At 52.8% G+C, this 53092-nt stretch carries 49 protein-coding genes and 1 pseudogene (1 of these 50 cut by a window edge); 20 read left to right on the top strand and 30 right to left on the bottom strand.

Annotated elements, in window-relative coordinates; all coding sequences use genetic code 11:
- Nucleotides 1-269: 269 nt before the first annotated feature.
- From V0288_RS05835 to V0288_RS05805, 7 genes are all read right to left on the bottom strand, one after another.
- On the bottom strand, nt 270-1901 hold the full coding sequence (locus V0288_RS05835) for a DUF6930 domain-containing protein (RefSeq protein ID WP_332864101.1): 1632 nt from the start codon (nt 1899-1901) through the stop codon (nt 270-272).
- A 359-nt stretch (nt 1902-2260) separates the two neighbouring features.
- A complete protein-coding gene (locus V0288_RS05830) occupies nt 2261-4393 on the bottom strand; it encodes a caspase family protein (RefSeq protein ID WP_332864100.1) in 2133 nt (710 codons plus the stop codon).
- A 181-nt stretch (nt 4394-4574) separates the two neighbouring features.
- Entirely contained in the window at nt 4575-5744 is a 1170-nt protein-coding gene (gene sat, locus V0288_RS05825) for a sulfate adenylyltransferase (protein WP_332864099.1), read from the bottom strand.
- A 232-nt stretch (nt 5745-5976) separates the two neighbouring features.
- Complete coding sequence (lspA, locus tag V0288_RS05820) at nt 5977-6471, bottom strand: signal peptidase II (RefSeq protein WP_332864097.1); 495 nt, start codon at nt 6469-6471, stop codon at nt 5977-5979.
- A 269-nt stretch (nt 6472-6740) separates the two neighbouring features.
- Nucleotides 6741-7391, bottom strand: a complete 651-nt coding sequence (locus tag V0288_RS05815) for a biotin transporter BioY (protein WP_422661910.1) — start codon at nt 7389-7391, stop codon at nt 6741-6743.
- Entirely contained in the window at nt 7363-8421 is a 1059-nt protein-coding gene (bioB, locus tag V0288_RS05810) for a biotin synthase BioB (RefSeq protein ID WP_422661913.1), read from the bottom strand. Before bioB ends, V0288_RS05815 begins: the two co-directional genes overlap by 29 nt.
- A 123-nt stretch (nt 8422-8544) precedes the next feature.
- Nucleotides 8545-9555: a pentapeptide repeat-containing protein gene (locus V0288_RS05805; RefSeq protein WP_332864093.1), complete on the bottom strand. Its 1011-nt coding sequence runs from the start codon at nt 9553-9555 to the stop codon at nt 8545-8547.
- 11 nt (nt 9556-9566) lie between these two features.
- Between V0288_RS05805 and V0288_RS05800 the strand changes: the two genes are divergently transcribed.
- Nucleotides 9567-9722 carry a hypothetical protein gene (locus V0288_RS05800; RefSeq protein WP_332864092.1) on the top strand — a complete coding sequence of 52 codons (156 nt, stop codon included), beginning with the start codon at nt 9567-9569 and terminating at the stop codon, nt 9720-9722.
- A 52-nt stretch (nt 9723-9774) separates the two neighbouring features.
- On the opposite strand, the gene glnA is transcribed toward V0288_RS05800, so the two are convergent.
- Nucleotides 9775-11196 (bottom strand): type I glutamate--ammonia ligase, encoded by a 1422-nt coding sequence (glnA, locus tag V0288_RS05795; RefSeq protein WP_332864091.1) that lies wholly within the window; start codon nt 11194-11196, stop codon nt 9775-9777.
- A gap of 14 nt (nt 11197-11210) precedes the next feature.
- Here glnA and V0288_RS05790 point away from each other — a divergent pair, with 14 nt between their 5' ends.
- Both V0288_RS05790 and apcB read left to right on the top strand, forming a co-directional pair.
- Nucleotides 11211-11372, top strand: a complete 162-nt coding sequence (locus tag V0288_RS05790; protein WP_332864090.1) for a hypothetical protein — start codon at nt 11211-11213, stop codon at nt 11370-11372.
- Nucleotides 11373-11509: 137 nt separating this feature from the next.
- Nucleotides 11510-12019: an allophycocyanin subunit beta gene (gene apcB, locus V0288_RS05785; protein ID WP_332864089.1), complete on the top strand. Its 510-nt coding sequence runs from the start codon at nt 11510-11512 to the stop codon at nt 12017-12019.
- A gap of 158 nt (nt 12020-12177) precedes the next feature.
- Here apcB and ruvX read toward each other — a convergent pair whose 3' ends face one another.
- Both ruvX and V0288_RS05775 read right to left on the bottom strand, forming a co-directional pair.
- Nucleotides 12178-12606 (bottom strand): Holliday junction resolvase RuvX, encoded by a 429-nt coding sequence (ruvX, locus tag V0288_RS05780; RefSeq protein ID WP_332864088.1) that lies wholly within the window; start codon nt 12604-12606, stop codon nt 12178-12180.
- Nucleotides 12606-13847: a GNAT family N-acetyltransferase gene (locus V0288_RS05775; protein WP_332864087.1), complete on the bottom strand. Its 1242-nt coding sequence runs from the start codon at nt 13845-13847 to the stop codon at nt 12606-12608. Before V0288_RS05775 ends, ruvX begins: the two co-directional genes overlap by 1 nt.
- Before the next feature lie 370 nt (nt 13848-14217).
- Between V0288_RS05775 and cruF the strand changes: the two genes are divergently transcribed.
- Together cruF and cruG are read left to right on the top strand one after the other, a co-directional pair.
- Nucleotides 14218-15141: a gamma-carotene 1'-hydroxylase CruF gene (cruF, locus tag V0288_RS05770; RefSeq protein ID WP_332864086.1), complete on the top strand. Its 924-nt coding sequence runs from the start codon at nt 14218-14220 to the stop codon at nt 15139-15141.
- Nucleotide 15142: 1 nt separating this feature from the next.
- On the top strand, nt 15143-16339 hold the full coding sequence (cruG, locus tag V0288_RS05765; RefSeq protein WP_332864085.1) for a 2'-O-glycosyltransferase CruG: 1197 nt from the start codon (nt 15143-15145) through the stop codon (nt 16337-16339).
- A 144-nt stretch (nt 16340-16483) separates the two neighbouring features.
- Here the strand turns inward: cruG and V0288_RS05760 are convergent, their stop codons facing one another.
- Nucleotides 16484-16918, bottom strand: coding sequence for a peroxiredoxin (locus tag V0288_RS05760; protein ID WP_332864084.1), 435 nt, complete (start codon nt 16916-16918; stop codon nt 16484-16486).
- Between the two features lie 360 nt (nt 16919-17278).
- Here V0288_RS05760 and fdhD point away from each other — a divergent pair, with 360 nt between their 5' ends.
- The 3 genes from fdhD (at nt 17279) to V0288_RS05745 (ending at nt 19261) form a co-directional block, all read left to right on the top strand.
- Nucleotides 17279-18112: a formate dehydrogenase accessory sulfurtransferase FdhD gene (gene fdhD / locus V0288_RS05755; RefSeq protein ID WP_332864083.1), complete on the top strand. Its 834-nt coding sequence runs from the start codon at nt 17279-17281 to the stop codon at nt 18110-18112.
- A gap of 300 nt (nt 18113-18412) precedes the next feature.
- Nucleotides 18413-18769: a KGG domain-containing protein gene (locus V0288_RS05750; RefSeq protein ID WP_332864082.1), complete on the top strand. Its 357-nt coding sequence runs from the start codon at nt 18413-18415 to the stop codon at nt 18767-18769.
- Nucleotides 18770-18904: 135 nt separating this feature from the next.
- Nucleotides 18905-19261, top strand: a complete 357-nt coding sequence (locus V0288_RS05745) for a hypothetical protein (RefSeq protein ID WP_332864081.1) — start codon at nt 18905-18907, stop codon at nt 19259-19261.
- Between the two features lie 415 nt (nt 19262-19676).
- Here the strand turns inward: V0288_RS05745 and V0288_RS25265 are convergent.
- Nucleotides 19677-19877: pseudogene (locus V0288_RS25265) on the bottom strand (photosystem I reaction center subunit IV); the annotation flags it as partial.
- A gap of 201 nt (nt 19878-20078) precedes the next feature.
- Between V0288_RS25265 and cysS the strand changes: the two are divergent.
- Both cysS and V0288_RS05730 read left to right on the top strand, forming a co-directional pair.
- Nucleotides 20079-21521, top strand: a complete 1443-nt coding sequence (cysS, locus tag V0288_RS05735; protein WP_332864080.1) for a cysteine--tRNA ligase — start codon at nt 20079-20081, stop codon at nt 21519-21521.
- Between the two features lie 297 nt (nt 21522-21818).
- A complete protein-coding gene (locus V0288_RS05730; RefSeq protein ID WP_332864079.1) occupies nt 21819-22118 on the top strand; it encodes a hypothetical protein in 300 nt (99 codons plus the stop codon).
- A 107-nt stretch (nt 22119-22225) separates the two neighbouring features.
- On the opposite strand, the gene V0288_RS05725 is transcribed toward V0288_RS05730, so the two are convergent.
- The 4 genes from V0288_RS05725 to V0288_RS05710 form a co-directional block, all read right to left on the bottom strand.
- Nucleotides 22226-23053 carry a CPBP family intramembrane glutamic endopeptidase gene (locus V0288_RS05725; RefSeq protein WP_332864078.1) on the bottom strand — a complete coding sequence of 276 codons (828 nt, stop codon included), beginning with the start codon at nt 23051-23053 and terminating at the stop codon, nt 22226-22228.
- A gap of 45 nt (nt 23054-23098) precedes the next feature.
- Nucleotides 23099-23386, bottom strand: coding sequence for an ATP-dependent Clp protease adapter ClpS (gene clpS, locus V0288_RS05720; protein WP_332864077.1), 288 nt, complete (start codon nt 23384-23386; stop codon nt 23099-23101).
- 91 nt (nt 23387-23477) lie between these two features.
- Nucleotides 23478-24272, bottom strand: a complete 795-nt coding sequence (locus V0288_RS05715; protein ID WP_332864076.1) for an MOSC domain-containing protein — start codon at nt 24270-24272, stop codon at nt 23478-23480.
- Entirely contained in the window at nt 24262-25536 is a 1275-nt protein-coding gene (locus tag V0288_RS05710; RefSeq protein WP_332864075.1) for a glycosyltransferase, read from the bottom strand. The genes V0288_RS05715 and V0288_RS05710 overlap by 11 nt, the downstream gene beginning before the upstream one ends.
- A gap of 431 nt (nt 25537-25967) precedes the next feature.
- On the opposite strand from V0288_RS05710, the gene V0288_RS05705 reads away from it, so the two are divergent.
- Nucleotides 25968-27140, top strand: coding sequence for a glycosyltransferase (locus tag V0288_RS05705; protein ID WP_332864074.1), 1173 nt, complete (start codon nt 25968-25970; stop codon nt 27138-27140).
- A 30-nt stretch (nt 27141-27170) separates the two neighbouring features.
- On the opposite strand, the gene V0288_RS05700 is transcribed toward V0288_RS05705, so the two are convergent.
- Nucleotides 27171-28247, bottom strand: coding sequence for a mechanosensitive ion channel family protein (locus V0288_RS05700; RefSeq protein ID WP_332864073.1), 1077 nt, complete (start codon nt 28245-28247; stop codon nt 27171-27173).
- Nucleotides 28248-28552: 305 nt separating this feature from the next.
- Between V0288_RS05700 and V0288_RS05695 the strand changes: the two genes are divergently transcribed.
- Both V0288_RS05695 and aroB read left to right on the top strand, forming a co-directional pair.
- Nucleotides 28553-29560, top strand: a complete 1008-nt coding sequence (locus V0288_RS05695; protein ID WP_332864072.1) for a 2-hydroxyacid dehydrogenase — start codon at nt 28553-28555, stop codon at nt 29558-29560.
- A gap of 223 nt (nt 29561-29783) precedes the next feature.
- On the top strand, nt 29784-30878 hold the full coding sequence (aroB, locus tag V0288_RS05690; RefSeq protein ID WP_332864071.1) for a 3-dehydroquinate synthase: 1095 nt from the start codon (nt 29784-29786) through the stop codon (nt 30876-30878).
- Here aroB and V0288_RS05685 read toward each other — a convergent pair.
- The 4 genes from V0288_RS05685 to psaK form a co-directional block, all read right to left on the bottom strand.
- Entirely contained in the window at nt 30858-31991 is a 1134-nt protein-coding gene (locus V0288_RS05685) for a geranylgeranyl reductase family protein (protein WP_332864070.1), read from the bottom strand. The genes aroB and V0288_RS05685 overlap by 21 nt on opposite strands.
- Before the next feature lie 139 nt (nt 31992-32130).
- Nucleotides 32131-32529 (bottom strand): DUF4278 domain-containing protein, encoded by a 399-nt coding sequence (locus V0288_RS05680; RefSeq protein WP_422661908.1) that lies wholly within the window; start codon nt 32527-32529, stop codon nt 32131-32133.
- A gap of 313 nt (nt 32530-32842) precedes the next feature.
- Entirely contained in the window at nt 32843-33235 is a 393-nt protein-coding gene (locus V0288_RS05675; protein WP_422661912.1) for an FHA domain-containing protein, read from the bottom strand.
- A 294-nt stretch (nt 33236-33529) separates the two neighbouring features.
- The gene (psaK, locus tag V0288_RS05670) at nt 33530-33793 is read right to left on the bottom strand and encodes a photosystem I reaction center subunit PsaK (RefSeq protein WP_332864105.1); all 264 of its coding nucleotides are present in this window, start codon (nt 33791-33793) and stop codon (nt 33530-33532) included.
- A 127-nt stretch (nt 33794-33920) separates the two neighbouring features.
- Here psaK and V0288_RS05665 point away from each other — a divergent pair, with 127 nt between their 5' ends.
- Nucleotides 33921-34568 (top strand): phosphoribosylanthranilate isomerase, encoded by a 648-nt coding sequence (locus V0288_RS05665; protein ID WP_332864067.1) that lies wholly within the window; start codon nt 33921-33923, stop codon nt 34566-34568.
- A gap of 279 nt (nt 34569-34847) precedes the next feature.
- Nucleotides 34848-36842, top strand: coding sequence for an ABC1 kinase family protein (locus tag V0288_RS05660; RefSeq protein ID WP_332864066.1), 1995 nt, complete (start codon nt 34848-34850; stop codon nt 36840-36842).
- 234 nt (nt 36843-37076) lie between these two features.
- Here V0288_RS05660 and V0288_RS05655 read toward each other — a convergent pair whose 3' ends face one another.
- The 4 genes from V0288_RS05655 to V0288_RS05640 all read right to left on the bottom strand — a co-directional run bounded on the left by V0288_RS05655 (nt 37077) and on the right by V0288_RS05640 (nt 41642).
- A complete protein-coding gene (locus tag V0288_RS05655) occupies nt 37077-37670 on the bottom strand; it encodes a hypothetical protein (RefSeq protein WP_332864065.1) in 594 nt (197 codons plus the stop codon).
- The gene (locus V0288_RS05650; protein ID WP_332864064.1) at nt 37670-39058 is read right to left on the bottom strand and encodes an AAA family ATPase; all 1389 of its coding nucleotides are present in this window, start codon (nt 39056-39058) and stop codon (nt 37670-37672) included. The genes V0288_RS05655 and V0288_RS05650 overlap by 1 nt, the downstream gene beginning before the upstream one ends.
- 198 nt (nt 39059-39256) lie before the next feature.
- Nucleotides 39257-40534: a pentapeptide repeat-containing protein gene (locus V0288_RS05645; protein ID WP_332864063.1), complete on the bottom strand. Its 1278-nt coding sequence runs from the start codon at nt 40532-40534 to the stop codon at nt 39257-39259.
- A 244-nt stretch (nt 40535-40778) separates the two neighbouring features.
- Nucleotides 40779-41642, bottom strand: coding sequence for a tetratricopeptide repeat protein (locus V0288_RS05640; RefSeq protein ID WP_422661911.1), 864 nt, complete (start codon nt 41640-41642; stop codon nt 40779-40781).
- Between the two features lie 282 nt (nt 41643-41924).
- Between V0288_RS05640 and V0288_RS05635 the strand changes: the two genes are divergently transcribed.
- Nucleotides 41925-42803, top strand: coding sequence for a hypothetical protein (locus V0288_RS05635; RefSeq protein ID WP_332864060.1), 879 nt, complete (start codon nt 41925-41927; stop codon nt 42801-42803).
- Between the two features lie 163 nt (nt 42804-42966).
- Here the strand turns inward: V0288_RS05635 and V0288_RS05630 are convergent, their stop codons facing one another.
- A complete protein-coding gene (locus V0288_RS05630; RefSeq protein ID WP_332864059.1) occupies nt 42967-44646 on the bottom strand; it encodes a DUF3352 domain-containing protein in 1680 nt (559 codons plus the stop codon).
- A 191-nt stretch (nt 44647-44837) separates the two neighbouring features.
- Between V0288_RS05630 and V0288_RS05625 the strand changes: the two genes are divergently transcribed.
- Nucleotides 44838-45581, top strand: coding sequence for a Uma2 family endonuclease (locus V0288_RS05625; protein ID WP_332864058.1), 744 nt, complete (start codon nt 44838-44840; stop codon nt 45579-45581).
- 344 nt (nt 45582-45925) lie between these two features.
- Here V0288_RS05625 and V0288_RS05620 read toward each other — a convergent pair whose 3' ends face one another.
- Nucleotides 45926-46354 carry a CAAD domain-containing protein gene (locus V0288_RS05620; RefSeq protein WP_422661907.1) on the bottom strand — a complete coding sequence of 143 codons (429 nt, stop codon included), beginning with the start codon at nt 46352-46354 and terminating at the stop codon, nt 45926-45928.
- A gap of 312 nt (nt 46355-46666) precedes the next feature.
- Nucleotides 46667-48997 (bottom strand): DNA helicase PcrA, encoded by a 2331-nt coding sequence (gene pcrA, locus V0288_RS05615; protein ID WP_332864056.1) that lies wholly within the window; start codon nt 48995-48997, stop codon nt 46667-46669.
- A gap of 699 nt (nt 48998-49696) precedes the next feature.
- Between pcrA and metK the strand changes: the two genes are divergently transcribed.
- Entirely contained in the window at nt 49697-50950 is a 1254-nt protein-coding gene (gene metK / locus V0288_RS05610) for a methionine adenosyltransferase (protein ID WP_332864055.1), read from the top strand.
- Nucleotides 50951-51158: 208 nt separating this feature from the next.
- On the opposite strand, the gene V0288_RS05605 is transcribed toward metK, so the two are convergent.
- Together V0288_RS05605 and V0288_RS05600 are read right to left on the bottom strand one after the other, a co-directional pair.
- A complete protein-coding gene (locus V0288_RS05605) occupies nt 51159-51689 on the bottom strand; it encodes a DoxX family protein (RefSeq protein WP_332864054.1) in 531 nt (176 codons plus the stop codon).
- Between the two features lie 216 nt (nt 51690-51905).
- Nucleotides 51906-52028: a hypothetical protein gene (locus tag V0288_RS05600; protein WP_332864053.1), complete on the bottom strand. Its 123-nt coding sequence runs from the start codon at nt 52026-52028 to the stop codon at nt 51906-51908.
- Nucleotides 52029-52108: 80 nt separating this feature from the next.
- Between V0288_RS05600 and V0288_RS05595 the strand changes: the two genes are divergently transcribed.
- Together V0288_RS05595 and V0288_RS05590 are read left to right on the top strand one after the other, a co-directional pair.
- Nucleotides 52109-52696 (top strand): anthranilate synthase component II, encoded by a 588-nt coding sequence (locus tag V0288_RS05595; protein WP_332864052.1) that lies wholly within the window; start codon nt 52109-52111, stop codon nt 52694-52696.
- 203 nt (nt 52697-52899) lie between these two features.
- Nucleotides 52900-53092, top strand: the beginning of a protein-coding gene (locus V0288_RS05590; RefSeq protein ID WP_332864051.1) for an MBL fold metallo-hydrolase. It continues 584 nt past the right edge of the window; 193 of the gene's 777 nt are visible here — the first part of the coding sequence; its start codon is at nt 52900-52902; its stop codon lies off the right edge, out of view.

The following is a 53092-nucleotide window of genomic DNA, read 5'->3' as shown; positions in this document are numbered from 1 at the left end:
AGGAGTAAGGAGTCAGGAGTCAGGAGTCAGGAGTCAGGAGTCAGGAGTCAGGAGAAATAATCAAAAATTTTATGGCTAAAAGCCGGGAGAAAAAACTATTTATCTGGCTATAATTCCAGCTTTTGAAGTTTGTAGACTCTCGAAAACGAATCGCGCGGGAGGTCTTTTCTCGAAGGAAGAATTCATCGGAAATCGAGACCGGGGGGATAAACCGGCGTTTACCCCGGTTTCGAGAATTCACGCCCCCTCTTTACTCTCCCGCTAAAAGATCAGCCGAAATGGGACATAAGCGTTAACACGCCCAGATCTAGATCTTTACTATCGATCGTTTTCGTCTCGAACAGACCCAGCATATCGCTCAATTGGGGATTGCCGCGCGAGGAACCGGTCACTCCCATCGCGATAATCAGACCGCAGTGGCCCTTGGTACTTTTACAACGTCTGTCCCAGTTGCGTCGCGCGTTTCGGTGGTCGGGATCGTCGTCCTCGAACTCCCCGAAGAGATAGAGATCGCCGTTACCCATTTTCAGGATACCGAGATCGTAGCGGGTATCATCGAAGGGATCTTCGCCCGGATTGAAGCCGATTCCCGCCAATCCGCCCGCCTGTTGAATTTTCTCGATAATCTCCTTCGCTTTCGGGCGGGAGGTTTGAATCATCACCACCGGGAAACCCTCGCCCCCGGTCGCGAACGATCGAGCCTGATGGTAGAGATTCGGTCGTTCCCGGATCTGTTCGAGAAGATGCCAGGGAACCATCCCCAAACTCAGGTGAGCGTTGTCGGGAACGAGATCTTCCTTGAGTGGCGAGCCGTCTTCCCCGTCGTCATCGGGGAAGGAACCCACGCCCGATTCCTCCATCGTTTTCACGAATTCCTCGCGCAATTCCGGCAGGGTGGAGGCGTTCGCGGAAACCGTTTCCCCTTTCGGTCGGGCCGGATCGCTCGGTACGCGGAACCGTTTGTGAAGTTCCGGGATCGGATCTTCCGAGAAAGCGTTTTGATTGCCTTTAAAGAAACGGAGAAGAACGTTGAGGGCGATATACACCACTCTCGCTTCCTCTTCATCGAGATAGGGGCGGATTCCCTCGTAGGGATGCACGCTACCGAAAACCGGGTGAACCAGCGACGGGTGAAAATCGGCGAGATCGTACTCTTCGTCCTCGTCCTCTTCCTCGTCCTCGTCTAACTCGTAGCTCAAAAACCAACAATCCTGGGAGAGAAAAGCCTTTTCCATGCGTTCCATCGACTTTTCCTCGATGGCGGCCTGTCGGAAGCGTTTCAGGGAATCGAGAGAGCGATAGAGGATCACCCCGTACTCGCGGCCGAGCATTCCCATCACACAAGCGTAGAGCGACGGCAGATCCGGGCGATCGATGGCGATTTCCACGATATCGTAATCGGCCATCAGTTCCCAGGGGCCGGCTTTCCAGAGTTCGCGGGCTGTCTGTACGAGGGCGTTTTCCCAGGCTTCGGGGAGGGCGGGAGGACGGTTATTGTGAAATTCCTCGAATCCCCGGAAAAGTTCGTCGATCAGGGGCAGTTCGGGAACGTAATCGATCGCGATCTCGAGATCCTGTAAAACCCCGCGCAGGAAAAACTGGGTCTCGCGATCGCGGACGATGATTTTCTTGGGGCGGGCCGGACGGGCGGGATTCTGGGGCGTTTCGATCGCCCGTAATAGCGTTCTGACCATCGCTTCCGGCCCGGCTTCCGGGGAGACCACATCCATCGCTCGAACGCAAGCCTCCGAGCCATCCACCCAGATCACGCATTCCCCGCCCTCTTCCTCCCGGTCGTTGGTTCTCGACGAGGATAGCGGCCGGCGATCGCCTTCCCAAACACTGGCAATCTGCGGTATTTTTTGAAGGCGGCGTTGGGTCGTCCGAGGGAGAAGATTCATCGAAAACTCTTGAGTTGAAAACCCCGTCTTTCTAGGACGGCTTGACATTCCCGAGGCGGGAAACCGGTTTTTGTTCCCGATAAGGCGAGAACCGGCCAACTCGTTTCAAGTTGTGTCTCCAGACGACCTTCACCTCTCGCGTCGCCCGGATCGGTCTAGACAATCCCCGTCTTTTTTCGATCGGGGTTGGTGAATCCTAACAACTCGCGGATCTGTTCTAAGATTTTAACGCCTTTCCTAGAGTTCATTCCATACAATCCTTCGATCGAGTGATCCGAAGAACCGGGGACGGACGCTCTCCGCTTTTTGCCGGCGATTTCCGTCCGGCGGCGCGTGTTTTCCCGATCGCTTTCGAGCGATTAACCGGCACTCGGGGATAGCGGGAGCGCCCGATAGATAAACCGAAAAGCGGCCCAGGTCCCGACATCGAAAACGGCATTATCGATCGCCCCGGCCGCGGTGTCCGTCGTCACCTCGGTCGCGCTCCGCGTGTCTTCCCACAGGGCGCGGGTCACTTCCAGGGGTTCGCGCAGGGGGAAAAAGGATTCGGAGGTTCCCGCGACCGTCGGCGCGCTATTGAGCGTCACCAGGGTTTTTTCTAAAGGTTTGCGCGAGAGAATGACGTAATGCTCGACGATACCGCTCGGCGCGGTAACTTTCATCGACCCGCCGGAAGAATCGGGAACGATCGTCCGCTCGCCCGGCCCGACGACGAACGGGGTGAATTTTCGCGTCGGAGAGCCTGGATTCTCGTCGTTTTTCCGACAATCGCAAACGATAAGCGGGTGTAACTCGTTATCGATGCCTAAAATCAACCCGTACAGCGGTTCCTCTCCTTGGTTCTCGATCCGGTAGCGAATTTCCGTCCCGATCGACAGTCGCGCCGGGTTCTCGCTCTCCCGGAGGCTCGCCGGCGGACAATCGGCCGTCGCGCCCGCGAAACAGTTTTTCAGCAGTGCCGCCCGGGTATCCTGACGGGCGAGGGGAAGTTTGCCCGCGGTTTCCAACCGGACGACGGCCGCCACCCCGGACGATTCCCCGTTCACTAACAACCGCCATAACTTCCGGGCGAGGAGCGTTTCGAGCAGGGGTTCGAGTCGTTTCACCCCGGACTTGACCGCCTCGTTTCCCGCGCCCAAACTGCCGAGAATTAACGAGCCGTTGGGAGAGAGCAGGCGATAGCTCCCGGATTGCTCGGTTCCGTCCCGACTCAAGAGACAATCGACCTGTCTTTCCCCCGCGTTGATCACCGCGGCCACGGTCGGCAGGGAGGCGAAGGCCCCGATCGCGTCCACCCGCTCGATCCGGCTTAACTCGCTATCTAACGCGACGATTAACCCGATTTTCCCGGAGAATACCCGGCGTTTTTCCCGGAAGATCTGCCCGACGGCGGGGGAATTTCCGGGGGAGAGTAATTTCGCCCGGGCGGTCAATCCCTGCCGCGAGAGAAGGGCGACGGCAATTTCTTCCCCGTCCGCGCCCCGACCGACCAGACGCGAATCGATCCCGTAGTTTTCCAACACCTCTAGAGGTAAACCGGTCAGCGTCAGTTCGATCGCGCGATCGTCGATGAGACGGGTTAAAATCGCCTCGCCCCCTATTGACTTTTCGGGCGGAATGTGATAAAGAAGCTCGCTTTTTCCCCCGTTAGTGAAGAGCGGTTCCCGGCCGGCTCCCATCAGACTCTCGATCGACTCGCCGACACGTTTGAGGACGATCGCGGTCGCGGGGGCGGGAATCGCCGTCCAGAGAGCGCGGGTGAGAGAGTAGGTAAACAGTCCCGCGCTCCAACCGTTGCCGCCGATTTCCACGGCGATCCCGTCTTTTCCGGTCGCGGTAACGAGAACGCCGGAAAAAAGGGAATTTTTCGGTTGATAACGTTGTTTTATGTCTTCTTGCAGGGTGAATTCGGCTAGATCGAGGGGACGGTTCCCGCCGGGGTAGGAGCGCGAGCGGAGATTGCCGACCTCGGTTGTTTCGGACGGGGCGAAACCGGTATCGAGAACGAGGGTCGATCGCTCGGTCGGGAGACAACGGGCGAGTAGTAATAGGCTATCTAATAAAATCGGGTTATCCGGCCCGTCGAAGGGGATCAGACAGTCCCGCGGGGGAGCCGAACCGACCCGAGCGCCGCGCCCGCTGAAGTGAAAGACCACCACATCCTCGGGTTTCGCCCGATCGATCAGGTGTTCTCGAAAGGCGGTCTCGATCGCTTGCCGGGTCGCGTTTTCCCCGGTTAACGTCAGGATATCTTCGGGGAGGAAACCGAAACGATACTGGAGGAGGAGTTTTTGCAGTTCCACGTCGGTCGCGCAACCTTCGAGATCGAGGAGCTCCGAACCGTATCGATCGATCCCCACCAATAACGCTAACTTGCGCGGGGCGGGCGTGGCGAGAACCCGAAGATGGCGATCGAGGGTCAGAGAACTGACCCCCAGGGCGAACAGGCTCATTCCCGTTCCCCGTAAGAATTCCCGCCGCGTGACTTTCATGATCCGATTTCCGGCCAAACTAATTATCGGGTAAGCGAGAGAGCCGGCGATCGAAAATTTAAGCGAGAAAACAGAATAACCTGACCGGAACCGGCGAATGATTCTTTATTTTCTCTCCTGTCTCCCGATTACCGGCTCCTATCTCCTCTCTCTACAAGAAATGCCGATTCCCGCGAGAGATTTACGCGTTCTGCATCGCGCGGATGAGTTCCGCCGCTACCTCGGGACGGGAGAACTCGGGGGGCGGCAATTCCCCTTTCCGCAGGAGTTCCCGCACTTTCGTCCCGGACAGGTGAATTCTCTCCTCCGGCAGACTGGGGCTAGTTTTCGTCGTCGCCATGCCCCCGGTACGGGTGCAGTAGAACGCGTGTTCAAACTTCATCGGCACGATTCCCAGCGCGACGGGATCGAACTCGTCGAAAATATACTGCGCGTCGTAGGTTCCGTAATAGTCGCCGACTCCCGCGTGATCGCGGCCGACGATAAAATGGGTACAACCGTAGTTTTTCCGGACGATGGCGTGGAAAATCGCCTCGCGCGGGCCCGCGTAACGCATGGCGGAGGGATTGATCGCCATGATCACCCGATCGGTCGGGAAATATTTATCGAGCATGATCTCGTAACAGCGCATCCGCACGTCCGCGGGTACGTCGTCACTCTTGGTCGCGCCGACGAGGGGATGCAGGAACAGCCCATCGACGATCTCTAGCGCGCATTTTTGAATGTATTCGTGGGCGCGGTGGATCGGGTTGCGGGTTTGGAAACCGACGATCGTGTGCCAGCCTTTTTCGGCGAACAGTTTTCTCGATTCGGCGGGATCGATCTGGTATTTGGGAAACTGGGGATGGGGATCGCGTTGGAGTAACCATACGGGTCCGGCGAGGTTGATCGCGCCCTGTTCGTAGACGACTTTCACACCGGGATGTTTTTGATCGTCGGTACGGTAGACATTAACGGCCTCGTGAGCCTTGTTGTAGCGATATTTTTGGGTGAGTTCGAGAACGCCGATGAAATTCCCCTCGCTATCGTCGAGGCGTACCCAGCTACCTTCTTTGAGGGGTTCCGCCACTTCTTCCGAGACGGAAAGGGTGACGGGGATCGACCAGGGTAAACCGTTGGTCAGGTGCATATCCTCGACCACTTTCTCGTAGTCGTCCTGTTCCATGAAGCCTTTCAGGGGACTGAAACCGCCGATCGCTATCATGACGAGATCGGAGGTGGCCCGTTCGTCCAGGGTGACTCGGGGCAGTTTGTCCGCCTGTTCTAGAAATTCTTGTCGCTCCGCGGGGGTAGCGATACGATTAATAAGTTGTCCGCCGTGCGGCGCGATTCCCTCGGTAGGTACGGTCATAAAAATTTCTTTACATTGTCAGGATAATCCTATCAGAAGTTGGGATCGCGGTCCGTCGATCGCCGGTATCTCGATCGACCGATATCTGGTACGCCCGAACCAGATATCGGTGTCGTCTTGATAGAAACGGTATTCTTCAAAGGTTAATCCCTCGGTAGTGGGGAGGATGCCCGTTCGTGCGATAGTTCGGATGTCCTACTTTATCCTTCAGTAGAGTCCGGGATGGGAGAGATCAGGGGCGATCTTTCTCGTTTTCCGGTCTCGATCGAGACGATTTTCGCGGGAAGGTGGAGAGTAATAGGAGAAGTATACCGATATTAATGCAGACATCGGCGACATTAAAAACCGGAAAATTAATCAGCCGGAAATCGAGAAAATCCACTACGAACCCGAAGAGAAAGCGATCGAACCCGTTCCCCAACGCGCCCGCGAGAATAAACCCGTAGGCCATTTGTTCGAGCTTACTTAACCGCGGGCCGAACCACGCTAAAGCCATTAACCCGGCACTAACCAACAGGGATAACCAGCGTAACCAAGCGACCCCGCCGCGAAACGCGCTAAAGGCCGCCCCCGTATTAATCACGTAGGTAATATGAAAGATTCCCGGCAGGATCGGCAAGGTATCGCCCACGGTCTCGAAACTTTTTACCGTCCAATATTTCGTCGCCTGATCCAAGACTAAACCGGTGATCGCGACGATCCAAAACCAACGATTTTTTTGAAACATTAGATTTTAAGGAGTTAGGATACAGGAAGCAGGAGGCGGGAGAATTATAGTAAGGTTTCTCGTTTTACAAATATCTTCGTTTAGGAATATACTGGATTTTTAAATTTTATCTAATGGCTACATTTTTAAAAATAATTATATATATGATTTATTATAAAAAAATTATGATTTCAATTAATAAATTTTTGATTTTAGAATTGTATCTAAAACGGTTTAAATAATGAAGGTTTTCCTTCATTTTGCCCACTTTTGTCGCCGGCTCCCCGATTTTAATAAAATAATACCTTGCGAACGAAAAAAGCGAGTAGGACGGCGGCACAGGCGACCACCAACTGACCGGGAAAGGGGAGAACCGAGTAATTCACCAGAGCCGAGGGCAAACTATCGGGAAATACCACTTGACTCCCGCGGGAGTTCAATAGAAATAATCCGATCGTGTAAAGGATGCCAACCAGATGGATCGCCAATAACCCGAAAAGCGCGCCGATGCCGAGGGTTTCCAGTTTGAGCCGCGATCGGAACGACCACCAACCGCAAATCGCCGCACCGGGGATAAAACCGAGAATATAGCCGAAACTCGGTTTTTCGAGATAGTCTAGCCCTCCTCCCTCGGCGAAAACGGGCAACCAGGTTAAACCGAGGAAAACGTAAGCGATCTGCGAGATCAGCGCCGCGTTCCGACCGCCCGCGCAACCGATGAACAGTACCGCCCCGATTTGATAGGTCACGCCTAATCTGTAGGCCGCTAGTGCCGACCCCGACCAACCGGCGATCGATGCCTCGACAAAGGTACTGAAAATCGTCAGCAATAAGCCGATAAACGCCCATAATAACTCGTTGGGAACCGACATCGAATTCCGCTTCGCCGGGGCTTGTTCCGATCGGCGCGATTTAGGTTTCCTGTGGGGATTGGTATTCACCGGGTATCGGGGCTTCTCCCCCGGATAGGCCGAGAGAGGCTAACATTGCGCGATCCTGCTCCGCGGGCTGTCCCAGGGTAGTCAGGTAATGCCCGATCAGCATAGCATTAATTCCCGCCTTTAAGCCCATATTTTGCATTTCTCCCATGATCGCTTCCCGTCCCCCGGCGTAACGGAGGATCTGTCGCGGCAGGATAAACCGGAAAATGGCGATCGCTTGAAGGGCGGTAAAGGGATCGAGTTTCGGGACGTGGCCGAGGGGGGTTCCCTCGCGGGGATTCAACAGGTTGATCGGTACGGATTCGACTTCCAATTCCCGCAGGGAGAGAGCGAGATCGATCCGATCGCCCCAACTTTCCCCCATACCGATAATCCCGCCCGTACAGGCTTGAATTCCCGCCGCTTTGAGGTTTTTCACCGTTTCTACCCGATCTTGCCAGGTGTGGGTGGTGACGATATTCGGGTAAAAGTCCTCGGAGGCTTCTAGGTTGTGATTGTAGCGGGTGACTCCGGCTTCCTTGAGCGCTTCGGCCTGTTCGAGGGTTAGCTCTCCGAGGGCGCAACAGGGTTTAATCCCGGCGTTCTCCCGGATTTCTCGGACGGTTTCCAGAATTTCCTCGAATTCTTTCGATTTCGGGCTATTGTATTTCAAGCCTCGCCCCTGACTGACCAAGCAGAAGCGTTTTGCCCCGGCGGCCGCGGCGGCTTTCGCGCTCTCGACGATTTCCTCGCGACTTTTCATGCCGTAGATCGGCGAATCCTGGCCGGGGTGATAGACGGATTGCGAGCAAAAATTACAATTTTCCGAACAGTTTCCCGATTTAATGTTGATAATGCTACAGAGATCGACCGTATTGCCACAGCAAGCCTGACGGATTCGATCGGCCGCCTCGCAGAGTAGTAGGATGTTCTCCTGTCCCTCGATCGTGGTGAGGGCGATCGCTTCCTCTCGATCGATCCGGTAGCCGTTAATAATCCGCTCGGCCAGTTGTTGCAGGTAAACTTTTAACTCGCTCCCGTCGCGGGGGATTTCGGTAGTAGAAGGGATTGTAGATACTGTTACCACGTTAATCGTCACGATTCCCTATCAGAACAATCCCTTCATTCTATCACCGGGGCGGGGACGGGGCGTTATCGGGAAGGGATCGATCGCTCACCGATGCACGCTTCCGTCGGGTAAGGTCGCCTCGGACAGATTCACATCCCCGAGACGACCGCTCGCGAGATTCACCCCGCGTAAATCGGTGCTTTCTAAAGAAGCGTCGGTTAGGTTGACCCGCGCTAAAATGGCTTCCATCAGATTGACCTGTTTTAGGGAGGTATACCCTAAATTCGCCCTTTTAAGGGTCGCTTTACTTAAATTTACCCCTCTCATACAGGCGGAACTGAAATTGATCCGGTGGGAAATTTGCCCGCTCCCGGCGTTGAACTCGGATAAACGGACTAAACTTTGATCCATATCCCGCAAAACCGCGCCCTTTAACCGCGCTCCCCGGAGATTCGCCCGGCGTAAGCTCGTCCGTTTCAAGAACGCGCCCTCTAGATTCGCCCGGAAAAGCTTACTACCGCTTAAATCGGCCTGGAAGAGATTCGCCTCGGTGAGATCCGCGCCGGAAAGATCGCTCTCGCTAAAATCGACCCGGTTAAAATTGGCGCCGTCGAGATTGACTCCCTGTAAGTTCGCTCCCGAGAGATCCGCGCGGCTCAAATTCGCACCGTCGAGATCGACTCCCTGTAAATTCGCTCCCCGCAAATTCACCCCGGTAAGATTCGCCTTGATCAGTTTCGCGCCCTGTAGGTTCGCGTGACTTAAATCGGCATTCACGAGGGAGCATTTTTCCAAGTTCGTCCAAGCGAGATCCGCGTGGCTCAAATTGACACGATCGAGCCGACTCAGGCTCAGGTTGGCACCCAGCAAGCGAATATAAGAGCCATCGGCCCGATCGAGTTTGCCGGAGGTTAGATCGCAACCGCTCAGATCGGCGCGTTCGAGGAGACAGCGACCGAGATCGATCCCCGACAAATTCAGACCGATTAAAACGATCCGCGCGAGGTCAAGACGGCTAAAATCTCGCTCACCCTGTTCGTAGTGCCAGATGAGCGTGTCCGCCGTCCAAAAATTCGGGTCTAACGTTTCACGTTGTACCTGGGGGATTCCTGTCACGAGTTTTACGGATGCTAGTTTACCTCCAGGGTAAATCCACTCCGGGCGAACCGTCTTCAGAGATTCCCCGCGATCGTCCCGAAGCCTGTCCGGAGAGCTTTCCGCTAATCTACCGTGTCGGTCGATCGCTTTTTGCCGCTCGACCGGTAAACCTCTATCTAAAGTAATAGGGCGGGCGAATCCGCCCACCCTATTGTTTAACTAGAGATCGATTAAACTTTAGCAGTCGAAGTAGAGGGAGAATTCATAGGGATGAGGACGTAACCGCATCGGGTTGACCTCGTTATCGAGTTTGTAGTTGATCCAGTTCTGGATGAAGTCCTCGGTAAAGACACCGGGTTCGGTTAGGAACGCGTGATCTTTTTCGAGACTTTCCAAGGCCGCTTCCAGAGAACCGGGGGTCGAGGGGATCTTGCTCAACTCTTCGGGGCTGAGGTCGTAGATATCGACATCGAGCGGTTCGCCGGGGTCGATCTGGTTCTTGATACCGTCGATACCCGCGCAGAGCATGGCCGCGAACGCGAGGTAGGGGTTCGAGGTCGCGTCGGGACAACGGAACTCTAAACGCTTGGCTTTCGGGTTGGTTCCGGAGAGGGGAATCCGGATCGAGGCGGAACGGTTGCCCTGCGAGTAGGCGAGGTTTACGGGAGCCTCGAAACCGGGGACGAGACGCTTGTAGGAGTTGGTGGTGGGGTTGGTGATCGCCAGTAGCGCGGGAGCGTGTTTGAGTAGACCGCCGATGTAGTAGAGGGCCATCTGGCTCAGTCCGGCGTACTTGTCGCCCGCGAACAGGGGTTGACCGCCTTTCCAGATCGATTGGTGAACGTGCATCCCGGAACCGTTATCGTTAAAGATCGGTTTGGGCATGAAAGTCACGGTTTTCCCGTACTTTCTGGCGACGTTCTTGATGCAATATTTATAGGTCATCAAATAATCCGCGGCGCGCACGAGGGTGGAGAATTTGATCCCTAGTTCGTTCTGTCCGCCAGTCGCGACCTCGTGGTGATGTTTCTCGATCGGTACACCGCAGTCGGCCATCGTCAGTAACATTTCCGTCCGGATGTCCTGAGCGGTATCGGTGGGGGCGACGGGGAAGTAACCTTGTTTGTAGCCCGGTTTATAGGCGAGGTTTCCACCGGGTTCGTCTTTGCCGCTATTCCAGCGACCCTCGACGCTATCCATGTAGTAATAGCCGGAGTTTTCGGTCTGATCGAAGCGAGCGCTATCGAAAAGGAAAAATTCCGCTTCCGGCCCGAAGAATACCGTGTCTCCCAATCCGGTGCTGTTGAGGTAATCGACCGCTTTGCGCGCGATCACGCGGGGGTCACGATTGTACCATTCTCCCGTTCTCGGTTCTTTAATGCTACAGATCATGCTCAGGGTCGGTTCCTTGTAGAAGGGATCGATCCACGCGGTCGTCGGATCGGGAACCATCGCCATGTCGGACTCGTTGATCGCTTTCCACCCGCGAATACTGGAACCATCGAAAGCAACACCGTCCACGAAAGAGCTTTCATCGATCTGATCGTAGTAGAACGAGCAATGTTGCCAGATCCCCGGCATATCGATGAATTTCAGGTCGATCATCTTGATGTTATTGTCCTGAATCATCTTCAAGACTTCTTGTGGCGTTTCAGGCATGAAAAACTCCTTCGATGTATATCTGGGATCTACAGGTTCTCAAAGAATCCATCCTAGGCAGTGGTTTACCGCGCTTTTGTATTTTTCGCTACAAAACCTTCGCTGACAGCTTGAAAAAATCTGTAATTTCTCGTGGCGATCGAGCGTGTCGGGAAGGACGGATGGGTTTATTGTAAAGAAATGTATCGAAAAACGTATCAATTCTTAGAGAACGGGGGGAGTTGGCGCGAGATATTCCTCCCGGAGTTCATCCCTGTGAGAATATAAATGAAGTGAAACTAGAACTTAAGTTTGCTGTTGGGAGAAACCTTTAATGCGAGACGCGGTAACTAACCTCATTAGAAACTACGATGTCACCGGACGTTATCTCGATCGGAACGCGATCGATAGCCTGAAAAGCTATTTCTCGTCCGGAACCGACCGGATCGCGGCGGCCGCTATCATTAACGCTAACTCGGCGGCGATCGCCAAAGGGGCCGGGGCGCGCCTTTTTGAAGAAGTTCCCGAATTAATCCGCGCCGGGGGCAACGCCTACACCACCCGTCGCTATTCCGCCTGTCTCCGGGACATGGACTACTACCTCCGTTACGCCAGTTACGCGCTGGTGGCGGGCGATAATAACGTTCTCGACGAACGGGTATTACAGGGTCTCCGGGAAGTCTACAATTCCCTCGGCGTACCCATCGGCCCCACCGTTCGCGGCATCCAGATCATGAAAGAAATGGTCAAAGCGATGGTCGCCGACGCGGGAATCGCCGATACCTCTTTCATCGATGTCCCCTTCGATCACCTCGCCCGCGAGTTCAGCGATCCGTCTCTGTAGAGGAGTCAGGAGTCAGGAGTCAGGAGGGTAGGGAGTAGGGAGTAAATTTCTCGAAACTCTCGATTTTTTCCCGAAATTATCTCTTCTCTCTCTTGATTCCCCACTCCGAACTCCGAACTCCGAACTCCGAACTCCGAACTCCGAACCCCCTATCCCCCTCATCTTCCCGATCGCCTCGTATCCAGCCACTGTTGTAAGATGATCGTCGCGGCCTGGCGATCGATCGCGCCTTTATCGCGAGTCGAGAATTTTTTCCTCTCTTTTAAGATTTCTTCCGCTTCTAGAGACGTACAGCGTTCGTCCACGTACTCTAGCGGCAATCCCAGGGCGATCGAGAGTCGGGTCGCGTATCTCTGTACCTGTTTCGCCTGCGTTCCCACCTCCCCCGCCATCGTGTAGGGTAAACCGGCGACGAGAATGGTGGCCGCTCTTTCCTTGACAATTTTCTCGAATTGTGGTATATCGAGCGCGAAAGTCGATCGCTCGATCGTGGTGAGTCCCGTGGCGATCAGCCCCGTCCCGTCACAAACCGCCACGCCGACCCGTTTTTTCCCGATATCTAATCCAAGTGCCGAAATTCTCTCCATTAGGCTCGATGACCGTTTTCCGGCGGTTCCGTGGGGGGAGAGGGGGCTTTCGCGTTGCTTTCCGGGGGGGATTCGATCGCCTCGACCGGTTTCGCGGGGGAGTTCGGCCATTTTAGCCAGGAGAACCGGCTAGGGATGGGGGTGCGGGGAACCGGTTGGAGTCCCTGGAGCATTTCCGCGAGTCCCGAGTGTTCCGGTTTGGTTTCCCGGAGTTTGTGCCAGACCGATCGGGACATTAAGAGCGTGTGTTCCATGCGTACCGCGCCCAATCGCTCCAGATATTCCTGCCGTTCGTGCTGGTAATCGGCGGAAATTAACTCTAGGGACTTATTGGGATATTTCCGGGTAATTTTCGCCATCTGAATCAGTAATTTCGGGTAGAGCCAGGTATAGGCGGGATGGACGGTTAATTTCGCCTGATGCGATCGCTCGTCCTGATTGGAAAGCAGGATCTCGAAGTAACCGATCGCCGCTTTGCGCTGTGGCTCGAAAACGTAGCCCCGACTGATTTCCGCGCTCCCGTACCAACCCATCGCCCGATCGACGATCGCCTCGATCAGACCGATTTTAAAATCCTGGAGGTGGCGATCGAACACCTGACGCAACAAAGGCGGCATGGACACGCAATCTAACTGATACAGCAAGCGAGCGTCGGCGTTACTCACCGGGAGTAAATTGGGCAGATCCGGCTCCTCGCGCGCCATTTCCTGTAATAATTGCGGCGGCAACGACCAGTAGGTTAACTCCGCCAGGGGTTGAAAACCGTGTTGACGGTAGAGCGCGAGATGATCTTTCTGGTGGATATTAATTTCTAGCACCCACGTCCGCGCTTCCCAGACCGTTTCCAGGCAATAGCGCAGTAACCGCGCGCCGATCCCGTTAGAATCGCCGAGGGGTTCCGACGGGTTGACGCGGACTTGTTCCACGCGCCAGGTGCTACGACTGCTGTTAAAAGGAGAGACCTCGATCGCGCCGAGAAGTTTTTCTTCCTGTCCCTCTCGATCGACCGCCTCGGCCACGTACACGCTAAAACGATATTGGAAGGGATTGGGGAAAAAACTGAGAATTTTAAACAGTCCGAACCAACGCCGTACCTGTTGCACCCGATCGCGGAACGCTCGCGCCCGCCGATAGGTCGCCTCGTCGAAATCATCGTTGACTAGCGTTTCGATGATTTCTAGATCCCGGTATTGGACGGGACGGATCTGGGTTTCGGGGACGGTAGAGAGGGGGGTGGTCATGGCGGGTAGCGACTACAACGGGGGGATAGCTCGCGACTGGTCAGAATTTGCCGATATTGTCTCCCTTTATCTTACCGATTTTCTTCCTGAAAATTTTCTTAAGAAAAAAATCCCTCTTTCGCAATAATCCTTTACAAAGATTTGTAAACTAGAAACGATACCTCTCGCGAACCGCCGGATTCCGCGCCCGGGATGAGGTCTGGAGCCGTTCTCCAGGAGCTAGGAGGGAGAATTAAGGGATAAAATCTCTTTAAAATCCTCGTTTAACCGATTTATCCCGCTAAATTCTGGATTATCCCCTTTTGGGTCTTTCCCGATCGAACCCGCGCGAGAGGTCTAGTAACTACCCATTAAAAGCCCTAGATAGTTAATGAGACGACTGCTTACTCTGGAAAAAGCCCTGCTGATCGGCCATATCGTATCGATGGCGTTCGGGTTAGCGGGATTATTATTGGTTTTACCCCATCCCGAGTTCGTGGCGAGTCTGCCCGAGATCGGTCAAACCGCCTTCGCTTGGTCGATGGCCGGGGGGGGTGTGGTGTATATGGTGTTGGGAATGGCGGCCGTGGCCGTCTACGCCTACCGGACGCTGGGATTGTGGCACTGGTTGGGATTCATGATCCCGGCGATCGGTCTCTCCTTGAGTAGTGAACTGCTGGGAACGAGTACCGGTTTCCCCTTCGGTCACTATCGCTACCTGTCGGGATTAGGCTACAAGATCGCGGGTTTAGTGCCGTTTACCATTCCTTTATCGTGGTTTTATCTCGGTTTTAGCGCGTATATTATCGCCCGCGCGGGATTGGATACGCTCTCTCTACCGCGATGGGTGAAAGCGATCGGCTCGATCGTCATCGGAGCGGTACTGTTAACCTCGTGGGATTTCGTTCTCGATCCGGCGATGAGTCAGACCGCGATGCCTTTCTGGATCTGGGAACAGCCCGGCGCTTTCTTCGGGATGCCCTACCAGAATTTCGCGGGTTGGTTCGGGACGGGCGCGGTGTTTATGACCGTGGCCGCTGTATTCTGGAAAGCGCGGCCGGTAACGTTACCGAGTCGGGATCTGACCTTGCCCTTCCTGATGTACCTGGGCAATTTCGGGTTCGCGACGATCATGAGTATCGGCGCGGGCATTTATCCGCCGATTTTCTTGGGAATTCTGACGGGGATCGTTCCGATTGTCACTTTATACAATCTGGCTCGTTCTTCCGCCCCGGTACGGGAAACGGAAACGATTGTCACCCCGGCGCTTTCCTCGATCGAGATTCCCGTTGTTTCCGTGGGAGGCACGAAGTAAGTTGTTATCTTCTGTAATCGTGGGTGCGATCGGCTTAGGGCTTTGTGTTTCTCAGTCGATCGCCTTTTTTATCCTCCTATCCCGTCTACTCAAGGGGGCGCGTCGTCGTCCCCCTTTATCTCCCCGTCCGTCTACCCCTGAAATGCTGGGAACGGTGAGCGTTGTCGTGCCGACCTTGAACGAGGTCGAGCGGATCGCCCCCTGTCTGGAGGGGTTGAGTCGGCAGGGTTACGAGGTACGGGAGATCCTGATCGTCGATAGTAATTCCCGGGACGGTACGCGGGAGAAGGTGAAAGACGCGGCCGAACGCGACCCGCGGATTCGCCTGAAAACGGACGATCCCCTGCCCGCGGATTGGGTGGGCCGTCCCTGGGCGTTACACAACGGATTTCTCTTCAGTTCTCCCGAAAGCGAGTGGATTTTGGGGATCGACGCGGATACGCGACCGGAACCGGGGTTAGTGGCCGGGATCGTCACGGCGGCGATCGAGGAGGGGTACGATCTAGTAACCCTATCGCCGCGATTTATCCTTTCCTATCCGGGGGAATGGTGGTTTCAACCGGCTTTATTGATGACATTGCTCTATCGTTTCGATTCCGCGGGAGTGCGGGAACAACCCCCGGAAAGGGTGATGGCGAACGGTCAGTGTTTCTTGTGTAGACGTTCGGTTTTAGAGGCATTAGGCGGCTATTCGGTCGCCAAAGGTTCTTTTTGCGATGATGTTACCCTCGCCCGTTCGATCGCCACGAAGGGATATCGGGTGGGCTTTCTCGACGGGGCGAACCTGATCCGGGTGCGGATGTACGAGGGACTGCGGGAAACCTGGACGGAATGGGGACGCTCGATCGATCTCAAGGACGCTTCCTATCAGTCACAATTAGGGGGAGATCTGGCGTTATTACTGTTAACGCAGGGATTGCCGATAATTGTCGCGCCGTTACTGGCGATCGCTCTCGTTTTCGGCTACGATTTCCCGACGGTAAAAATCGCGCTGGGCTTGAATCTATTGTTGATTTTTATCCGTTTCGCTCTATTATTCGCCGTATCGCCCAGTTACGATCGCTCCGAGAGTTCTTTTCTCGCCTCTCGCTTCTTCTGGCTATCTCCCCTCGCCGATCCCCTCGCGGTAACGAGGATCTTTCTCTCCGCGTTCACCCGTCCCAAACGTTGGCGCGGCCGGGTTTACGGGGATGGGTAGAGGAGATGGGGGAGATGGGGGAGATGGGGGAGATGGGGAGGTGGGGAGATGGAGGAGAAAATATATATTATTGTTTTCTCCTGCCTCCTGCCTCCTGCCTCCTGTCTCCTGACTCCTGACTCCCCACTCCTGCCCCCTGCCTCCCTAGCCGACCACTTTCAAAAGATCGGCGGCGTGGGTGGCGGTGTTTACCTTATCATCGACATAGCCGATCTTGCCTTCCGGGTCGATGATGTAGGTGACGCGCTTGGAGTAGCCGCCCCCATCGACATCGTAGGCTTTGGTTAGCGCGCCATCGACATCCACGAGTAACTGGAAGGGTAAACCGTATTTTTCTTTAAATTTCTGGTGGGAAGCCGCGTCGTCCATACTGACCCCTAGTACGACGATTTCTTTATCCTGGTACTGTTTGTACTCGTCCCGGAAGCTTTGGGCTTCTTTGGTACAACCGGGGGTGTCATCCTTGGGATAGAAATACAAAACCACGACTTTGCCTTTCAATTTGGATAGGGAAACGGTTTTCCCCTCGTCATCGATCGTGGTGAAGTCGGGGGCGATCGTTCCAACGGTTAAAGCCATAGCTCCGATTCCTTTACAAAAATTAACTTCCCTTATCTTATCAAGGTTCGGGGAGTAGGGAAGAAAGAAGACCTCTCGCGGGATTCAAAAAGTTTCGCGTGGTTAAGGAAGCGGGAGCCGGTAGCCGGTCGCTAGGAGGAATAATCAAGAATATTATGGTTAAAAAATTCGGAAAGCTCCTATGTATCTTCTATGATTCTGGTTTTTGGAGTTTTTAACCCCTCGAAAACGAATTACGCGAGCGGTCTAGAAGAAGACACCGCTAGTATTTCGTGGTTCACTTCGCTTCAATATCGCTCTCATCTTTTCTTTCACCTTCTCCGTGGGATAATACAATTAAGAAAAAGTGTCGCGCCCGCCATGAACCACCCCGCGAGTCATACCCGATCGCGCGTGACGATCGTCGAGGAAAACGGGAGCCGTACCCGACTCGACTATCTAACGACGGAAGAACCGCTAGAAATTCGCCTTGTCGAGCCGAAAAAAACGCTCGCCGTCACCATGCGAACTCCCGGGGCGGATTTCGATCTAGTCGCGGGATTTCTCTACGGGGAGGGCGTGATCGAGAGTCGGGATCAGTTGGTCGGAATGCGCTATTGTGTCGATCTCGCCGACGGGCAACAACGGGAGAATATTATTAACGTCTCCCTCGGTGAAGAAACGTCCCGTTTTCTCCCCTCCCTAGAACGACATTTTTTTACGAATAGCGCTTGTGGGGTGTGCGGGAAAGCGAGTTTAGAGACGATTCGAGTCCGCAACCGCGTCCGACGGGACGACGATCGAAAAGTCCGGGCGGAAACCCTTTATTCCCTCGGGGATAAATTGCGATCGGCGCAGGGATTATTTAAAATAACCGGGGGGTTACACGCGGCGGCACTGTTCGATATGGACGGAAATCTGTTAAGATCGCGGGAGGACGTGGGACGACATAACGCTTTAGATAAGTTGATCGGCGCGTCCTTTCTCGCGGGAGAATTACCATTAGAAGGAGGGATCGTGATGGTAAGCGGTCGATCGAGTTTCGAGATCCTACAGAAATGTATTGTCGCGGGAGTGCCGATCGTTTGTAGTGTCTCCGCCCCTAGTAGTTTAGCCGTTACCCTGGCCAGAGAATTCGGTGTCACCTCGATCGGATTTCTCCGGGGAAAGAAATTTAATCTTTATTCGGGTGCCGAACGCGTGATCGCCTCTTGAAAATCCAAAACTTTCCCGCGTTACCCGAACGGTCGATCGGTTTCTTTTTCTCGAACTACTAATCGGTATAATTCTAGTCGATGATGGCGGTTCCCCCGCGCCCGGCCCTCGGAAAACCGATTGGCATTTCCCTCGCCCCGAGGATATCCCGACAGCACCGACAAGAGTTGATCGATCGAATATATCCGGGGAAACGTTAAGATCTTCTTTTAGAAAGAAGTCATTTCACCGATATATTTCTATAATTAGAGGTAAAGCCTCAAAGACTCAAGAAGTTCACAACTCGCAAGGAGAAAGATCATGGCAGATACGAGCAAGCGTGGTTTCGCCTCGATGGATCGGGCAAAACAACGCGAGATCGCTAGTAAAGGTGGCAAAGCGGCTCACGCGAAAGGCACGGCCCACGAGTTCACCCCCGAAGAGGCTCGCGAGGCGGGACGAAAAGGCGGAGAAGCGGTGAGCAGGGATCGCGCCCACATGGCCGAGATCGGTCGTGCGGGAGGCAAAAACTCTCACAAAAACCGCAAGAGTAAGGCCGAGAAAGAAGCCGGAACTTCTAGCGAGGCTTCTCAAGAAACTACGGAAGAGAGCAAGGTTCAGGAAGAAACTAGCGAGGAACCCGAGAAAACCACTCGCAAGAGCCAGAAAAAGAAATAATCTCCTTTCCTCTTTTTAGGATCGCCTCACGATTTTCGACGAGATTTTATCGGCCGCCTCTTGCTGGAGGGGGAGGCCGATAGATTCTCCCGTTTTGTCATTACTGTAAATCCCATTAGAAAAAAGGATTTAGTCATGAAAGAAATCAGTGAAGGGGACGATCGAAGACCGATCGACTCGGAAAATCTCGATCCCGACGAACGGGAAACCATTCCCGCCGAACGGAAACGGGACGTGAAAGAGAGAAACCTAACCGCGAACCCCGGCGATCGGATCGCCGACTACCCGCAATCGATCGAGGAAAAAGCGGAACAGATCGCGGTGGATGTACCCGATATTACCGGAGATCATGTCAAAGTTCCGACCTATTTTATCGTGAAATATCCCGACGGCACCCGAAAAGCGCTTCACCATGTTAAGGATGCCCGGGAAATTTCCGACGTGATCCGCCTGGCGCGGGTCGATGAAAACGGCGATCGGATCTGGTGGTGATCTAAACTATACACGACAAGCCGGCCGCTAGGAATAAAAATATCGCGATTTTTAGCCGGTCGGTCGGGAAGATGTCCGAACTTCCGGACAGAGACAGATAATACCCCGTTCCCTCTCTCGATCGCCCGAAATTAAATCCCCCTCCGATGAGGGGGATCGTTCTCGTTTTCTGGAAATTTCCGGGCGATTCTATTCACCCCGCCCGCGAGAGGGGGGAGCGGAGATCTTCCCGATCCCTAAAAAATTACCGGGCATCGGTTCCCTGGTTGGGATCGCCCTCGACACGGGGGTTATCGGTCGCGGGGGCTTCCGGTCCCGCCGTGGGTTTGATGTCGGCGTGGGTTCCCTGGCCGGTGCGGCGGAGGGCGGGATCGATCGGGGTTTGTTTGCCCCCGGACGCGGCGTAAGTGGTCTCTTTTTTGCCGTTCCCCGTCCCGATCGTTTCTAACTCGTTAGAGGCGAAATTATTCGTGTTCACCCCCGCGTAATTAATTTTATTAAACCGGACGATCACGGGATATTTTGTTTTACTACGCTCGAAAGAAACCACCGTACCGATATCTTGATACCAGAAAGATTCGTGACGGAGAACCCGCACTTTATCACCGCGTTCCATACTAGCGATCCTCGACTTTTCTAAAGGTTATTGTGATGCTCGATGTTCATCTACCCTAGATAAATACCCCTTTTCGATCGCTCCGAGAATCTTTCCCCGGTTGTAACCCGCCGATTTTCCAGATCATCTAAAGTGAGATCCCCCGGCCGATTAAAGATAGAATGACAGTATTGTTTGCCGATTTTCAATTGACCTCATCCCATGACGTTAACCCTGCACAACACCCTGACCCGTCGCGAGGAACCCTTCGATCCGCTCATTCCCGGTAGTGTCGGGATGTATTGCTGTGGTATCACCGTCTACGACTATTGCCACTTGGGTCACGCGCGTACCTGTGTTGTCTGGGATGTGGTCCGTCGTTATTTGCAGTATCTCGGCTATCGAGTTCGCTATATTCAGAATTTCACCGATATCGACGATAAAATCCTCAATCGCGCCAAGCGAGAGGGAACGACGATGGAATCGGTAGCGGAGCGCTTTATCACGGCGTATTTCGAGGATATGGAGAGATTGGGGGTGAAACCGGCGGACGCGTACCCCCGCGCCACCCACACCCTCGACGGGATCAAACGATTGGTCCACGAACTAGAACAGAAGGGCTACGCGTACCCGGCGGACGGGGATGTTTATTACTCGGTTCGCCGTTTCCAGGGTTACGGTAAGTTATCGGGGCGGGAACTCGACGATCTGCGGGCGGGCGCGAGCGGGCGGGTAGAAACCGACGATCCCGAAGCGCTCAAAAAACACGATCCCTTCGATTTCGCACTATGGAAGGGGGCGAAGGAGGGGGAACCGAGTTGGGATTCTCCCTGGGGCAAGGGACGGCCGGGCTGGCATATCGAGTGTTCGGCGATGGTGCGGGAACAGTTAGGGGAGACGATCGATATTCACGTCGGGGGAAGCGATCTGATCTTTCCTCACCACGAGAACGAGATCGCCCAAAGCGAGGCGGCCACGGGAAAACCCCTCGCGCGCTACTGGCTCCATAATGGCATGGTGAAGGTCGGCGGCGAGAAAATGTCGAAATCGTTGGGAAATTTCATCACGATTCGGGAGCTATTGGATAAATACGAGCCGATGGCGGTGCGATCGCTGATTCTGGGGGCGCATTACCGCAAACCGATCGATTTTACCGACGAGGGATTACAGGCGGCTACCAATGGCTGGCACACGCTCCGGGACGGATTATCGTTCGGCTACCGGTACCTGTCGGGGGAAAACGGCGGGGGTTCGATCGAACCGGAACTGGAACATCGCTTTATCGAGGCGGTGAATCACGATTTTAACTTCGCGGGCGGATTGGCGGTTCTGTTCGAGATCGCGAAGGAGTTACGCAAGGAAGGGAATAATTTATCGCACACGGGTAAGACGGAAGCGAGTTTAGAAGATCTAGCGGTAAAATGGCACACGCTCGCTCGATTGGCGGGGGTTTTAGGGTTGGAAATCGATCCGGCCTCGATCGATCTTCCGGCGACGGACGGCATCTCGGATAGCGAGATCGAGGCGTTAATCCAACAGCGGGCCACCGCGAAAAAGGCGAAAAATTACGCGGAAAGCGATCGCATTCGCGAGGAGTTGAAATCGCGGGGGATCGCGCTGATCGATCGGCCCGGTGGCGTGACGACGTGGATCAGGGAGGGATAACGCTCTTCGGGTTTTCGCGGTTTCTTCTAGGACACGATCGCTCTCTCGCGATTAACTGTATTGTGAACTACATTTTGCCGACGGAATTGAAAAGATTCTCGGTATTTTTTCGCGGATCGCGCGCGCGGGTTCGATCGGGGAAATTTCGCGATCGAGGAAGATCGGGGTTTTGTTAAGCCCCCGTAAAGATCGGGAATCACGCGCTTTAAAACGTAAAGTTTTTATTAAGCGCTGGCGAAAATTCGGAAATCAAGTAATAATTCTTGAAGAGGTTGATCGTGATTCGCCCGAACTACTATGCTGGAAAACTTGTTAGCCCCGATTTTGTTGAGTCAGAACTTTTACGTTTACCTAACACCCGTCAATAAGGTCGCTGTCGAACGTAAAATCACCGAGAAGCGAGCGCTCAACGCCTACCAGATAGCGCCGGTGGAAATCAGTAATATTTTAGGTTTTCAACCGCAGTGCGGAAAACCCGTCGTTCAAGGGAATAGCCGGACGCAGATTCACTGTACCTGGACGGAAGGCTCGCGCGAGATTAAAGCTTACTGGTCGGAGCCGTGGAATTTTCAGCGATGGGAATCTACCGGCTTTTAATTTTCGATCGAACCGATGGACATCGAGGGTGAATTCAACTTCATCACGGCAGAAAAATCGCTAAGATTGTTTCCCGTTAGCCTATTGTTCCCCGACTATTTTAAAAATTAATTCGCTCCGCTTTTCGTCTCCGCTTTCCGTCTGATCCAGAGAGCGAGAACCCCGAGAAATCCTAATCCCAGTAACCCCGCGAGAGGGTTGTTATCGATACCCGTTACCCAAGAGGGAACGCGTCCGGTCGGAGAAACGAGATCGCCGACATCCAAGATATAGTAAGACCAGATTAAACCCGCGTGAAGACCGATACTCATCCCTAATCGATCGCCTGTCGCGCGTTTCGCCCACGCTAAAATCATTCCTAAAAGAACCAGCGCGGGAAATTGGGGGAAAGTGCGGATCACTTCGGCGAGGGGTTTGATAAAATGAACGAGGGCGAAAATCAGCGAGGTAATCCACAACGGCAGGGGATCGCGATAATCCTTCCCGAACTCGTACAGCAACCAGCCGCGAAAGAGTATTTCCTCGGCGAAACCCACTCCTAACGCCGTTAACGAACCTTCTAGAATCAGTCGGGTAACATTCATCCCCGGCGCTTGCCAGGCGATCCAACCGAATAGCGAGCCGACGAGAAAAAGAACGAAAGGAAGGATCAGACCGATCGCTAACCCGTTCAAACACTCGATTCCCGTTTTCCGTCGCCATACTAAACCGTAAGCGGCTAAACCCCGATCGCCGTGAACCTGCCGACTCCAGCGGTTCGATAGCCAGAGAAATTCGACGTAAACCGTTACCAACACGACGATCGAGACGATTTTCGGCTCGTTCGGAAAGAGGAGATAGACGGGACCCGCGATCGGTAGCCAGAGACACAGCAGGAAGACGAGAAAGAGGATCAGTCTCGCGAGAACCGGATAAGAGGCGATCGATTTGTTCAAATTATTTTTTCTCCCCCGTTCTGCCCGTCTCCCCGTGGCGTGAAATTACTCGTCCGGTTCGATCGAACTATCCAAACCGTGATTTTTCAGGGTTTCACAATAAAATTCCGCGTGTTCCTGAATACAGGTGATCACCAGCGCGGTGCCGTTGGTGTGCGCTTCCATCATGATATCGACCGCTTGGGGTTGGGTCATCCCGGCGATCGTCTGCATGAGAGTTTGAACGACATACTCCATCGAGTTAAAGTCATCGTTGTGGAGTAAGACGCGGTAACGGGGGGCGGGTTTACGGATAGTGGATGTCGAGCGCTTCTCGATAACTTCTGTAGACACCGTTAAATTCCTCCAGTAAATCGCGTGACACGAGTATTGATTCAACTTTTCGCAGTGTACTATAAATTTTCCCGATCGGGGAAGGGCGCGTTTATTCGAGAATCGTCACCGGATCGCCTACCGCTATCATCCCCGTCTTTCGGGGGATGACATTTTCCCCGAACATGATCCCGCCAGCAAAAGTCCGGTAGGTGGCGAGGGTTTTTAACGGTTCCTTCGTCGGGTTTCTTTCCCCCGTTTGTTGATCGGTGGTGGTGATCAGGCAACGACTACAGGGTTTGACGAGGGAATAGAGAATTCCCGCGATCTCGATCGATTTCCACCCGCTCTCGATAAAGGGACGCTCGCTCTCGATGACGAGATTGGGACGGAAACGGATCATCGGGATTTTTTCGGTCAGTCGATCGTTTAAATCGGCGAGTGAAGCGGTATTGGTTAATAAAATCGGGTATCCGTCGGCGAAACTGACGGGAGTTGACGAATCGCCCGCGTAGCTCGGGTTAACCGGACGGATCTCGTCGGGAGATTGCCGGACTAATCGACAGGGAATTTCCAGAACCTCCTCGAACCAGCGCGCCACCTCGTCCCCCTGATCGATGGCGATCGCCCGATCTCCCCACACTTCCACGGGAATTTTTTCGCCGGTGAAAGTGGGTTGAAAGGAGATCTCTCGATCGCCCGCGGATAGCGCGATACTCTCTCCCGCTAACGTTACCCCGATCGTGGCCATTTTCGGGTGTTGTCGCTGGGTGAGAAATTTACCGCTCGCGTCCACTAGCATCATTTCCCGATCGTGCCGGAAGCCTTTCGGGGTAACTTCCGCGCGCGATAGGGAAATGCCTCGGCAGGATTTAATCGGGTAGATATAGAGAGAATTAACGCGCATTTTCTTGGAAGGTAGCGATATATTCTTTCGCGACATCCTCCCACGTCCAGAGGTTAATTTTCGAGGGGATGTCTTCGGGAAGGAGACGGGGGATCGGGGCGCGGATAAATTCTTCGAGACGATCGGCGAGCGCGTCCGCGTCTCCCGCGGGGAAAAACCGAGTTCGATCGCCACAATTATACAATTCTACCTGTTCGCGAAACACTTCCAGATCGGAGACGATCGCCGGGATTCCCCGGACGATCGATTCGGCCAGCGCTAACCCGAAACCCTCGTATTTCGAGGTGAACACCACGCAGGAGCAGATTCGGTAATAGAATTCGAGTGTTTCGTAATCTTGATAGCCCAGTCCCTCGATATAGCGATCGATAATTTCTCGATTTTCCGCGTGAATTCGATTACATTCTTCTAAATAGTCTCGATATTCTTCCGTTTTCGATTGTTGGGATAACTGAAGTTTTCCGTTCAAGAGGCTATCGGTTTCTTTGCCGATCAGGACGATCTTGAAGTTCAAGTCTTTTCGAGCGAGTTTAACCGCCGCTTTCACTAAAGTGAGATGATCTTTATAGATGCCGAAGGAGGACGGATAGTAGAACGTTACGGGGTCGGATCTCTCCGGAGTATTTTCGGTCGATGGCCGGTCGATCGATCCCGCGAGGGGAATAGCTTTTATTTTTCTCTCGTAGGTGGCGTTGGGAAAAACTCGTAGGATCTCGTTTTTTGTTTTGCGAGAGTTAGTAAAGATAATATCGGCTTTATCTAGCCATTCTTTTAAGAGTTCATCGTAGGTTTCCCGATAGGATTCCGAATAGGTTAGCGGGGCGAATCTCCAGAATAAATCGTGCGAGAGTCCACTTAAGGGAACTTTAAGATTCGGGGGGGTAACTCGATTGATCATCGGGTAAAAACAATGATCGGCGCCGTATCGATCGATCACCTGATTGATTCTCGCCTCGATCCGTAATCTTACTAACCGTCGGCTGAAAAGCTCGTGAATCCGTTCGAGTTTTATCGTTTTATAAAATGCGGCGAGCAGATCGTAGAGCGCGAAGATTTTGGGTTCTACGCTGTTTTTATAAAAGGCAAAATCTTCGTAAACAAACTTTTCGGATTCGGGGAGTACGGATTGAAAATACGGAATTTGTCCGCGCGGAATGAGAAAAATAATTTGTTCGACAAACGGTAACAAATTCGGGATCAAAGATATAATGACTCTTTCGACTCCTCCTTTCCGGTAAAACTCGATCGGGATAACAATTTTCATAAATCTCCTAAGAACCTAGATCGCGATCGAATCCTGAATAATTCTCTCGGTTCCACGCGGGAAAAAGCGCAAGCGATGTTTCGGTAGCGCGCGCGAGATCGAGCTTCCGCGTATCCGATAAAACCTTAACGACCATCTCTACGATCTGTCAAGGGGTTCGTTTCCGGGGAAGTTCGATCGAGAAATCTCCCCGTGACTCCGAGAGCGGATCGATCGAGCGTCAACCCGCGCCCGCTACGGTCTCCCCGGCGATAGATCCCGGGAGAGAAAGCCCGAGAAAAGACGTTTTCAGCCAGGATTTCCAACTTTCGCCCCCGCCAGAAACTCCGTCACGCGAGAACTTCGCGATTGTCTTTTGGTGTTATGATCAGGCACGTATTTTTCAGCCGAGCGACAGATTCGTTTATTCCCATCGATTGTACAGGAACCGAATGTCTCAATCTACTCCGCCCCGGAAATCCGGCCCCAAAACCTCCCTCGAACGATGGTTACGCTCCAGCGCGCCCGCTCTAGTGCGAGTGAAACAGCGCTTGAGCGCCCGTCGCTGGCCCGAGCGATCGATCGTTATCTATATGGAAAAGTATCGCCCCAAGCTCCCGACGGAAGTGTGGCAGTACGGCGCGAGCGGAACTCAGGCGGCGGTCACTTTTCTATCGCGAGAATGGACGAAACGCGGCTACGAGGTCACGATTTTCGGGAATTGCGAGGGCATGGAAGGAGAGGAAGACGGCATTCGTTACGTGAATTACTATCGTATGAACTGGGAGGATCACTTCGAGACGCTGGTGATCTCCCGCCACCCGACCTACCGCCGTCCCCACACCCGTGCCGAACGGGTTTTTTTTGATTGGCAGGATATTAAAGTACCGGCAAGCTCCTATACACCGGAAATTCTGGGCGGCTACAGCAAAATTTTCTGTAAAAGCCAATATCAGCGCGATCTTCTCGATTTTATGCCCGATCGCCAGTGCGCCATCGTTCCCAACGGCATAGATAGCTCGCTGTTGAACGTGAGCGAGACCGTACCCGAGAGCGAGCGTTTACCCTATCGCCTGGTCTACGCCTCCCGCTACTACCGGGGGTTAGAGTCGATGTTGCGAGATGGCTGGCCGATCATCAAGCGGGAGATTCCCGAGGCGGAACTACATCTCTACTACGGTTTTACCAAGCGGGACGACGCTCCGGACAAACGGGAAGCGCGCGATCGCCTGATCGCGTTGATCGAGGCCAGTCCGGGGGTGGTCGATCGCGGCATGGTCGGCTACCGTCAATTGATCGAGGAAAAAGCTCGCTCGGCCATCCATTACTACGGTTGTACCTATCGGGAAATCGACTGTATTTCCGCGCGCGAATCGGCGGTCGTGGGTTGTGTGCCGGTGGTGACGGATTTCGCCGTTTTCCAAGAGAAAGACTACTGCGTGAAAGTCCCCGGTGAACCCGCTGACCCCGCCACCCAGCAAGCCCTGGCCTGGAAAGTGGTCGAGCTACTGAAAAATCCCGATCGATTGCAACAAGAACGCGAACGGTGTCGGGCGATCGCGGCGCGCGATACTTGGGAAAGCTCGGCCGCCGCTTGGGCCGAAGCGATCGAGGCCGGTTCCTGATCGTCGGGAAGAGACGTTTTCCCGAGAGGGTTATTCGCGGGAAATCTCTCCGGGATCGGGTTTGAGGAGATAGGGAAAGCCCATCGGCACGGGGATCTCGATTCCCTCTTCCCGGTAGCGACGGTGGAGACGTTTGATAAATTCGTGTTTCAGCGTCAGGTGATCGAAAAATTCCTCCTCGGCTATCTGGAGATAAACGGTGAGGGAGATACTGTAGTAATCGAATTTCCCGTAACGCGTGAACGGGAGCTTTTTGGCGTTATCCGTTACGGGAGCGCCGCACACCTCGCGCGCGACTTCTAGGGTAACTTTTTCGACGGTTTCTAGGTCGCTATCGTAGGCGATGCCGATCTCGACGGGAACGATCAGGGTTCGATCGGGTAAACTATAGTTCCGGAAACTAGAGGAAAGAATCTGTGTATTCGGGATAACGAGTAAGTTTTCGGTGATTTCCTCGACAACGGTGTATTTTAACTCCACGTCGCGCACGTAGCCCGATTCCCCGGTTTTGAGTTCAATATAATCCCCCACCCGGACTTTTTTCGAGGTGATGATCGTGATCCCGGACATGAGGTTCGCGAGGGTACTCTGTAAGGCTAACCCGATCGAGACCCCGCCGATCCCGAAGGCCGTCAGCAGGGGAGTGATCGAGATGCCGATCGATCCGAGGATAATCAGGAAACCACAGCTAAAAATCACCACTTTCGCCAGAAATTCAAACAGGGTGGTTAGCGGGGAAATCCCGTCATCCCCGGTCGTGTACACCCGCAAAATTTCCACCGATACCTGCGCGACGACTAGCGTGGCTGAGGATAAAAAAACGACTAAAAGGCTATCTTTGAGAAACGCGATAAACCCCGGGAATAAGGGTAAATTGGGCAGGGAGAGAGCGATCGTTAGCCCCAAGATCCCGAACCATAGCAAACTGAACCCTCGGATCGATTTTAAAATCCCCTCGGACAATCGGAAGTTCTTGTCGCGGGCGATTTTCAGCAGTTCCCCGATCACCCGTTTCTCGAAAACCCAACCCAACAGGAGACATCCCAGGAAAATTAACAGGGGAATGACGATATCCGGCCAGTGTTCCAGATTGATAAAGGAGTTCATCAGATCTCTCGGGAAATTGAAAAATTCTCGCGTGGTTAACGAAAAAGGAATCGCGCTTCGGAGTCTAGAAAACATCGCTCTCGCTATCCCCTTGTATCTTAGAAGAAGTGGTCGATCGTGACACCCCGGTTCGGTAGCCCGCGCGATCGGATCGCGATTTCCCGTATCAGCGGGGAAACGGTGGGGTAAACTCGCGAAAAATCGTTTAAAATTGCTAAAAATTCCTTTTCTGTTTTTAAATTCCAGTGATCCCGGTTTCTATCCCGGATCGATCGTTTGTCCCCGAATCCCCTGGAAGATCTCCCATGAAAGTCGCTTGTTTCAGTACCAAAGGCTACGATCGCCAGTCTCTAGAGGCGGCTAACGTCCATTACGGGCATGAATTCACCTTCTTCGACGTTCAGCTTAATAAAGATACCGCTATCTTGGCCGAAGGTTATCCCGCGGTCTGTATCTTCGTCAACGATATCGCCGACGCGGCCGTATTGGAGATTCTCGCCAAACACGGAACCCGTCTCTTAACCTTGCGAGCGGCCGGGTATAATAACGTGGATTTACAACGCGCGACCGAACTAGGCATTAAAGTGGCGCGCGTCCCGGCCTATTCTCCCTACTCGGTCGCGGAACACGCGGTCGCGCTGGTGTTGACGCTCAACCGGAAAATCCATAAAGCCTATAACCGGGTACGGGACGATAATTTTTCGCTAGAGGGTTTGCTCGGATTCGATCTCTACGGTCGTACCGTGGGCGTGGTCGGAACGGGTAAGATCGGGACGGTATTCGCCAATATTATGCGCGGGTTCGGTTGTTCCCTGTTGGGATACGATGCCTATCCGAACGATCGATTCACGGCGATCGAGACCGCGAAATACGTCGATCTGCCCGAACTTCTCGCCAATTCCGATATTATCTCGCTCCATTGTCCCCTTCTCCCTAGCACCCATTATTTAATCAACGCGGAAACGATCTCGCGAATGAAACCGGGGGTAATGCTGATTAATACCAGTCGCGGCGCGTTAATCGATACGGTCGCGGCGATCGAGGGCATTAAGTCGGGAAAAATCGGCTATTTAGGCATCGATGTCTACGAGAAGGAAGACGATCTATTTTTTGAAGATCTCTCGGACACGATCATTCAGGATGACACGTTCCAATTATTACAATCGTTTTCCAACGTGATCGTCACCGCGCATCAGGGATTTTTTACCCGCGAGGCACTGGAAGCGATCGCCACCACGACGCTAACCAATATCACCGATTTTGAAAAGGGGGAACCGTTACACAACGAGGTGATCTATCATCCCCACGGGTAGCGATTAGCCTATAAATATCTTTTACCGGCTATATCGATCGGTGGCGATCAGACTTCTCGCGGAATTCCTTTTCGATTCTCTAAAAAATCAAGAATTAGTGTGATTTACAAGCTTTTCGGTGGATTACGCTTCGCTAATCCACCCTACAGGTTTCTGCCTCCTCCTGACGGTCGCGAGCCGGTCGTGTTACGATCGAACTTGTCCCGATCGCTCCTTACCCTTCATGTTGACCCGCATTCCCGTTACCCTTCCCGATCGATCCTACGACATCCTTATCGAGTCGGGAGGTCTGGCCGAACTCGGTACGAGAATGGGTTCGCTCAAGTTGGGAAAAAAGGTTCTTCTCGTTTCCAATCCCGATATTTTCGATTATTACGGCAAAATCGCCCTCTATTCCCTAGAAAAAGCGGGTTTCGACGTTTCCTATCATTTAATCCCCGCGGGAGAGAATTATAAAACCCTGGAATCGATCGAACGGATCTACGATACCGCGCTCGATCGCCGTCTGGAGCGCTCCTCGACGATGGTAGCGCTGGGAGGGGGCGTGATCGGCGATATGACCGGATTCGCGGCCGCCACCTGGTTACGGGGAATCCATTTCGTTCAGGTTCCCACCAGTTTACTCGCGATGGTGGACGCTTCGATCGGCGGGAAAACGGGAGTCAATCACCCGCGCGGCAAAAATCTGATCGGCGCTTTCTATCAACCGCGACTCGTTCTCATCGACCCCGCGGTACTAAAAACGCTACCGGAACGGGAATTCCGCGCGGGAATGGCGGAAGTGATTAAATACGGCGTGATTCGCGACGCGGATCTGTTCGATCGCCTGGAAGCGGCCCCGAAACTCGATCGCTTTACCGATCTCGACAGAGAATTATTACAAACAATTATTACAAGATCTTGTCAAGCGAAGGCGGATGTGGTAAGTGAGGACGAAAAAGAATCGGGATTGCGGGCGATTTTAAACTACGGTCACACGATCGCCCACGCGATCGAGAGTCTGACCGGCTATAGCGCGATCAATCACGGCGAGGCGGTAGGGATGGGCATGGTCGCGGCGGGAGCGATCGCCGTCCGACTGGGACTGTGGACGGAGGAGGAGGCGCGAAGACAGAACGCCCTGATCCGTAAAGCCGGACTGGAAACCCGTATCCCCCCGCTCGATGTCGGGGAAGTGCTAGACACGTTAACCACCGATAAAAAGGTAAAAGCGGGCAAAGTTCGTTTTATTCTGCCCACCTCGATCGGTACGGTCGAGATCACGGACCGGGTAACGCCCGATCTCGTCCGGGAAGTGTTAGCCGAAACCGGGAAGTAGGCGTTTTTTCAGTTGGGCGATCGCCCATTCGGTAACGTCGCGGTAGCGTAATTCCCCGGCGAGAATCCGTCCCATCAACTGCCCGGAGACCGGACGTTTGACCGCCACTTTATAGGCGATCTGGGGGAATTGGTAGAACATTCCCGCTAATTTACCCGCGAGTGCCATATCCTCGCCCCATTCCTCTCGAATAATCTGGCTATAACGGGCGAGTGCCTGAGTGTCTCCGGCGAGGGCGCGATCGATCGCCTCCGCGGCTTTCACTCCCGTCAGGATCGACGGACGCACTCCCTCGCCGATCAGCGGATCGACGATTCCCGCCGCCTCTCCCGCGATCAGGGCGTTTTTCGCGTGTAGGGTCGCGTTATCTTTCCACAACAGCAGGGGATACTCGGTGTAACGATATTCTGCCGTATTCAAGCCCGATCGAGCGGCATAATCTAACAGTTGTTTTTTCAACTCCTCGGACTTGATTTTTCCCTTGAAACAGCCGCCGCTAATAGTGTAGCCGTCGGGTTTGGGAAAGGTCCAGATATAGCCGTTTTTCAGGGAACCGAAGTCGAATTCGGCGGTACGCAGTCGATCGCCGCTGACGGGGGTAGTGATTTCTAAAGTCGCCCCCAGCGCCTCCGATTTGAGATTCAATCCCAGCCACCGGGCCGCGTTTCCCGTCACCCCGTCGGCCGCGATCAGATATTTTCCCGAGAAAGTCTCGCCGGCGGTTTTGACCTCCCAACGATCGCCGCGGAAATCGATTCCCGTGACCTCGGTTTTGTCTTTAATCGTCGCGCCCGCCTCGATCGCGCGCTGACAGAGAAAATCATCGAAACGATCCCGTCGGACCATCCACATCGGCTCGGCTACCGTTAAATCGGTCGTCACGGGGTCGCCCTGTTTCCAGGTAAAGCGAACTCGCGTGACCGTATTCTCGACAGCCGGGGTAAAGTCAAAATCGAACCATTTGCCGATCGCCGGGGAAACCCCACCCCCGCAGGGTTTATAGCGGGGGAATCCCGTCTTATCGAGGACGAGAACCGATCGTCCCTTCTTGGCGAGGTGATAACCCGCCGCCGCGCCCGCCGGGCCGGCACCGATAATAATACAGTCAAACATTCGGGTTCGCTATGGCAGAAAACGACAAGGTATTATAGACGATCCCCGGTGACTTATCCGACTAATCCGCCATTTTCTCTCGAAAAAAATCGCCCCCGATCACCGACGATCGAGGGCGGAAAAAGGTGTTATCGCGAGCCTATTCGTGTAAGGCGAGATCTCGCGATTCTTTTTTCAGAAGTTCCACTAGATTCTCGTCCCCGTTTTCTTGGGCGATCTGTAAACGACGTTCCAGACGACGGCGAATGTTGTCGAGATGGACGGTGGATAGCCATTCCCGCTCGATCGAGACCGGTCGAGTGGCCGGGAGAGGACAGGCGAGTTTCGGCACTTCCACGCCCTCGCCGGCCACCACGGGACGGGTACTATAACTCACCCCGCGATACTGCCGGTATATTTTCGGTTCTAACTGGGGAATATGTCGGGGATAACGATATTTCCAGTCATTTCCACGATACTTACCCGCGTTCTCTCCTTCTAGCATTTCTAGAGGGGTAGAATCCCGTTCGTAAGTTACCCCTCGATAAGTCATTCGCATATCACCCAACTCCCTGCAATAATTTAAAGTCGTTATTCACTCGATCTAGCTCCCGCTCTCTTCCCGTCCGGCGATCGCCCGAAGACAGAAGACAGTTGCGAAAATCAGAATTTTATTCTGTATCTATTTTTACATTTTCTTCCCTCGTTCGGGAAACATTTATAAAAATTTAAAGTTAGGACGGGTGAGGACATCGGGAGATGAGAGGGGAAGAGGAAGGGGTGAAAAGTAGTCTTTCCCCTTTTCCCTTTCCCCTCTTTCCCTTTCTCTTGTCCCGAAAACTTCCTCGCCTTTCTCTAGCCGCACTCATCCATTAGGTGACGATCGTTTCTTTATCGGGGTACTTCGGCCCGTCCGGCGTGTCGGAGTCGAGCCGCTCGATCGACAGTCGCGGACTGACATCATCGGGAATGAGACGAATTTGAATCCGCGGGCCGGAACTCGCTAAACGGATAACCATACCATCGACGACCGGCACTTTCGAGATGGCCTTACCATTCATGAAAGTTCCGTTGGCCCCCAGACTCTCTAACTCCCATTCCGAATCACCGCGACGGATCTCTACGTGTCGTCTGGAGACAACGGCGCTATAGAGAACCACGTTATTATCCGTCGCTCGCCCGATCCGAATTACCGATTCTTCGTCAAATGTCCAGTGTTGTAGGGGGGTCGCTTGATTGGGATGCAAGAGCGTTAACGTGATCACGGCTACCTCGATCGTCTTGAGAGTATCGGGTTCGATCGACCCCACTCGATCGGGGGGACTTCTTTACTTATTTAATCCTATTCCGTAAGGATATGGAAATCGAGGAGAGGAGCGGGGAGATGGGGAGATAGGAAGATGGGGAGTGGGGGGATGGGGAGAATGGGGGGATGGGGAGACGGGGAGGGCCGGGAAGATGGGGAAATCATCAAAATTCTGAATATATTAAGTAAGGAATCGCTATTTTCTCCCTCACCTCCGGTTTCTCCCTTACCCCCCATCCCCGACACCTACCGTTTAGAGGATACCCGCGTTCGCGAGGCCCAATACCAGGCCCGCGCCGAGAATATGCCCGAAACTCATCGTCGCTAACAGTTCGGGAAGACCGAAGCTTTTCCGCGAGGCCAGTTGGGGAACGGGTAAACTCGGGCCCGTACCGGGGTTCTGGATAGCGAAGTAACCGATCGCGATCGCCACGAGATTGGCGAGAATCATGACGAGAGCGACGGAAAAATTCCAGGGGGTGGTTTGGGCGACCGCGAACAGTACGGATGAGTGCATCATAATTAACTCCCTTCTTGATAAGCTTTTATAAACACAAGGCATTATAGAAACCTCCCGACCTCGATCGAGGGTTTGTTTTGAATACTTAACAGTTCTTGTAACGTTTCGCGAACGGATCTCTTCTATGCGGGTTAAAATTTGCGGCATCACTCGCCCCGAGCAGGGAATGGCGATCGCCGATCTCGGGGCGACCGCGCTGGGATTTATTCTCGCTCCCTCTTCCCCCCGGTACGTGACTCCCGAATCGATCGCCTCGATCGTGACCGCCATTTCCCGCCCCATACACTATATCGGCGTTTTTGTCAATGAAGATCCGGGCGAAATTCGCAAAACGGTCACGCGGGCCGGATTGACGGGGGTACAGTTACACGGGGAAGAATCTCCCGATTTTTGCGCCCGTTTGCGGGATTTACTGCCGGGTATCGAGATTTTGAAGGCTTTGCGGGTTAAGGACGGGGAAACGTTAGAGAGGGCCCGCGGGTACTTCGATCGGGTGGATACCCTGCTCTTCGATGCCTATCACCCGAGTTTACACGGGGGGACGGGAAAAACGCTCGATTGGGAATCGATCGCCCGATTTAGTCCGCCGATCCCCTGGTTTCTCGCCGGGGGACTGACTCCCGATAATCTGACCGACGCGTTAACCCGTCTGTCCCCGAACGGGATCGATCTCTCTAGCGGGGTCGAGCGATCGCCGGGGGATAAAGACCTGGAAAAAGTCGCCCTCCTGTTCGATCGACTGCGACAGATAAGGAAAAGCTCGGTAAGCTAACCGGTTTCCCCGGCCGATCCGCTCGGACGCTATGCTACTTTTTCCGGCGTTCGCGGGAAAGATATTAACGTAGTCTCTGAGATTGAGCGGTCACATGGCTACGCTTGTGTAAAGAGTAGCCATTTCCTTTTTTTACCCCCCCTACAAAGGTTCAGTTAACCTCACCCCGGAAAATTCCCGCGGACGCGTAGCATGGAAATAATGTCACTTGAGCGGGACTAGGCGCGCCTCCCGATCTTGTTACAATAGTTTACAAAGTCCCCGTCCCCCAGATTTCCCATGCCCGAACTGATCATTTCCGAAGCGATCGAGATTTCCCCGGCGATTACCGACGACGTTCAACCCCTGCATATTCCCGAGGAACATATCGAGGATATCGGCCCCGTGGACGATAGCGCGCCCGAGAGTTGGCGGTACAATCCGGTAGCGATCGAGGAATACTATCGGCAACGTCCTTTCGCGGTCTTGGGAAGGATGATCGCCATCGCCCTACCGGTTCTTTCCTTCACGCTGGGGTTATGGTGGGATAAACTGCTGGGCAAATCGCCGAAAAACGAGATCCGACGCGCCGTACAACTGCGGGAACTGTTAACGGGACTGGGGCCGACCTACATTAAAATCGGTCAGGCGCTGTCCACCCGTCCGGATCTCGTTCCCCCCCTGTATTTAAACGAATTAACCACCTTACAGGATCAGATCCCCTCTTTCCCCAACGAGATCGCCTACCGCTTTATCGAGGAGGAATTAGGCTATTCTCCCGAGGAAATTTACGCGGAACTCTCTCCCGATCCGATCGCCGCCGCGTCTTTGGGACAGGTATATAAGGGAAAATTGAAAACGGGGGAAAAGGTCGCCGTTAAGGTTCAGCGTCCCGATCTGATCCGTCGGATCACGCTAGATGTCTATCTGATGCGACGTTTGGCGCTGTGGGTACAGAAGAATGTCAAACGGGTTCGATCGGATCTGGTCGCTATCACCGACGAACTCGCCGGCCGCATTTTCGAGGAAATTAATTACTGTCACGAGGGACAGAACGCGGAGAAATTCGCGAAACTATACGGACATATCCCCGAAATCTACATCCCGAAAATTTATTGGCAATACACGGGACGGCGCGTGTTAACGATGGAGTGGGTAGAGGGGACGAAATTAACCAATATTCAGGAAATTCAAGCGAAGGGAATCGACGCTACCCATCTCGTCGATGTGGGGGTACAGTGTTCCCTGCGTCAACTTCTCGAACACGGCTTTTTTCATGCCGATCCTCATCCCGGTAATCTGTTGGCGACTCCCGACGGGAAGTTAGCCTATCTCGATTTCGGGATGATGAGTAATATTCAACCCTATCAACGCTACGGCTTGATCGAGGCGGTAGTGCATTTGGTAAACCGCGATTTCGAGGCTTTAGCGCGGGATTACGTGAAATTAGACTTTTTAACGCCGACCACGGATTTGGCGCCGATCGTTCCCGCGTTCGCGGAGGTTTTCGGCAACGCGTTAGGGGCGAGCGTGGCGGAGTTAAACTTTAAGAGCATCACCGATAAAATGTCGGAGATGATGTACGAGTTTCCGTTCCGAGTTCCGGCGTATTACGCGTTGATCATTCGATCGATGGTAACGTTGGAGGGGATAGCGATCGGTATCGACCCCCATTTCAAGGTTCTCAGCAAAGCCTATCCCTATATCGCCAAACGTCTGTTAACCGATTCCTCTCCCGAATTACGGACATCGTTAAAGGATCTGTTGTTTAAAGACGGTAGTTTCCGTTGGAATCGGTTAGAGAATCTCTTACGGAACGCGAAAGATTCTAGCGATTACAACTTCGATACGGTACTGGATCAGGGGATCGATTTTCTCTTTTCCGATCGAGGTATATTTATCCGCGAGAAGTTAGTCAATGAATTAGTCAACGCGCTCGATAGTTTCGGTCGTCGGACATGGTTTAACCTTACCGGAACCCTACGGGAACAGGTGGGACTCGCGGTACAGGAAACCCCCGCGGAATTCCGCGAGGATGCGAAAACAATGGAACATCTCCGCAATATTTGGGGCATCCTGCAACAAACGCGGGGATTCGATTCGACGCGGGTGATCACCGCGACCGCGAAATTAATCGTTAAACCGGAAACCCATCTAATGGGACAACAGATCGCGGAGGGATTGGCCCAGAAAGCGATCGCGCGTTTCATCCGTTATCTAGTTCTGGAGTTAGACGCGCCGAAACCGGTAGAGATTATCGAAGAATCGAGAGCGTTACCCTCGGGGATTCGGTAATAATATCACTCTGAATCGCGCGCTTTTCGGGTCAAAATTAAGGCGAATATTATGGCTGAGAAGGGGGCGATCGATCGATCTTCCCCCGATTAACAACCGTGAGCGCGGGTTTTTGACTGCTGGTACACGGAGAAATAGCGATCGATAAACGTCTTCCATCTGCCAGCGTATCGTCTCTAAAAAAAGTAATTTTCAGGGTGTGTATGTTGCGTTCACTTGGCTACTTTATTAGCCCTAAGTAAAATTTAGCCTTTCGAGTAATTCATTAAATTGTAAATATCTTTCCCCATCAATTTTTAGCGGTTCATTTGGTCGATCATAAAATTTTTTTGATTCTGACCTTTTACCACGGCTTTTCTGTCGAGAGGTTGTTGTTTTTTGAATTGGAATACGGCCAATACTAACGAAACGAGTTTGATAATTCCCCAGAAAACTATCTCTGTTCCAAAATGCCTTACCAATTTTCTGACAATAATCGATGAGACATCTCGCACCGGTGAGTTGCAGACTAATATCTTTAAGGTTTCCTTTATTTCTCTTCATTTCAATACAAACAATTATTTTGCCGATGCCAGTATCGCTTATAATAACGAAATCTGCGAGTTTACACTCTCCTTTCGAGCCTTGAAAAATTTCTCTGGGTCTTTTGAAAGACTCTACCTTGATCACGATAGTATTTTCCGGGAGATCCGCGATCGTTACAGAATAATCAGATTGCGGTTCTTTGAGTGTTACCGAGTATTTTGAATGGGTTCCTTCCTGTTGAAGTTCCAGTTTTTCCTTGGCGGCATCCTTGAGCATCTCTTGTAGAATATCGATATCAGACATCAATCCTCACCCCAGACGATTTCACTCTGAATACGGTTCATAGTTTCGATCGTTTTATCAAAACTACTTACTTCAATCCCTAATTCTGGATCGATCTTGGCCTGGACAAGGGTTAGAACTTTCGTTTTTCGTGTCTTCCCTTCTAATTTTACCGGTGCCTCTTCCGCGACATAAACTTTAACTTTATCCGCGGAGAGTAATTCCTCCGCGCGATAGCCTTCTCGTTCGGCGATTCTTTTCAGATGGGGTTTATCATGATTGAGCATGATTAGGGTATTTAGCTCTTTGATAATATAATCACTATGGGTAGTGATAAAAACTTTAATGCCGATGTTAACTAGACGAGCGAAAAGTCTAGCCATGCGACGCTGATTTTCCGGGTGTAAATTTAATTCTGGTTCATCTACTATTAATAGATCTCCCAGTCGCGCTTCATGTCTTAAATAAAATCCGATATCCAGAAGTGAACGCACGGCACTAGAACTTTCACCCATAGAAAGTTTTATTTTTTTTCCTTTTGGTATATAATGAATTTCGTCATCGCGAGTAACCGTGTATTCTCCGCCAATTATATCGGTAAAGTCGTTCAGAATGTCAGGGTATTTCTCGTGAATTATACTATTTTTTTTAGCAATAGTTTCTAATTTTCTAGTAAAGTCTACATTTTTTTCGATCGGCAACGCGTAATCATTATATTCTTTAAAAAAAAGTTCCATCGGATCGAACTCTTTCTCGACTTTCGCCATCTCTTTCAGGAGTCGATTACGAGCGAAATCTAGCTCTTTACGAAAAATTACGGCACCGGTTCGCTCCACGCTGGCAATAAAAGGACGGGGAAAAAATCGAGTAAAAATAATATCTTTTAGAGCTTCAGAGATAATTGTTTTAAGAAGTTCATCGGGGATTTTTGTCTTTTCTTTTTCTTCTAAAAAAGTAACAATAATGTCGGTACTTTTTTGATTTTTGATAATGGAAAATACTTCCATGTCTCTTGTGCTTAAAGTCCGATCGAAAGTTTCGGGTAATTGAATTTCCGAGGTATCTAACACTACTTGAAAATCGGTATCTTTAAAATATTCAGCCGATGAAGCTAAAATTTTTTCTGGTAATTGCAGGATATATTCTTGACAACCTTGAGCGACGATCCGATCGAGATTTTTGACGTATTCTTGTATATCTAAGCGGATCACGCCTTCTGCCAGCAATTCTCTGATTTTATCCTCATCGATTTTGATTGATACAAAGCGCCGCCAAGTAGATAAAAAGCCAAATAAGGCGTAAGTGGCATAGGTTTTTCCCGTGTTATTACCACCGCAAATAATGGTTAGGTCGCCGAGAGAAAATTCGGCTTGTTTGATAGGCCCCAGATTTTTGATTTTAATTTTCATCAATAGATTCCTTTAGCGATCGCCTCTAGGATGACTCTCCATCCCTGTCTTAGCTTAACAAGTTTCCTCGCGGAAGAGATCGCGCCGGAGAGTTAACCTTTTACCCGTTCCTACAGAGATTTAGATCTCCGATCGCTCGCCGAGCTTCCTGTAGAGGATTCCGCGCGCGGGGCGATCGACACACCCTACCGCTCGCCATTATCGTCCCAATCGATTCGGAATGCCCTCGCATCCTCCCGGAATGGTGGCGCGGGTTTTTTCGCCCCCCCACTGGCAACAGTAACAGCGCTGTTCCTCGCTCATATTTTTCACCCCGGAGAAATTGGCGTTTTCTACCACCGCGCCGGTACACGCTCCCGTCTCGAAATCCGGGGGGATGGTACGACTGCGGGGACTGGCATTTTCTACCGAACCGTAGAAAAAACGCGCCCCCTTAATATCCGCTCCTTTTAAATTGGCCTCGTAAAGAATCGTCCTGGATAGATTCGCTTTGACGAGATCCCCGTAACTCAAATCGGCGCGCACCATATTGGCATCACTAAGATCCGTCCAGCGTAAATCCTGCCCCGACAGATCCGCGCCGGCTAACATGACTCCCAATTGCACTACCCGCACTCCCGCCATCCGATCTTCCGCGTATCCTCCCTCCCCGTTGAGAATCGGTCTTCCGAGATAGCGATCGCGTTTGATGGGCGTTAGTAACTTGGATTGGCTTAAAAATCGGAGGATTTTCGCCTTTCCCGCCGCGTCCACGCTACTGAGGATCGAGGCCGTGCGTCCCTCGGCGATCGCTCTTTCCTGGGGCCAATCTTCTAAAAATCCCTCGTCATCGAGCGCGAGGTCGGAGATTCCCTGAAAATAGGCATCGATCGTCTGTTGTTGGGTGATCCGGTTCTGCTGGATGGTGAGATCTTTGGAAATCACGTACTGTTGCCAGGCGACGTATACCGCTAACACGGCGATCATGATCTGTCCCAAGGCCCCCACCCATTCCGCCCAAGATCCGAATTCATCGTATTTAAAAGTTTCTAACCATAGGAGGATGCGACGGTACACCCCGAAATATTTCGCGAGTCCGGCGATCGAGATCAGGAGGACGGCAAAGCCGAACGCGCTCCTTCGTTCCGAGGGGGTAAGAAAACGGGTGAGCCAAGAGACGATCGAGGGTAAAACGATCTGTAAAGACAGTAAGAGGGCGACTAACGCCCCGGAAAACCCCAACCAATCGATCCCGAATCGCAGTCCGGCGAACATTATCCCTAACGCGACGAGTAAGATCCACGGGCTGGTCGTTTGAATTTCCTGTAACGTCAGAAGCCGGCGCCGGACGGGATCGCGCGACGATAACGAGGAAATATAATCGCTCGAAGCCGGGGCGAGATCGCTATCGCGGGAATTCCGTTTTCCGTTGAATTCCTCGCGGGTATCGGCATTCTCGATCGAGGGGAGAATTTCCGGTTCGGGTCGATCGCTCATGTAGGTATCGGGGAATCGGGGCTATTAGCTTTCAGCTATCAGCTTTCAGCGTTTAGATTACAGTTTATCGGGATTTGAGCCTCGGGGGACGAATGTTGAGCCTCGGAGGACGAATGTTGAACTTCGGGGGACGAATGTTGAGCCTCGGGGGACGAATGTTGAGCCTCGGGGGCCTCGGGGGACGAATGTTGAGCCTCGGAGGACGAGCGTTGAGCCTCGGAGGACGAATGTTAAACTTGGAAGGTTATTTGTTTACGGCTGACGGCTGGCCGCTATTCGGCGCGTTGTTGGCCGGAGGGTTCGCGGGGGGTTTCGGGGTGGCTAGGGTTTTAATATCCTCGCGGTATTGAACGGGGGCGCGGGCTAGGGCTTCTTGAAAGAGGGGTTGCGCTTCGGCGGTTTTGCCCTGTTCGCGGAGAACGATCGCTTTACCGAGGAGCGGCCGGAAGTCGTTTTTATCGAGTTCCCCGGCCCGATCGTACACTTGGATCGCCTCCGTGTAGTCCTTGCGATCGAAATAAAGTTTTCCGAGTAATAATTCCACGGAAACCACATCGATCGCGCCCGCGGGATCGTCGGGATTGGCGGTCGCTCTCCGGGCCCGATCGAGGGTATCCTTGATGACGCTAATCGCCTCGATCGAACGATTCTGACTCGTTAACAGACCGGTAAATCCCTGTAACGCCCGCGTATCTCCCGGATCGGAAGCCAATAGCGCGCGATAATCGCCGATCGCTCCCTCGTAGTCTCCCACCTGTTGTTTCGCCTGTGCCAACAGCAGAAGGTAATCGCTAGTACGCGGGTTCAGACGGGCTAACTTTTCCAGGGGTTCGATCGCTTTTCGCAGATCGCCCTGTTGTAATCTCGTCTCTAGTAATCCCCGGAGGGCGTTCGGATTATCCGGCTCGCGTTCGAGGACCATTTGATAGCCGGTCGCCCGACTCTCTAACTCCTGCTGTAGAGCGGCGGAAACGGAAACACCGCTCTCGGAACGGGTGGTCTGGAGAATCGATGTCAGCAGGGGCATCATCGAGAAAGATACCAGCGCGAACAACATTACGATCAGACCGACGGATAACCAGCGACGGCTGGAAGAATAAGCTTTCATAGACGGGGGGAGAACACAGAGGCAGAAAAAACTCGATCGAGCGGGAACTCGGGAACAGATCGATCGGTTTCCCCGCTCTTTATTGAGTACAATGGGCAAACGGTCAACACTCGAAAGGGTTTTGACAGAATAGAAGCGTGAAAGATAATAGGATCGGAGGGTTCGATCGAGCGTTGCCTCGCTCGCCCTTCAGGGCTATTGTAACTTCCTCGATCGCTCTTTTGACCTATCATCGATCTGTTACATTAATTTACCGTGTGTCTCCGCCGCTAGGAGTGTGATATGAACCGTCCCGTGAATCGGTCTACCGAATCACCGAAAACCGAACCGATCTCCGAATCGGAAACTATGCCGATTCCCGTTGAATCCTCGATTCCCGAACCCCCCGTCCCGGACGAACCTGCCGTGGGATCGGAAACCGCCGACGAAGCCGAACGGAACCAACCGATCCCGCCCCCGAGCCATCCCCGTCAGTATCGGGCGATCGGCCTCGTCCAAGGAACCTACCAGCGATCGGAAGACCAATTAACCAAAGGTAATATTCTCACCGAGGATGGTACGCTCATCGATTCCGTGGTTTTGGGACGCGTGATCAGTTTGGTGAAAAACCATCTCGACCTGGAAAAACCCCACCTCTGGGTCGTTTACCCGCGCACCCGCCAGGAAAACGACGCGCTCCACGTCCAGATCGTCGGCGTGTGGGAACCGGAAACGCTCAAGAAAGACGAGGACATAAATCCCGGCCAGACGGTCCACGCGGGCTATTTTTCCATCCGCGGCGAGGTGATCTTTACCGAGCGGGACAGCCAATCGGTGATCGTGAAGATCCGGCAATCCCCGAAAGCGGAAGGCGAGAAACCGAAGTTTTTTAAACTCAAACTCAAAGGAACCCTACCCAGTAAGCCGGTCAGCCGTTTCTGGGATTTTCAGGTACAGCTAAAAGGCGACGCGCTCACCATTCGCGAGGGACTCGATCTCGGTTTCGCCAGCAAGAAAAAACCGATGCGAGGCGGTGGCTTTAAAAAACCCTTCGATAGAAATCGTCGTCCCCCTGGAGATAGATCTTACACGCCGAGACCGGACGGTGAAGCTCGATCGACCCCGGCCGGCCCCCCTCCTTTCCTGAAACCCGGCCGACCGAAACCCTTTACCGAGACTTGAGGTGATGGGTCGGGAGATAGGGGGATGGGGAGATGGGGAGATGGGGAGACGGGGGAGCGAAAGGATCAGATAGAACTATTGCCCTCCTAGCTCCTGCCTATTGCCTATTGCCTATTGCCTATTGCCTTTTATCTCCTGCCTCCTGACTCCTGACTCCTGCCTTCTAAGACCGCACTCCTAGGTTAAAGAAAATCGTTCCCCGACGGACGCTGTTCTCGCTACCCCGCGAACCGATCGTCAGGGAACGGAGATTATTAAAGAAAGGTTTGACCGCGAACTCTAATACTTGCACGATCGGGAGTTTCTCCTCGATCGCCGGTCGCGATTTTTGCCAATCGATATAGAAATAGCCGTCGTTATCCGTCGGTAAAGCCGAGATCGCCTGTTGGAATTTCTCGCTCTCCACTAAAGGCTTTCTGTCCGGGGATAACGCGCGCGATAGGGCCTCGATCGAACTGGCGATAATCTCGTAGTTATCGACGCGGGTACGCGCTCCCCGGACGATGGTATTTAAACTCGCTCTGCCGTCGGTGGCTTTCGTGGTGAGTTTCGTCCACGCGGTCACTTTAGTATCGAGCAGGGGAAGTTCGGCCACCGTGAAACCCTTGGCTCTGGCGAGATCGTCCAGACGCGCGATCGCCCCGTCCACGTCCACCCCGTCCACCCGTTCGGCCACGAAGATCCAATCGGGTTCGACCCCCGTGGAACCCGGCACGAGAGCCAGGCTATATTCGCCTTTAACCCAGCTAAAAACCTCTTCGGGCAAATTCACCCCTAACGGCTCTTGGACACGGGTTAAAAGCTGTCCTACAAGTTGTTGCAGGGGACTATCCGGTTCTAATCCCCCCTCGACTCCCTGCCAGAAGCGGTTTAGATCGGTACTCGCGGCCACCAGCAGACTATCCCCGTCGATAAACGATAACGCGCCCACCGGCCCGGACAGGAGCGGCGATCGATCTTCTCCCCCCGATACCCCGATTAACGCGGTCTCGGCGACCAATCCCCGCGATTTAATCGTGAACGCGGTGGCTAACCGTTGTACCGCTTCCGGCGTTTCGGGAACCGATCGGCCGGCGAGCCACGCGGAAAGAGTGGGAATATTGGTATAAACCACGCCGATACGCGGTTCGGTGATGGTTTTTAAGGCTTCCTGGTACGCGGGGCTATTCTGTAAATTCAGGTCGGGAACCTGCACGTTATTGACGGCCTCGCGCAGAACCTTGATATTGTTGGCGAAGAGGACTTTATTGCCGATGACCGCGCTGGCGAGGAAACGATTATTATTCACTTCGGTGAGCGGACGCTGATAGATCAGGTTCACCCCCTTATAGGGTTCAAAAACGAGGTCGAATTGACCGGAAACCGCCTGTTTCGAGTAGGAAGCTTGCAGGAATTCTTTGGCGCGCTCGCTATCTTCGGTCTCGATGACGAGGAGATAGCCGGGTTTAATCCCGTTGGCCGCGTCTCGATCGAAATCCAAAGACGTGACCGCTAGGGTGATCTCTTCCCCTAACCACGGTTGAATCTCTTTTTGATAGTTCAATCCCGTGTTCGCGAGTAGGCTTTTTTCTAGATCGCGGATCTCGCGGTGGGTGCGTCGTCGGTTCGCGGGGGTCGCGATCAGTTGGCTAAAGGATTCCAATCGTTCCGGGTTTACCAGCAGGGACACCATTAAAGGGGCCTGTTTGGACACGAACACCGCGGCCGCGGGTTCCCGGATTACCCCTCCCTTGAGGAGAGCGAGGGGACTATTCGAGAGTATCCACCCGAAACCGGCCGCGACGACTCCCAACAGGAGAAGAACGGTAATTCCTAAAACGGCAAAAAACGATCGCGACTTCACGACAATCCCCCGATTTTAACGCGCCATAGCCATTCTATGCCAAGAGATCGCCCGTCGTGTTACCCGCTACAATTCTACAGATTCTCGATCGATCCGGCGGGGATCGATCGCTCCGACGCTCGCGACGCGTTCCGGGTCGATCGATTTTTTTTGTTACTATTCCTGTATATCGATCGTCGCGGGGAAAGATAATGACAGCCCTAGACCTCTCCTCGGAAATTACCTGTCCGCCTACCGATCTCTGGAGTGATGAACCTCCCTTGGAAAGCGATTTACACCTACAACAGATTATTATTCTCCTGACTAGCCTAGAACTATTGTGGCGCGAGAGAAACGATTATTACGCGTCGGGTAATCTCACGATTTACTATAACGAGGAACAATTGAAAAAAAGAGATTTCCTCGGCCCGGATTTTTTCGTGGTTCTCGATACGGAAAAACGTCCCCGGAAAAGTTGGGTAGTATGGGGAGAGGGGGGAAAATACCCGGATGTAATTGTCGAAATTCTATCGATTTCTACCGCGCGGGTGGATAAAACGAAGAAAAAAGACCTCTATCAAAACGTCTTCCGAACCCCGAATTATTTCTGGTTCGATCCCGAAAGTTTAGAATTTCAGGGATTCACTCTCCAAGGCAGTCAATATCAAGCGATTACTCCCGATGAGCGTGGCTATTTGCGGAGCGAGTGCTTAGGCTTATATTTAGGAGTATTCGAGGGAAAATTGCGTTATTTCACCGAGACGGGCGATTTAGTGCCGACCCCTGGAGAATTCGGCTTACAGGCTGTCTTGGAAAAGGAACGGGCTGTTTTAGAAAAAGAACAGGCTCTTCTAGAAAAAGAGCGGGCTATCTCGGAAAAGGAACGGGAACAAGAGTCCAAGGAAAAATTAGCGCGAAAATTACGGGAGATGGGCATCGATCCCGATACGATCTAGAAACATTTCTTTACGGTGAGTTCCGCCCGCTTTCGGGGCGAGTTTGGCGATACTAGGAAAGTATTCACCCTCGATCGAGCGAAATGATCGAATTTCGATCGCTAGAATTCGCGAGAGAACGCGTCCGCGAGGTGAGAAGTAAGCTCTCTCTTCCGAAACAGCGATCGCCCGACAAGTTAGCGATCGGTTAACCCGTCTTTTTTCCCAGCGATCGGATAGATATAAATTCATTGAATCGCGCGAATATTTTCCAGAAAAATTCGGCGTATAGAGAGATTGTCTAGAAAAAATATAAGGAGTTGAGAAACGCGCTCTCAACTCCTATCGATTATCCCTGAAAAACTCTACAGAGGATTGTTGTGACTGCCAAAAACTTGAGCCTTCAGCGCGTCGATCTCGGCGAGTAACTCGCGACGGCTCTCGTCCTTGAGAAGATAGCGCCATACGAACCAGCCGGTGTAGACAATGCCGATCAGTTGTAGGATGGGGGCGAGGAGGGGAATATCGTCGATCGCATCGAGGACGGCGAGGGTAACTTTAACCGTAACGAAGCTGGCCAGGATCGCGCCGAGAACGATCAGGGGTTTCTTGTACCCGGAGAAGAAACCCGCGATATAGTCGGGAACGTTCGCCAGATAAGCCATAACGGAATCCCAGATGGGTTCGACCGTTTCCGTCCAGAACTGCTCGGTGCTATTGGCGGGCTTGCTCAGGGAACCCGGCTTATCTGTAATAATCGGAGATTGGGTTTCAGTAGGTTGCATTGATTCCATAGTGACCGATCCTTATCATTTAGGTTGGACAGGGCATGGCGAGACAGACAGTTATCGGGTTGAACAGACTGACTAGCGGTTGCTCATATTATCGGATAATCTTCGATAGCTCGCCGGGAGATCTCAACAAGTATTTAGAATCAAGGGGTTTGATTCCGAATATACGGTTGAGTATCGCCGCGATTTCCCATTCTAAGCGGTAAGCTACCCGGTTTGTATCTAGCGGCAGGAAGTTTAAAATCCTTAAAATAAGGATAGTCTGAGAAGAAGAAGCCGAAAAACTCTCGCCCGCGCTCTTTGTAGAATAACATCCTAGTCGATATGTTCCATCGGGGCAAGGGTAGGATCGAGGATTTTCTGCCCCAATCCCGCGAATTTAACGGCTAGACTCGTTTTCCGCCCGCTACCGAGGATATGGGTCACTTCTCCCTCGCCGAAAACCGAGTGTAACACCCGATCGCCCACCGACCAGGCTCTAGTTCCAGATTTCCCCCTAGCGATAGATCTCTCCTGACCGGCCACCTGTCGGCGTTTTCGCGCGGGGAGATTACTGCCGAGTAACTCCTCCGGCAGTTCCCGCAAGAATTGCGAGGGGACTTTCGCTTCCTTGTTCCCCCAGACGTACCGCTCGCGAGCGTGGGTTAAAAATAGCTGTTCGCGGGCCCGCGTCAGTCCGACGTAACAGAGACGGCGTTCTTCCTCGATCGCCATCGGATCGTTCAAACTACGGATATGGGGGAAAATGCCCTGTTCTAGCCCGACGAGAAAGACGATCGGGAATTCTAACCCTTTGGCGGAGTGTAGGGTCATCAGGGACACTTTTTCCTGTCCCTCTTTGAGATCGTCGAGGTCGGAAGCCAGACTAGCATTGGCGAGGAATTCCGCGAGGCTGGTTTCTTCGTTCTCTTCCTGAAACTGGACGACCGCGTTATACAGTTCGACGATATTTTCGATCCGGTTATCCGCTTCCTCGGTTCCCTGCCGTTTTAAATCGTCCACGTAGCCCGAAGCTTCCATGATCTGGTTCAATATCTCGCTCGCGGACAGGGTGGCTATTTTCTCCTGAAACTCCCGCAGGATTCCGGCTAGATTATTGACCGATTTGGCGGCGCGGCCGGCGATCGTGTTCACGGAAGTCTCGTCGCTGATAATCTCCCATAACGGAACCCCCAATTCCCGCGCGGCGTTGACCAAATTCTCGATCGAACTTTTGCCGATGCCCCGACGCGGGGTGTTGATGATCCGGAGTAAACTTACCGTGTCGGCCGGGTTGGCGATCGCCCGAAGATAAGCGATCGCGTCTTTAATTTCCTGTCGATCGTAGAATTTAAAACCGCCGACGATCGTGTAGGGAATATTATTCCGAATTAAACAGTCCTCGAACGGTCGCGATTGCGCGTTAATCCGGTAGAGAATCGCGAAATCGCCCCAGTTTAACTCAGGGTTTTCCTGCGCGAACTGTCGGATTTTATCGATGACGAAATCCGCCTCTTCCCGTTCATCGTCGGCTTTAAAGAGATAGATACTATCCCCCGCGCCGCGGGTGGGAACGAGAACCTTATCGATCCGTTGGGTATTGTGTTCGATCAGTTTATTGGCGGCTTCTAGGATATTCTCGCGCGATCGATAATTTTCCTGGAGTTTCACCATCGTCCGGGTATCGTCATCCGGGAGACCGTCGCCGAAGTCGGATTGAAAGTTTAATAAAATCGTGAAATCGGCCATCCGGAAACTGTAGATCGACTGATCCGCGTCACCGACCACGAAGATCGATCGATCCCGCCAATCCCAAGCGTTTTTATCCGTTTCACCGTTCGTCGCCAACAGACGGATTAACTCGTACTGAATCCGGTTCGTATCCTGATACTCATCGACGAGAATATGCTTGAATTGCGTGTGCCAGTAGCCGAGAATCGATTCATTCTGTTGAAAAAGCCGCACCGGGATCAGAATGAGATCGTCGAAATCGAGGGCGTTATTTTCCGCGAGCCGCGCTTGATACTCTCTGTATACATCCGCGATCACCCGTCCGCGATAGTGGGAATTTTCCCGCGCGTACTCTTCGGGAGTTAATCCGAGGTTTTTGGCGTTGCTGATAGCGTAGCGAATATTTTTGGGATCGAATTTTTTATCGTCGAGATTTAATTGTTTCGTGGCGATATTTTTAATTAATCCCTGCACGTCCGATTCATCGAGAATCGAGAAATTCTTCTGCCAGGTTCTACCCTGTTCGTCGCGGTATTTATTAATATCGTAGCGGAGAATTCGAGCGCAGAGACTATGAAACGTGCCGATCCAGAGCTTTTTTGTAGTATTTCGGTAAACGTGAGAGATAAGTTTTTTCTGTTCGTACTCGCCCAATAATTCCAAGCGCTGGCCGTGTTTTTCCACGGCGAGTTCCCGCGCGAAAGTTCTCTCGATCCGTTCCTTCATTTCCCGCGCCGCTTTATTGGTGAAGGTGACGGCGAGGATATTTTCCGGATCGACGCGATGGACACGGATCAGGTGGGCGATACGATAGGTGAGAGCGCTAGTTTTTCCCGATCCCGCGCCGGCTACGACCAGTAACGGCCCCCGATTATGCTCGACGGCGATCCGTTGGGATGGGTTGAGTTGGTCTAAATAGTCGGGATGGACTGTCATCGGTAAGAAGATAGAGATTCGGGAAGGGGAGGGGTGGGGAGTAAAGAGGCGGGAAGTAGAGGGGCGAAGAAATCCCGATCGATCCTTCCGCCTACTATCTCTTGCCTTCTGCCCTCTGCCTTCTGCCTGTAACTATCAGCCTACACCATCGGACGGGAACCGGATCGATCGCCTCCGGGTCGAGCCTTAAGCAAAGGAGAAGTTTTCACAACTCCCCCACCAGACCTTATCAAGTTTCTGACTTGTCCCTTACAATGGAAATAGCGGAGACAAATGTTTCCGTTCACTCCTCACACCACACTCCGTCCGGACGATGTTCGGGCGGTTTCTTCTTTTGGAGATCGTGCCGATCGATGACGGTCCGTGAAGGTTCGATCGACTTTATCAAAAAAAGTATAGATTGTTGTCGGACGAAAGGGAATACGGAAAGTTCCCCGATCGGTTCCTTCGGGGCGCGTGTAGGGGCTAGGGGAAAACCCCGTCTCTCTCGCGCCGAGTCCCCACATCCTACAACCTATTCATCGCCCGGCCGGACGATCTCCTCGAAACCCCGTCGCGTAAGCCGTTTCCGGGACGGCCGATCGAATTTTCTCGCGATTGGCTCGCTCGGGGACTTGACCCGAACGACATCCCTGTTACACTGTATTATCAAAGATTCTTAAGGGATCTTGAAATCTATCTTGTAAAGAGGTAAAAGCCTTGACGAAACGTTATCTGTTTACCTCCGAATCTGTTACCGAGGGACACCCCGATAAAATCTGTGACCAGATTTCGGACACCATCCTCGATGCCCTGTTATCCCAGGATGACCACAGTCGTGTAGCGGCTGAAGTGGTTGTCAATACGGGGCTGGTACTGATCACCGGAGAGATCACCTCGAAAGCGCAGGTGAATTTCGTGAGTCTCGTTCGCAAGAAAATCGCCGAAATCGGTTATATCGATGCCGATAACGGATTTTCCTCCAATAGTTGCACGGTTTTAGTCGCTCTCGACGAACAATCGCCCGACATCTCTCAAGGAGTTAGCTCCGCGCGGGAGAACCGCGTTTTACTGAGCGATGACGAACTCGATAAAGTCGGCGCGGGAGACCAGGGGATCGTTTTCGGGTACGCTTGCAACGAGACCCCGGAATTAATGCCCTTACCGATTAGCTTGGCTCACCGGCTGTCCCGTCGTCTAGCGGCGGTTCGCAAAACTGGCGAACTCGGCTACCTCCGTCCCGACGGCAAAACCCAGGTGACGGTGATTTATGAAGATGGTCGTCCGGTGGGGATCGATACGATCTTAATCTCTACCCAGCACGACGCGGCGATCGGCGACATCACCGATAACGATCTCGTCCAACAGAAGATCAAAAGCGATCTCTGGGATGCGGTCGTACAACCGGTTTTCAGCGACATCGACATTAAACCCGACGGGAACACCAAATATCTCGTCAACCCGACCGGTAAATTCGTCATCGGCGGCCCCCAAGGCGACGCGGGATTAACCGGACGGAAAATCATCGTCGATACCTACGGCGGTTACTCCCGTCACGGTGGCGGCGCTTTCTCCGGGAAAGATCCCACGAAAGTCGATCGCTCCGCCGCTTACGCCTGCCGTTACGTGGCGAAAAATATCGTCGCCGCCGGTCTGGCCGAGAAATGCGAACTGCAAGCGGGTTACGCCATCGGGGTCGCCCGTCCGGTGAGTATCTTTATCGATACCTTCGGAACCGGGAAAGTATCCGACGATGTTCTGCTGGAGTTGGTCGAAAAATATTTTGAACTCCGTCCCGCGGGCATCATCCAGACGTTTAACCTCCGCGGTCTACCGGCCGAACGGGGCGATCGCTTCTACCAAGATGTGGCCGCCTACGGACATTTCGGACGTACCGATCTCGACCTCCCCTGGGAGCAAACCGATAAAGCGGCGCTCCTCAAGGAAGCTCTCGCTTCTGCCGCGGTTAGCTAGTTAGTGGTTTGAATGTTGTAGAGTGGCGATCGATGTCTTCATCGATCGCTTTTTTGATTCCATTTCTCGTAAATCAGCGAATTTTACAAAAAAATGGAAAAATATCGGTCGATATTCGCCTCTTCTCGCCCCCGGAAAGACCGCGCTACGCTTCAAAAAATCCCACCTCTGACGAGATGGGAACGCGGGCAATATTCAGTAGCAAAACTTACGATTCCACGGTTTCGGAGATCGAACGATTCAGCGATTTTTCCAACAGCATCACCTGTCTCGCTCGCTGACTCAGGGCGAATTTATCCAGCCAGTACGTTACCAGCGCGTCGGTAGAGAAAAGTCCGGCGCCGTTGACGAGGAAAAACAGGAAACAGACGGCGTAAATCGACGATAGTTCGAGGTAGGGAATACTAAACCCCGCTACCTTGATATGGTGGTACATGGCCACGCACATCGTCGAAAATAAGCCGAAAGCGGCGGGACGGGTTAGAAATCCGATCGCCACCAGCGGTGCGCCGATTAGCTCGGTAAAGGCGGCGACGTAGCTGAAGAAAATCGGGAAGGGTAAACCGATGACCGACACGTAAGCGGTGGCGAAACTCTCGATATTAGAGAGTTTGTCGAGACCGTTATGGATCATCATAATCCCGACCGCGACTCTCAGAATCGCCCAGGCGGTCTGATTCCAGAATTCCGGGGTCTGGTTTGGCTTGAAAAGGTTGATGAATAGACGCGTGACAGCCATAGTTATCGGGTAGCGATAGGGGATAATTGCCATCGAACCGCCCTCTAGATTAGAAAAAGCGATCGATCTCTTTACGTTTCTTAATATATTTTAGTCACAAAAATTCATAAATCTCGCCAGGGGGATTTCCAAAGACATCTCGCGCGATTCGTTTTGAATCGTCTAAAAACTTCAAAAACTGGAACTATACAAGATAAATAGGTGTTTTCTAAAATTTTAGCTATAATATTCTTTCTTATTTCTCCTAACTCCTGCCTCCTGCCTCCTGCCTCCTGCCTCCTGACTCCTGACTCCTGACTCCTGACTCCCTAACCACAGGACAATTTTTGAATTCCGCACGGTTGTATCGGGACGTTTCCCGATCGCCGTGGCGTGTAGAATGAAAGGGAATCGATCGAGGCAGAGGAAGGAGAGCGCCCTTGATTATCGTTATCGACAACTACGACAGTTTTACCTACAATTTAGTGCAGTATTTGGGGGAATTAGCGGAAGAGTTCCCCGTTGCTAACCCGATCGAGGTTTATCGCAACGATAAAATCGATATCGAAACTATCAAAAACCTCGAACCCGACGGCATCGTCATCTCTCCCGGCCCCGGTCGCCCGGAAGACGCGGGCGTTTCCCTACCATTAATCGAGAAACTCGGCCACTGTTTCCCGATTCTCGGGGTTTGTCTCGGTCATCAGAGCATCGGTCAGGTTTTCGGGGGGGACGTGATCTCCGCGCCGGTGTTGATGCACGGGAAAACCTCCGAGATCTACCACAACGATACGGGCGTTTTCGCGGGGTTAACGAATCCGTTTACCGCCACCCGCTACCATAGTCTGGTGATCGATCGCTCCACCCTCCCCGACACCCTGGAGATTACCGCGTGGGTAGAGGACGGCACGGTGATGGGGGTGCGCCATCGCGACTACCCGCGGGTTCAGGGAGTACAATTCCACCCGGAAAGTATCCTCACCACCGAGGGCAAAGAGCTTTTACGAAACTTTTTACGATCGCTCTAGTTCCTAAATAGAGGGGACATGGGGCGACGGGGAGATGGGGGGACGGGAGAATTTTTCAGGGAAAAGGGCTTTAGGAAAAGGGAAAAGAGCTTTCTTAATGCTTTCACCTTTACCCTTTCACCATTTACCCTTCCCTCCTGCCTCCTGGCTCCCGCCTCCCACACCCACGATTCCCTTGTTTTACCCGATCGATATTTATTTCCATGAGAAGGCGACAATTTATTTACTACGCGGGAACGAGTCTACTAGCCACGGGCGCGACCGGTGTACTCGCGGCCCCGAAAGCCGATAATTCCCTGTTAGTGCAGTGGTTGGGGCATAGTTGCTTTTTGTTCACCGGGTCCGGGAAACGAATTTTAGTCAATCCGTTTCGGACGATCGGGTGTACGGCGGGAT

The organism is Pannus brasiliensis CCIBt3594 (genome assembly GCF_036688125.1).
GTDB lineage: Bacteria > Cyanobacteriota > Cyanobacteriia > Cyanobacteriales > Microcystaceae > Pannus > Pannus brasiliensis.
The sequence above is the reverse complement of the archived record's forward strand: the minus strand, read 5'-3'. Positions and strand labels throughout refer to the sequence as shown.

Excerpts from the sequence above, each read along its gene's own strand:
- V0288_RS05835 (WP_332864101.1), bottom strand. The coding sequence starts at position 1,901 with ATGAATCTTCTCCCTCGGACGACCCAACGCCGCCTTCAAAAAATACCG.
- V0288_RS05830 (WP_332864100.1), bottom strand. The coding sequence starts at position 4,393 with ATGAAAGTCACGCGGCGGGAATTCTTACGGGGAACGGGAATGAGCCTG.
- sat (WP_332864099.1), bottom strand. The coding sequence starts at position 5,744 with ATGACCGTACCTACCGAGGGAATCGCGCCGCACGGCGGACAACTTATT.
- lspA (WP_332864097.1), bottom strand. The coding sequence starts at position 6,471 with ATGTTTCAAAAAAATCGTTGGTTTTGGATCGTCGCGATCACCGGTTTA.
- V0288_RS05800 (WP_332864092.1), top strand. The coding sequence starts at position 9,567 with ATGCTAGTTTACCTCCAGGGTAAATCCACTCCGGGCGAACCGTCTTCA.
- glnA (WP_332864091.1), bottom strand. The coding sequence starts at position 11,196 with ATGCCTGAAACGCCACAAGAAGTCTTGAAGATGATTCAGGACAATAAC.
- V0288_RS05790 (WP_332864090.1), top strand. The coding sequence starts at position 11,211 with ATGTATATCTGGGATCTACAGGTTCTCAAAGAATCCATCCTAGGCAGT.
- apcB (WP_332864089.1), top strand. The coding sequence starts at position 11,510 with ATGCGAGACGCGGTAACTAACCTCATTAGAAACTACGATGTCACCGGA.
- ruvX (WP_332864088.1), bottom strand. The coding sequence starts at position 12,606 with ATGGAGAGAATTTCGGCACTTGGATTAGATATCGGGAAAAAACGGGTC.
- V0288_RS05775 (WP_332864087.1), bottom strand. The coding sequence starts at position 13,847 with ATGACCACCCCCCTCTCTACCGTCCCCGAAACCCAGATCCGTCCCGTC.
- cruF (WP_332864086.1), top strand. The coding sequence starts at position 14,218 with ATGAGACGACTGCTTACTCTGGAAAAAGCCCTGCTGATCGGCCATATC.
- V0288_RS05760 (WP_332864084.1), bottom strand. The coding sequence starts at position 16,918 with ATGGCTTTAACCGTTGGAACGATCGCCCCCGACTTCACCACGATCGAT.
- fdhD (WP_332864083.1), top strand. The coding sequence starts at position 17,279 with ATGAACCACCCCGCGAGTCATACCCGATCGCGCGTGACGATCGTCGAG.
- V0288_RS05750 (WP_332864082.1), top strand. The coding sequence starts at position 18,413 with ATGGCAGATACGAGCAAGCGTGGTTTCGCCTCGATGGATCGGGCAAAA.
- V0288_RS05745 (WP_332864081.1), top strand. The coding sequence starts at position 18,905 with ATGAAAGAAATCAGTGAAGGGGACGATCGAAGACCGATCGACTCGGAA.
- cysS (WP_332864080.1), top strand. The coding sequence starts at position 20,079 with ATGACGTTAACCCTGCACAACACCCTGACCCGTCGCGAGGAACCCTTC.
- V0288_RS05730 (WP_332864079.1), top strand. The coding sequence starts at position 21,819 with ATGCTGGAAAACTTGTTAGCCCCGATTTTGTTGAGTCAGAACTTTTAC.
- V0288_RS05715 (WP_332864076.1), bottom strand. The coding sequence starts at position 24,272 with ATGCGCGTTAATTCTCTCTATATCTACCCGATTAAATCCTGCCGAGGC.
- V0288_RS05710 (WP_332864075.1), bottom strand. The coding sequence starts at position 25,536 with ATGAAAATTGTTATCCCGATCGAGTTTTACCGGAAAGGAGGAGTCGAA.
- V0288_RS05705 (WP_332864074.1), top strand. The coding sequence starts at position 25,968 with ATGTCTCAATCTACTCCGCCCCGGAAATCCGGCCCCAAAACCTCCCTC.
- V0288_RS05700 (WP_332864073.1), bottom strand. The coding sequence starts at position 28,247 with ATGAACTCCTTTATCAATCTGGAACACTGGCCGGATATCGTCATTCCC.
- V0288_RS05695 (WP_332864072.1), top strand. The coding sequence starts at position 28,553 with ATGAAAGTCGCTTGTTTCAGTACCAAAGGCTACGATCGCCAGTCTCTA.
- aroB (WP_332864071.1), top strand. The coding sequence starts at position 29,784 with ATGTTGACCCGCATTCCCGTTACCCTTCCCGATCGATCCTACGACATC.
- V0288_RS05685 (WP_332864070.1), bottom strand. The coding sequence starts at position 31,991 with ATGTTTGACTGTATTATTATCGGTGCCGGCCCGGCGGGCGCGGCGGCG.
- V0288_RS05680 (WP_422661908.1), bottom strand. The coding sequence starts at position 32,529 with ATGCGAATGACTTATCGAGGGGTAACTTACGAACGGGATTCTACCCCT.
- psaK (WP_332864105.1), bottom strand. The coding sequence starts at position 33,793 with ATGCACTCATCCGTACTGTTCGCGGTCGCCCAAACCACCCCCTGGAAT.
- V0288_RS05665 (WP_332864067.1), top strand. The coding sequence starts at position 33,921 with ATGCGGGTTAAAATTTGCGGCATCACTCGCCCCGAGCAGGGAATGGCG.
- V0288_RS05660 (WP_332864066.1), top strand. The coding sequence starts at position 34,848 with ATGCCCGAACTGATCATTTCCGAAGCGATCGAGATTTCCCCGGCGATT.
- V0288_RS05655 (WP_332864065.1), bottom strand. The coding sequence starts at position 37,670 with ATGTCTGATATCGATATTCTACAAGAGATGCTCAAGGATGCCGCCAAG.
- V0288_RS05650 (WP_332864064.1), bottom strand. The coding sequence starts at position 39,058 with ATGAAAATTAAAATCAAAAATCTGGGGCCTATCAAACAAGCCGAATTT.
- V0288_RS05645 (WP_332864063.1), bottom strand. The coding sequence starts at position 40,534 with ATGAGCGATCGACCCGAACCGGAAATTCTCCCCTCGATCGAGAATGCC.
- V0288_RS05640 (WP_422661911.1), bottom strand. The coding sequence starts at position 41,642 with ATGAAAGCTTATTCTTCCAGCCGTCGCTGGTTATCCGTCGGTCTGATC.
- V0288_RS05635 (WP_332864060.1), top strand. The coding sequence starts at position 41,925 with ATGAACCGTCCCGTGAATCGGTCTACCGAATCACCGAAAACCGAACCG.
- V0288_RS05625 (WP_332864058.1), top strand. The coding sequence starts at position 44,838 with ATGACAGCCCTAGACCTCTCCTCGGAAATTACCTGTCCGCCTACCGAT.
- V0288_RS05620 (WP_422661907.1), bottom strand. The coding sequence starts at position 46,354 with ATGGAATCAATGCAACCTACTGAAACCCAATCTCCGATTATTACAGAT.
- pcrA (WP_332864056.1), bottom strand. The coding sequence starts at position 48,997 with ATGACAGTCCATCCCGACTATTTAGACCAACTCAACCCATCCCAACGG.
- V0288_RS05605 (WP_332864054.1), bottom strand. The coding sequence starts at position 51,689 with ATGGCTGTCACGCGTCTATTCATCAACCTTTTCAAGCCAAACCAGACC.